The organism is Streptomyces sp. HUAS MS02 (assembly GCF_055702265.1).
Genome location: NZ_CM146747.1, coordinates 7,009,121 through 7,066,791 on the forward strand (window position 1 = coordinate 7,009,121; position 57,671 = coordinate 7,066,791).

Annotated in this window: 40 protein-coding genes and 2 pseudogenes (2 of these 42 running past the window's edge); 13 read left to right on the forward strand and 29 right to left on the reverse strand. The window is 70.5% G+C overall.

The window, feature by feature from the left end; all coding sequences use genetic code 11:
- The 3 genes from ACZ9QC_RS30155 to ACZ9QC_RS30165 form a co-directional block, all read right to left on the reverse strand.
- Window positions 1-1,926, reverse strand: partial view of a DEAD/DEAH box helicase gene (locus ACZ9QC_RS30155; RefSeq protein ID WP_472915989.1) — the 5' end (the start) only. 5,031 nt of this gene lie to the left of the window's left edge; the window shows 1,926 of its 6,957 coding nt (coding positions 1-1,926); it begins with the start codon at window positions 1,924-1,926; its stop codon lies off the left edge, out of view.
- 79 nt (window positions 1,927-2,005) lie between these two features.
- The gene (locus ACZ9QC_RS30160; protein WP_472915990.1) at window positions 2,006-2,641 is read right to left on the reverse strand and encodes a hypothetical protein; all 636 of its coding nucleotides are present in this window, start codon (window positions 2,639-2,641) and stop codon (window positions 2,006-2,008) included.
- Window positions 2,638-3,855 (reverse strand): AAA family ATPase, encoded by a 1,218-nt coding sequence (locus tag ACZ9QC_RS30165; RefSeq protein ID WP_472915991.1) that lies wholly within the window; start codon window positions 3,853-3,855, stop codon window positions 2,638-2,640. The genes ACZ9QC_RS30160 and ACZ9QC_RS30165 overlap by 4 nt, the downstream gene beginning before the upstream one ends.
- 295 nt (window positions 3,856-4,150) lie before the next feature.
- Here ACZ9QC_RS30165 and ACZ9QC_RS30170 point away from each other — a divergent pair, with 295 nt between their 5' ends.
- Entirely contained in the window at window positions 4,151-5,212 is a 1,062-nt protein-coding gene (locus ACZ9QC_RS30170; RefSeq protein ID WP_472915992.1) for a beta family protein, read from the forward strand.
- 29 nt (window positions 5,213-5,241) lie between these two features.
- Here ACZ9QC_RS30170 and ACZ9QC_RS30175 read toward each other — a convergent pair whose 3' ends face one another.
- The 3 genes from ACZ9QC_RS30175 to ACZ9QC_RS30185 form a co-directional block, all read right to left on the reverse strand.
- Window positions 5,242-9,165, reverse strand: coding sequence for a caspase, EACC1-associated type (locus tag ACZ9QC_RS30175; protein WP_472915993.1), 3,924 nt, complete (start codon window positions 9,163-9,165; stop codon window positions 5,242-5,244).
- Between the two features lie 6 nt (window positions 9,166-9,171).
- Window positions 9,172-9,597, reverse strand: a complete 426-nt coding sequence (locus tag ACZ9QC_RS30180) for an effector-associated constant component EACC1 (protein WP_472915994.1) — start codon at window positions 9,595-9,597, stop codon at window positions 9,172-9,174.
- 261 nt (window positions 9,598-9,858) lie between these two features.
- Window positions 9,859-11,958 (reverse strand): NACHT domain-containing protein, encoded by a 2,100-nt coding sequence (locus tag ACZ9QC_RS30185; RefSeq protein ID WP_472915995.1) that lies wholly within the window; start codon window positions 11,956-11,958, stop codon window positions 9,859-9,861.
- Window positions 11,959-12,302: 344 nt separating this feature from the next.
- Here ACZ9QC_RS30185 and ACZ9QC_RS30190 point away from each other — a divergent pair, with 344 nt between their 5' ends.
- On the forward strand, window positions 12,303-13,277 hold the full coding sequence (locus ACZ9QC_RS30190; protein WP_472915996.1) for a matrixin family metalloprotease: 975 nt from the start codon (window positions 12,303-12,305) through the stop codon (window positions 13,275-13,277).
- Window positions 13,278-13,293: 16 nt separating this feature from the next.
- Complete coding sequence (locus ACZ9QC_RS30195) at window positions 13,294-13,722, forward strand: DUF6281 family protein (RefSeq protein ID WP_472915997.1); 429 nt, start codon at window positions 13,294-13,296, stop codon at window positions 13,720-13,722.
- Window positions 13,723-13,858: 136 nt separating this feature from the next.
- On the opposite strand, the gene ACZ9QC_RS30200 is transcribed toward ACZ9QC_RS30195, so the two are convergent.
- Window positions 13,859-14,317, reverse strand: coding sequence for an ATP-binding protein (locus tag ACZ9QC_RS30200; protein ID WP_472915998.1), 459 nt, complete (start codon window positions 14,315-14,317; stop codon window positions 13,859-13,861).
- A 147-nt stretch (window positions 14,318-14,464) separates the two neighbouring features.
- Here ACZ9QC_RS30200 and ACZ9QC_RS30205 point away from each other — a divergent pair, with 147 nt between their 5' ends.
- Both ACZ9QC_RS30205 and ACZ9QC_RS30210 read left to right on the forward strand, forming a co-directional pair.
- A complete protein-coding gene (locus tag ACZ9QC_RS30205) occupies window positions 14,465-15,331 on the forward strand; it encodes a helix-turn-helix domain-containing protein (protein ID WP_472915999.1) in 867 nt (288 codons plus the stop codon).
- Window positions 15,328-15,513, forward strand: coding sequence for a DUF397 domain-containing protein (locus ACZ9QC_RS30210; protein WP_472916000.1), 186 nt, complete (start codon window positions 15,328-15,330; stop codon window positions 15,511-15,513). Before ACZ9QC_RS30205 ends, ACZ9QC_RS30210 begins: the two co-directional genes overlap by 4 nt.
- Window positions 15,514-15,575: 62 nt before the next feature.
- Here the strand turns inward: ACZ9QC_RS30210 and ACZ9QC_RS30215 are convergent, their stop codons facing one another.
- From ACZ9QC_RS30215 to ACZ9QC_RS30260, 10 genes and pseudogenes are all read right to left on the reverse strand, one after another.
- The gene (locus ACZ9QC_RS30215; RefSeq protein WP_472916001.1) at window positions 15,576-20,753 is read right to left on the reverse strand and encodes an Eco57I restriction-modification methylase domain-containing protein; all 5,178 of its coding nucleotides are present in this window, start codon (window positions 20,751-20,753) and stop codon (window positions 15,576-15,578) included.
- 13 nt (window positions 20,754-20,766) lie between these two features.
- Window positions 20,767-23,754, reverse strand: coding sequence for a helicase-related protein (locus ACZ9QC_RS30220; RefSeq protein WP_472916002.1), 2,988 nt, complete (start codon window positions 23,752-23,754; stop codon window positions 20,767-20,769).
- A 101-nt stretch (window positions 23,755-23,855) separates the two neighbouring features.
- A complete protein-coding gene (locus ACZ9QC_RS30225) occupies window positions 23,856-25,199 on the reverse strand; it encodes a serine/threonine-protein kinase (RefSeq protein WP_472916003.1) in 1,344 nt (447 codons plus the stop codon).
- A gap of 398 nt (window positions 25,200-25,597) precedes the next feature.
- Window positions 25,598-26,077 carry a hypothetical protein gene (locus tag ACZ9QC_RS30230; protein WP_472916004.1) on the reverse strand — a complete coding sequence of 160 codons (480 nt, stop codon included), beginning with the start codon at window positions 26,075-26,077 and terminating at the stop codon, window positions 25,598-25,600.
- 700 nt (window positions 26,078-26,777) lie between these two features.
- A complete protein-coding gene (locus ACZ9QC_RS30235; RefSeq protein WP_472916005.1) occupies window positions 26,778-27,215 on the reverse strand; it encodes a hypothetical protein in 438 nt (145 codons plus the stop codon).
- A 125-nt stretch (window positions 27,216-27,340) separates the two neighbouring features.
- Window positions 27,341-27,553, reverse strand: coding sequence for a hypothetical protein (locus ACZ9QC_RS30240; protein ID WP_472916006.1), 213 nt, complete (start codon window positions 27,551-27,553; stop codon window positions 27,341-27,343).
- 84 nt (window positions 27,554-27,637) lie between these two features.
- Window positions 27,638-30,661 (reverse strand): annotated as a pseudogene (locus tag ACZ9QC_RS30245) (putative T7SS-secreted protein); the annotation flags it as partial.
- Entirely contained in the window at window positions 30,661-31,353 is a 693-nt protein-coding gene (locus tag ACZ9QC_RS30250; RefSeq protein WP_472916007.1) for a hypothetical protein, read from the reverse strand. The pseudogene ACZ9QC_RS30245 and the gene ACZ9QC_RS30250, both read right to left, overlap by 1 nt.
- Window positions 31,350-31,940, reverse strand: coding sequence for a hypothetical protein (locus ACZ9QC_RS30255; RefSeq protein ID WP_472916008.1), 591 nt, complete (start codon window positions 31,938-31,940; stop codon window positions 31,350-31,352). Before ACZ9QC_RS30255 ends, ACZ9QC_RS30250 begins: the two co-directional genes overlap by 4 nt.
- Before the next feature lie 353 nt (window positions 31,941-32,293).
- Window positions 32,294-32,842, reverse strand: a complete 549-nt coding sequence (locus tag ACZ9QC_RS30260; RefSeq protein ID WP_472916009.1) for a maleylpyruvate isomerase N-terminal domain-containing protein — start codon at window positions 32,840-32,842, stop codon at window positions 32,294-32,296.
- Between the two features lie 111 nt (window positions 32,843-32,953).
- Here ACZ9QC_RS30260 and ACZ9QC_RS30265 point away from each other — a divergent pair, with 111 nt between their 5' ends.
- Window positions 32,954-33,217, forward strand: coding sequence for a hypothetical protein (locus tag ACZ9QC_RS30265; protein ID WP_472916010.1), 264 nt, complete (start codon window positions 32,954-32,956; stop codon window positions 33,215-33,217).
- A gap of 86 nt (window positions 33,218-33,303) precedes the next feature.
- A complete protein-coding gene (locus ACZ9QC_RS30270) occupies window positions 33,304-33,909 on the forward strand; it encodes a response regulator transcription factor (protein WP_472921852.1) in 606 nt (201 codons plus the stop codon).
- A 40-nt stretch (window positions 33,910-33,949) separates the two neighbouring features.
- On the opposite strand, the gene ACZ9QC_RS30275 is transcribed toward ACZ9QC_RS30270, so the two are convergent.
- The 4 genes and pseudogenes from ACZ9QC_RS30275 to lanKC form a co-directional block, all read right to left on the reverse strand.
- Window positions 33,950-36,022: an ATP-binding cassette domain-containing protein gene (locus ACZ9QC_RS30275; protein ID WP_472916011.1), complete on the reverse strand. Its 2,073-nt coding sequence runs from the start codon at window positions 36,020-36,022 to the stop codon at window positions 33,950-33,952.
- The gene (locus ACZ9QC_RS30280; RefSeq protein WP_472921853.1) at window positions 36,019-37,809 is read right to left on the reverse strand and encodes an ABC transporter ATP-binding protein; all 1,791 of its coding nucleotides are present in this window, start codon (window positions 37,807-37,809) and stop codon (window positions 36,019-36,021) included. The genes ACZ9QC_RS30275 and ACZ9QC_RS30280 overlap by 4 nt, the downstream gene beginning before the upstream one ends.
- Before the next feature lie 309 nt (window positions 37,810-38,118).
- Window positions 38,119-38,250, reverse strand: coding sequence for a SapB/AmfS family lanthipeptide (locus ACZ9QC_RS30285; protein ID WP_086799122.1), 132 nt, complete (start codon window positions 38,248-38,250; stop codon window positions 38,119-38,121).
- Between the two features lie 6 nt (window positions 38,251-38,256).
- Window positions 38,257-41,021: pseudogene (gene lanKC / locus ACZ9QC_RS30290) on the reverse strand (class III lanthionine synthetase LanKC).
- Window positions 41,022-41,408: 387 nt separating this feature from the next.
- On the opposite strand from lanKC, the gene ACZ9QC_RS30295 reads away from it, so the two are divergent.
- Window positions 41,409-42,935 (forward strand): family 43 glycosylhydrolase, encoded by a 1,527-nt coding sequence (locus ACZ9QC_RS30295; RefSeq protein WP_472916012.1) that lies wholly within the window; start codon window positions 41,409-41,411, stop codon window positions 42,933-42,935.
- Window positions 42,936-42,992: 57 nt separating this feature from the next.
- On the forward strand, window positions 42,993-44,441 hold the full coding sequence (locus tag ACZ9QC_RS30300) for a family 43 glycosylhydrolase (RefSeq protein ID WP_472916013.1): 1,449 nt from the start codon (window positions 42,993-42,995) through the stop codon (window positions 44,439-44,441).
- A gap of 57 nt (window positions 44,442-44,498) precedes the next feature.
- On the opposite strand, the gene ACZ9QC_RS30305 is transcribed toward ACZ9QC_RS30300, so the two are convergent.
- From ACZ9QC_RS30305 to ACZ9QC_RS30330, 6 genes are all read right to left on the reverse strand, one after another.
- Window positions 44,499-45,176, reverse strand: a complete 678-nt coding sequence (locus tag ACZ9QC_RS30305) for a response regulator transcription factor (RefSeq protein ID WP_472916014.1) — start codon at window positions 45,174-45,176, stop codon at window positions 44,499-44,501.
- Window positions 45,177-45,186: 10 nt separating this feature from the next.
- A complete protein-coding gene (locus ACZ9QC_RS30310) occupies window positions 45,187-46,500 on the reverse strand; it encodes a sensor histidine kinase (RefSeq protein ID WP_472916015.1) in 1,314 nt (437 codons plus the stop codon).
- Between the two features lie 260 nt (window positions 46,501-46,760).
- Complete coding sequence (locus ACZ9QC_RS30315) at window positions 46,761-48,980, reverse strand: MMPL family transporter (protein ID WP_472916016.1); 2,220 nt, start codon at window positions 48,978-48,980, stop codon at window positions 46,761-46,763.
- Between the two features lie 189 nt (window positions 48,981-49,169).
- Window positions 49,170-49,703 (reverse strand): hypothetical protein, encoded by a 534-nt coding sequence (locus tag ACZ9QC_RS30320; RefSeq protein WP_472916017.1) that lies wholly within the window; start codon window positions 49,701-49,703, stop codon window positions 49,170-49,172.
- Window positions 49,696-50,040 (reverse strand): MazG-like family protein, encoded by a 345-nt coding sequence (locus ACZ9QC_RS30325; RefSeq protein ID WP_472916018.1) that lies wholly within the window; start codon window positions 50,038-50,040, stop codon window positions 49,696-49,698. The genes ACZ9QC_RS30320 and ACZ9QC_RS30325 overlap by 8 nt, the downstream gene beginning before the upstream one ends.
- Window positions 50,041-50,193: 153 nt before the next feature.
- Window positions 50,194-50,739: a DoxX family membrane protein gene (locus ACZ9QC_RS30330; protein WP_472916019.1), complete on the reverse strand. Its 546-nt coding sequence runs from the start codon at window positions 50,737-50,739 to the stop codon at window positions 50,194-50,196.
- Between the two features lie 158 nt (window positions 50,740-50,897).
- On the opposite strand from ACZ9QC_RS30330, the gene ACZ9QC_RS30335 reads away from it, so the two are divergent.
- Complete coding sequence (locus ACZ9QC_RS30335) at window positions 50,898-51,224, forward strand: nuclear transport factor 2-like protein (RefSeq protein ID WP_472916020.1); 327 nt, start codon at window positions 50,898-50,900, stop codon at window positions 51,222-51,224.
- 68 nt (window positions 51,225-51,292) lie between these two features.
- Window positions 51,293-52,330: an aldo/keto reductase gene (locus ACZ9QC_RS30340; protein WP_472916021.1), complete on the forward strand. Its 1,038-nt coding sequence runs from the start codon at window positions 51,293-51,295 to the stop codon at window positions 52,328-52,330.
- Between the two features lie 276 nt (window positions 52,331-52,606).
- Here the strand turns inward: ACZ9QC_RS30340 and ACZ9QC_RS30345 are convergent, their stop codons facing one another.
- The gene (locus tag ACZ9QC_RS30345) at window positions 52,607-53,407 is read right to left on the reverse strand and encodes an SDR family oxidoreductase (RefSeq protein ID WP_472916022.1); all 801 of its coding nucleotides are present in this window, start codon (window positions 53,405-53,407) and stop codon (window positions 52,607-52,609) included.
- A 160-nt stretch (window positions 53,408-53,567) separates the two neighbouring features.
- Here ACZ9QC_RS30345 and ACZ9QC_RS30350 point away from each other — a divergent pair, with 160 nt between their 5' ends.
- Complete coding sequence (locus ACZ9QC_RS30350) at window positions 53,568-55,283, forward strand: alkaline phosphatase D family protein (RefSeq protein WP_472916023.1); 1,716 nt, start codon at window positions 53,568-53,570, stop codon at window positions 55,281-55,283.
- Here the strand turns inward: ACZ9QC_RS30350 and ACZ9QC_RS30355 are convergent.
- Window positions 55,270-56,307, reverse strand: coding sequence for a Gfo/Idh/MocA family protein (locus tag ACZ9QC_RS30355; protein WP_472916024.1), 1,038 nt, complete (start codon window positions 56,305-56,307; stop codon window positions 55,270-55,272). The genes ACZ9QC_RS30350 and ACZ9QC_RS30355 overlap by 14 nt on opposite strands.
- A gap of 98 nt (window positions 56,308-56,405) precedes the next feature.
- Here ACZ9QC_RS30355 and ACZ9QC_RS30360 point away from each other — a divergent pair, with 98 nt between their 5' ends.
- Window positions 56,406-57,671, forward strand: partial view of a multidrug effflux MFS transporter gene (locus tag ACZ9QC_RS30360; protein ID WP_472916025.1) — the 5' portion only. It continues 333 nt past the right edge of the window; the window shows 1,266 of its 1,599 coding nt (coding positions 1-1,266); it begins with the start codon at window positions 56,406-56,408; the stop codon falls past the right edge of the window.

Here is a 57,671-nt window from a genome sequence, read left to right on the forward strand (position 1 = left end):
GCACCGGTCGTCCTTGGCGGCCCGGTCGGCGGTCTTCTTGTCGAGCACGGCCAAGGCGAACCAGGCGTCGACGAGATCTGTGTCGTCGCCCGTGGTCGGCATGCGATAGGTCCCCTGCCCGCCGTCCAGCACCACGACCGACAGCGGGTCGACGCCGCCGTCCGAAGGGCGTGCACCGGTCAGCGCGTCGAGGGCCTGTCGCCGCTCGCGGGCGGTGGCGGAGATGAAGTAGCGGACACGCCGCTTGTCCCGGCCCACCCCGGCCCGCCAGATCCGGTCCTGGGCCATCACGAGCTGCTGCGGGTCGGCTTCCGGGGACAGGGCGGCCCACCCCGATCGCCCGCAGTTACGGCAGTACACGGCGGGCAGGTGCACCTGTGCGGGGCGCGGCGCGGTGTCGGTGCCCGGCAGCGGCTGACTGCTCGCGGACGACGGATAGCTGCCGGACGAGGCGTCCGGGTCCTCGTCATTTGACGGCGCGGCGTTGAGCGCGGCCCGGCGGGCGGCGGTGCGGTCGTCCTCGTACCAGCGGAACTCGGGGGTGCGGCCCACTCCGCGCAGCACCCGGGTCACGGGCCGCACCCACAGATGTGCCTCGATGTGCAGCAGCGGCCGTGGTCTGCGCGCGTCGGAGTCCGGGTCCCGAGCGGCCGACAGCAGAGCCACGAACCGGGACAGGGCCTGCAGCACCAGCAGAGGATTCTCCCGCGCGGTGCGGCCCCAGGAGTAGCCGAACCGGGCGAGCCGCTCGCGCAGCGCCCACTCGTCCAGCGGCTCCCCGCTGAGCAGGGACAGCACGCCGTGGGTGAAGTCGTGCCGCTTCAGCAGCCGTCCGATCCGGAAGGCGTCCAGGCCGGAGCGGCCCAGCATCCGGGTGGCGAGGGCGTCCAGGTCCAGCAGGTCGGGCCGGGCCTCGACGTCCGGTCCGCCGGACACCGCCACGACCTCCTGCGGGGGCGGCGGTTCCGGCAGTTCGTAGTCGACGGTGCCGGTGAACTCGTCGGCGGTCATCCGCTCCTCACCGATGACCGCGTCCGCCGGGAACGGCATCCCGAACACCCGCGCCGCCACGTCGAGGATGCCGCCGGCCTCCTTGCCCGGCGCACCCTCACCCAGCGTCGCCGAGGTCGCCACCGGGCAGATCGACCCCAGCGGCCTGCCGGGCCGGGACGCGCCGGTGGCGGCGGCAAGCCGGCGCAGCAGCATCGCCACGTCGGTGCCCTGCGCGCCGTCGTACGTGTGGAACTCGTCCAGCACGACGTACGCGGGCTCGGCGCCGTCCCACAGGCTGCGGTCCTCTCCCCGCTGCAACAGCAGGTCGAGCATCTTGTAGTTGGTGATCAGCACGTCCGGCGGCGAGACACGCATCTCCTCGCGGCGCGTCATCACCCGCCGGAAGTCGGTGTCGGGCCGATCCCCGATATAGAGCCCCGCCGTGACCTGGGCCAGCTCAGGCCGCGCCAGGTACTCCCCGATGCGCCCGGCCTGGTCGGTGGCGAGCGCGTTCATCGGGTACAGCAGCACGGCCTTGATCCCGGCCCGCCCCTCGGCCTTCTGCCGCCGGCAGTGGTCCAGTACGGGGATCAGGAACGACTCGGTCTTGCCGGACCCGGTGCCGGTGGTCACCAGCGTCGGCCTGGCGGGCCCGTGCAGCGTGGACAGCCGCGCCCACGCCTTGGCCTGGTGCCGCCACGGGGCGAATCCCGGGAACCCGGCGGACCACTCCAGCTCCCGCTCCCACCCGTCGTCGGCGACATGGAACGGCGTCCTGATCCGCAGATAGGGCCCGCGGAAGATACCGGTCTCGGGATGTCCGAGGAAGCGTTCGAGAGCGCCGCGGGTGTCCTCGTCGGCGAGGGCGTACGTCGTCGTGAGGTACTGCGTCAGACTGCCGCGGAGCTGCGCGGCGGCCATGGTGGGCTTCACGACGGTCCCCCTTGCGATGCCGGTGCCCTGGTGATCGGTACCACCGTATAGGGGGTGGCTGACAGTCGCGGTCGGCCCGCTATCTCCCCCATTTAGCCAACTGGTCCGCGAAGTCCCGGAACGACCTGTTGTTGCCTGGCGGACGTGCGATGACCTGGCCGAGCTTCACGGCCTCGGCCATGATCTTCGGAGAGTCGGACTCCCGGTACGGTGGCTTGCCGAGGTGCTTCTTGAGGTGCTCCTTCGGGTTCGCCACCTTGGTGAGATCTTTCAGGCGGTCCTCCGGCCGCATGGTCCAGCCGCGCCGCACCTTCGGAAACGCGTCGGGGAAGAGCATCAGCCACGACTCCATCTCGACGGCGGAGAGGGCCAGCGCGCTGTTGCAGGGGAGGGCCTTCTCGAGCTGAGCCGTGATTCTGTCCCGCACCTGGTCGTACGTCTGGTCCGAGACCTTGTCCAGGTCGGCGTGGACGACGACGCCCGCCAGTTCGGCGCCGCAGCTTTCCGCCTTGCGCCGGGCGTTGTCGCGCAGCGTCTCGATCCGCGGGCTGAGCTGGAGCAGGGCGGGCGCGAGCCGGATCTTGTCGTTGATCGTGACGACCTTGGGGCATCGGGGGTAGAGCGCGGGTATCAGGTGCTGGAGGACTTCCCGGTCGTTGTCACTCTCGCCGGCGACGACGATGACCGACCGCCGCCGACGCGGGGCGGGGCTCACAGCGTCCCGCCCATCGACCCCGAGTACCAGAGATTCCCCATGGGCTCGTACTCGGACACCTCGAGTACTCGGCGGGTGTCCTCGGGCTTCCGTGCGGGAATCACGGAGGCGCCGCTGGGCCGACGCTCACAGGGCACGAACTCCTCGGGTTCCAACTCGTTGACGAAGACCGGGGAGTGCGTGGTGACCAGGTACTGGCTCCGCTCGCTCGCCTCTCGGAGCCGCTGGGCCATGAGGCTCAGCGCGTGCGGATGGATCCCGTGGTCGATCTCCTCGATGCAGGTCAGCAGAGGAGGCTCGGGGTCATGGAAGATCGCGAGCATGCACAGGATGCGAACAGTGCCCCAGGACGCCTCTGTGAGGCGGGTGCGACCCCGCAGGCCCTCTTCCTCCAACTCCACCGCCGTCCGGTGGGACGCGAAGTCGGGAGGGTTCACGAGGTGGATGTCGCGGATCTGCGGCACCACCTTGCGGACGTCCTCGAGCAGGAACTCCCAGGCGTCGCCGTCTTCCTGGAGCTCTCTCAGAAAGTCGGCGAGGTTCGACGCGTCGTTCGCCAGATAGCGGCCCGATTCGCTGATGCCCCACGGCTTGCGGGCCTCCCTCACGTCCGGGTCGAACACCCGGATCTGGGACAGATGGCGCCTGACGCTCTCCATGGCACGGGCGGACGGGAGACCCTCGGGCAGTACCTGATCCCTGTGCAGGGCGGACGCCATCGGTCCGATGCCGACGGGTCCCCAGGACCTCTCCGCCTCCAGTGGGCTGTCGACCGTCAGGGAACCACTCGTCAGTTCGACGGACGTCTCCGCGCCCTCCACCGGGTGCTGGGCGAACAGCTCCTTCCGGTACGTCGTGTACTGCGCTCGGCCACGCTCCGTCGGAGCCAGCCGACGCCGGGAGATGCTCAGTTCGTAGCGGTCCGGAGCCTCCTCCGAGGCGAAGTCGGACCAGATGCCCTCGACGCCGACCGAGATCCGTGACACCGGATTCCGGCCGCCCCGGAACGCCAGGACGTCGAATCCGCCACGCTCCTCGAACGCCGACTCGATTCCCTTCCGAGTCACGTCCCCCAGGAACTCCAGCGCGTGCAGCACATTCGACTTGCCCGCCGCGTTCGGGCCGACCATGACGGTCAGGGGCCCCAGCGGCAGCTTCGTGTCGGTCAGGGTGCGGAAGTTGCGCACTGTGAGACCGAGTATCCGGTGGTTCAAGCCTCGCGCCCATCGTGGAACGGCCGGGACACGAAGACCCGGGCATCGAACTGGTCGGCGCACGGCGGACGGTCCCTGAGGCAGACCTGACTGCCGCTCAGTTCCCCATGTGTGCGGTCCACTTGGCGCGTCCGACCACCGAGCATCACGAAGCGTACAACTTGCGTCACACCGTCACCAGGTACTTGCGCACTTCAGCCATTCGGACCGAAAGGGCTCTCTTTCCACACGCCACACCGTGCACGGACCCTGACGAGAACGGAAAGCGCGCGGGCAGTGCCGAGGGGGAGCCGCGATGTCCGAACCGCTCTATGTTCCCGTTCTGCCGGTCCGGCAGCATGCCCGGATCGCTTACGAACGCCTTCGGCCCGACATACAGGCGGCGATCGCGCCCCTCTGGAACCTCCCGCCCTCTCCAGGGACGACCCCGGAGCAACTCAACAGCGCCCACTGGCAGAAGGAATTGCGCCGGGTGAGGGGCGTGCACCGGCGCCATCCGGGCTGGATCGACGCGCCCTTCGCCGAGGCCGCGCAGATACCGGCACTCGCCGCTGTCCTGGACGAGTGCACCGCGATCAACCGTCTGCTGCGCCCGGTGACCGGGCCGGAGCGGAGTGAGGCCCAACGGGCAGCTGCGGTGGAGACCGCCCGCCGCTGCGGCTGCGGAGTCGGCATCCGTGTTCGCATGCCGGGGGAGTGGGACGGAGCCGTCGCCGAGGACGTCGGCGCACTGCTGGACCGGGTCGGCGGCGAGGTGCCCGTCGATCTCCTGCTGGACCTGGGTGGTGTCCTGCCCGGCCGCCCCGACGCGGGGAAGGAGGCGTTGCGTGCCCTCGACGCGCTCGTGCCACTGGCCGACGGCTGGCGGACGGTCGCCGTGCTCGGCGGGGCGTTCCCCCAAGTCACGGACGACATGATGCGGTTGGGGGACCCGCACGAGGAGCCTCGCGCCGACTGGGACATGTGGCACGAGATACGGGCGGCGCGCCGGGAACGCCTCTCGCGGCTCAGATACGGCGACTACGGAGTGCAATCTCCCACGGCCCTTGCCACGGAGGCGGGAGACGGAGGCCCGCCCTGGGGCGTCCTCCGCTACACCACCGACCGCTCGTTCGTGCTCTGCAAGGTGCTGAACGGCGGGCCGGACCGCACAGCGGGCATCCGGGCAGCCGCCGGCCGGATCCGCGATCTGCCGGACTTCCGGAAAGCGGTCGCGAGCGCCGGGGAGACCTGGCTGCGCGACTGCGCCGACGGGCCCGTGACGGACAGCGATGGCACCGGCACCCACACCCAGTGGCTCTGGGCGGGCAACGTCCAGCACATGACGTACGTCGTCCGGTCCCTGCCCGGCACCTGAACCGGCGCCCGGCGGAAGCCCCTCCCCGCTCAGCCGAACAGCGGCGCCAGCACCTCCCCTCCCGCCAGGACCCGCCAGGCCGGAACCCGCACCGTGCGCCCCACCGGGCACGCCTTCGCCCCGTAGCCCCCGGACGGCAGCCCGGTCAGGAGGTCGCTCCGCGCGTGTGTCAGCCGTAGGTGCCGTGCCGGGTCGACGCCGGGCGGTGGGCCGGGGTCGACCAGGACTGCCGTGTTCTCCCCGCCTTCCGTGAACAGCAGGTCCACGGAGTTGCCGCCGACCACCGCGGCCCGCTCCAGGTCGGTGATCCCGCGCTCGGTCAGGTACTGCTGGAGCCGGTCGGCGAGTTCCTCGCGGAACCCGGTCGCCGGGCCGGCCGACACCACCGGCCCGTCGGCCTCGTCCATGTCCGCACCCAGGGGCGCCGAGCGCTCCGCGAGCAGCGTCGGCAGTCCGCTCTGCCCCTGCCAGAACGCGTGCGCCCCCACGGTGATCAGCTGGGACTTGGCCCGGGTCACCGCCACGTTCCACAGGTTGACCTGGCTCGCGACCCAATGGGTCGTCCTCGGCGGAGTGTTGTGCGTGGCCACCGGGCTCAGCACCATCACGTCGCGCTGCCCGCCCTGGAAGGCGTGCACGGTGCCGACCCGGACCCGGTCGTCGTCGCGCCACACCCGCGCCAACGCGTCCTTCTGCGCCCGGAAGGGCGTGACCACACCCACCGTGGCATCCTCCGGCAGCCGCGCCAGCAGCTCGTCCACCACCCGCCGCACGGCCTCCGCCTCCGCCGCGTTGCGCCAGGACCGCCCGTCGCCGCCCCGCGCCGACTCCCCGCGCGGTACGTCGACCCAGCCCAGCGCCGGCGCCGGATCGGCCGCTCCCACCGGGTCGAGGGCCGGGATCTGCCGCCGTACGTCGGTGAGGACCTGCAACTGGCCCGCGTAGCAGTAGCCGTTGACGATGTCGGCGATCCGGGGGTGGCACCGGTAGTGCTCGTCGAGGAGCAGCGCGGAATCGCCGTGCTGCTCGGCCGCGTGGTACGAGGAGTACACGTGGTATGTGAGCCGGTGGTCCTCCAACTGTGCCGCTCTCAACCCGGCCCGGACCCGCGCCTGCTGTTCCTGCTGAGGGGAGACGCCGGGGATGTGCCCCAGCTGCATCGGGTCGCCGATGATCAGCGCCCGCCGGGCCCGGAACAGCAGTGGCAGCACCGACGGGATGGAGCACTGGCTCGCCTCGTCGATGACGACGAGGTCGAACAGCTTCGGGGTGAGTTCCAGTTGCCGCACCGAGTGCGTGCTGACGGCCCAGCCCTTGATGTGCGCCAGCAGGTTCTTCTGGCTGCGCTGGAAGCCCGAGCGGCTCCGCAGCGCCTGGAGCCGCTGCTGCATCAGCCCACGCCCCCGCGTCAGCACCTCGGCGGACACCGCCCGCGACAACTCCGCCGACAGTTCGGAGAGCGTGCCCGCCGCCTCCAGCCGTGACCGCCGCAGCCCGTCCTCGTCCCATCCCGTGTGCCTGGGGACCAGCGTCCGCACCTCCCGTTCCACGGCCACCGTGTCCGCCAGCGACTCCAGCAACTCCGCGCGTACCGGACGCCCGGTCGCCCACTCCGGCCACGACGGCCGGTCCGTAAGATCCGGTCGGTTCTCCTCCGCGCCATCGGTCACCGCCGAGACGAGCGCGGCCAGCGCCCGCCCCCGACGCCACGGGCCGAGCAGCCACCAGGGGGCCCCGGCCACCTTCCGCGCCCGGTCCTCCCAGCGCCCCAGCGCGGTCGAGGAGTCCTCGCCCGATGCCACCCAGACACCTTCCAGGAGCGGCAGTGGCAGCTCCAGCGCATCCGCCCGCTCAGCACGCTCCTGGAGCAGTTCCAGCAGCCGTCCCTCCTCGCCGACCCGTCGCGCGGCCTCCGCCCGCAGCCCGTCGGCGGTCTTGCGGGCACTGCGCAACTGCCCGCCCACGGTGGCCGATCCGCGCCTCGGAGGCTGGACCGGCTCGCTCAGCAGCCGCTCCAGCTTGGCCGCCTCCCGCTCCAGCGCCTCGGCGTTGCCCGTCCGCATCAGCAGGCCGGGAGCGATGTCGTCGCAGCGTTCGGCGACGACGTTCACGGCCTCGTTGTTCGTCGAGGCGACGAGCACGGACTGGCCGGCGGCGACACAGGTGGTGACGACGGCCGTGACGACCTCGCTCTTGCCCGTGCCGGGCGGCCCGGTCGCCACCGTCAGGGGCCGTGTCATCGCCGAGGAGATGACCGCCTCCTGGCTCTCGTTGCAGGGCCCCGGAGCCACCACGGCGACGGAAGACGCGTCCCGCGCACCGCCCTCACCGCCGCTCAGGAGCGCGTCCAGGGCGGTGCCGGGGATCTGCCCGGTCCGGGTCGACATCTGCAACAGGTTGTCCACCAGGGCCTCGGTGGCCTTGGCCTCCACGCCCGAAGGCACCAGCAGTACGGCCGCGTTGTGCGCGCCGGGCCGCAGTGCCTGCATCACCGTCCGCTCGCTGAGCGCGGACGGGTCGAGCGGCTCCAGCTCCGGCAGCCCCAGCTCGTCCAGCAACTCCCGTACGGCGCGCAGCATCTGCGCGTCGTTGCCCTCCTGCCAGGACGGCTGCCAGCGCGCTACGAGGTCGGCCGCGTCGCCCGCGTCCAGCAGTTCCGCGACTACGCCCGTGTGCAGGGAGGGAACGCCACTGGGCCGGAGCACGTCCCGGCCCTCCTCGTCCGGGGCCAGTTCCATCTGCTGGATGAGCAGCGGCGCCAGCTCCACCGCCGTACGGCGTCCCCGGTCCCCGCCGTCCCGCACGGGCAGCGTGATCGCCGGATAGCCGTACCAGTACTCCTGCTGCGCTCCCGCGTCACCGCCGCCCGAACCCGCCGAACCGCCCGTGGCCGTCTGCGGCTTGGGCAGCTTCCCGGGGGCGGGAAAGACGGAACCTCGCCCGGACTGGATGGTCTCCTCGCCCTGGCCCAGCAGGAAGTACTTCGAGTCCCGCCCACTGTCCCGGTCGGGCCGCATACCGGCCGCCGACTGGGCGGTGAGGCAGTGCGCGTAGTACCGCAGCAGCCGCTCCCAGTCGACGCCGTCCCGCGCGTCGAGCGCGGCCAGTTCCCGGGCCTTCAGCAGGGCGGGGGACCGCCGGCCCGCCTCGCCCGCGTCGCGCGGCGGCTCCGCGAGACGCACCGGGCGGGCCACCGACCGGGCGAAGGGCAGCTGGTTCGTGGCCCTGATCGTGGACTTGGTGGGACGCTGCTCCTCCGGTACGCCGTCACGCCTCATCTGTGCGGTCAGGTACTCGAAGAGGTCGTCCGGCGTGATCCAGCCGCCCTCCTTGATCCGCCCGTTGCGCAGCCCCTCCACGATCTCCCCGGTGAACCGGGACGTACCGAGGCTCGACCCGTCCGGCGCCATGGCGGACGCGGACTGGAGCGCGTCGGACGCGGTGATGAAGTACACGCCCGTCGGCCGCAGCAGCGTGCTCGGCGCGGGCCGCGCGGGCGCTTCCGCCGGCCCTTTCGCGGTCCAGCCCTGGACGACCGAGCCGCTGGAGCAGCAGTCCAGCAGCACCAGCTTCGAGGCGGCTCGGCACGACTGGAGCATCCGCTCCAGGAACTCCGCCGGGACCGCCGTACCCGGCAGATCGTCCGGGTCGGTGTCCCGGGTCAGGAAGTACAGCTGGTTGTCGGTCTCGCAGAACTCCCCGTGCCCGCTGAAGTACAGCAGTGCCGTCTCGCTGGGCTGCCGCGCGTTCAGGTACGTCTCGACGGCATGCAGCATCTCCGCGCGGGTCGGCTCGGCGACCATCGCGCAGTCGTTGTACATGCCGATCTCGGTGTTCTCCAACACCGCCCGCATGTAGTGGAGGTCGGCGCGCACGGGAGGCAGATCGCGGTACGCGTCGCTCTCGTACGTCGACACGCCGACGAGCATCGCGAACCGGTCGTTGTCGGTCATACGCGTTCAGCCCGCCGCAGGGCTGTCGCCGAGGCCGTCGTGCTCCGTACGGCGAGCAGCCTCACCGCCGCCCGCGAGAAAGCGCTCGATCCGCTCGTCGTCCTCGCGGGCCTCCTTCCCGGTGATGTGCAGGGTCGCCCCGTCCGGCCGCTTCACGATGATCGTCCGCTGCGGCACCCGGGCCAGCCAGATCTGCACCCCGGCGGCGACCAGCGACCCGGCGCTGATCAGCACGCCGATGGTGTCGGCCGTGAGCCCGCCCTTCTCCGCCGCGCCGACCCCCGTGTCCCGCCGGGGAATGTCCAGAGCGGCGCCGGGGTCGACATCGGCGATCCCCGTGAGCAGTTCACGCGCTTCTTTGCGCGCCCGCAGCGGGTCCTCGTCGACGATGGAGATCCGGTACCCGGTCCGGTGCTCGGGCTTGGTGGTCACAGCGCGTCCCCTCGTGTGCCGTGCTCCTGGCGGAGGCATGAGCGGCTGACGTTAGTCGGCGGGTCCGACATCGGGAGGGAGAGTTTCCGAAAACCCGTCAGGCGTTGGCGCGAAAGTGGCTGATCGGAGCGGGTGGCTGTCTCTCCGTGCTGGTGCCGGTCGGCTCACACGGTCCGTCCCGAGCACCGGCGCGGGGTGTCTGCGGCAGTCGGGCCGTTCCGCGTGGCGAGGTCGCATGCGGTCGAGCGTCCGTCCGAACCGTTACGCGCGGGGGCGCGCGGTGAGCCAGTCCTGTAGTTCCCGGTGGCGGAACTGATACGCCGTGCCGGAGATCCGCAGCAGGCCGGCCCCGTAGGCCCAGTGGAGAAAGGTGCCGAGCCGCCAGGGCAGTCGGCCACGGGAACAGCAGAGGAAGACCACGTAGCGACGGCCCGCACCGGTGGCGAAGTACAGACCGCCCACGAGTCCGCCCGTGAACCCGGCGATGAGCCCGAAGGTGACACCGAACGCGGCTCCGAAGGTGAGGGCGCCCACGAGCCCGCCCGTGAACCCGAACGTGAGCCCGCCCGCGAGGCCGATCACAAGGTCGTCCCGGACCAGGTGGCGGGGGTCCGCCTGTGAGGGCAGCCCGCTCGCGGGCAGGGCCGCGGCGGCTGGGGCGGTGAGCCCGAGCGCGAACCCGCCCGCGAGCCCGCTGACGAGCCCGATCGCGAGCCCGCCCATGAGGGCCATTGCCAGGCCGCCCGCGAGTCCGATGGCGAAGTCGATGGCAAGAGCCGTTCCGAGGCCGACCCCCATGCCGCCCGCGAGGCCGGCCCCGAGCCCGCGGGCGATCTCCCGGAGGGTCCGTCGCCGTTGAGCGGGGTCCCGCAGCCGCTGTAGTCGGGCGGCCCGGGGTCGCTGGGGGTGCGCTCTGCCGGCCTGCCACAAGGCCCCGAGCCCCAGCAGCATGACAGGTAAGGCGCCCAGCAGCTCACGTGAGGAAAGGTCCATGGGGACCTGTACCAGGAGCAGGGCGTCGAGAGCGAGAAAGAGAAGCGCGGCGAGCGACGCGTCGACGGCGCGGACCCGGCGACGCCCTGCCATGGGCCACAACTGGTGGAGTACGAGATCGGTGTCGGCTCCGGTCGACGCGGACGCGGGCGCGGCGGTGGCGAGATGGACGGCGAGCGCGGCCAGCCAGCGGTGTGTCTGATCGGGCCGGTAACGACCGGGGCGGGTGGGGTGCTGGCTGATGGCGGCGGGCAGGTAGGCGCCGAGGAGGTGGTCGCGTACCCCGCCGTGAGAGGCGAATCCGAGCAGGTCTCCCGGGTCGCGGAGGTAGCCGAAGGTCTCGGGGTGACGTTCTTCGTAGGCCGTGGCGGCCAGGTTGAGCCGCCAAGGAGTGCTCAGGGTCTGGGCGAGGGCGTCCTCGGGGGCGTCGGCCAGCGTGTCGAAGACGGTGGCCCAGCGGGCGGGGCTGGTGCTGCGGGCGGTGAGGTAGGCAGTGGCCTGGGCCGGCGTGACGGGGGTGATCTCGATACGTGCCGCCTCGCGCATCCGTACGTCCAGAGCGGCCAGCTCGGCGTACTGGGCTGTGCGGCAGGTGAGGATGACCGGGGCGTTGCCGGTGGGATCTTGGTAGGCGTTGAGCTGTTCCAGGGCGCGAGGGGCGCGGCGGCGGCCGACCGCGACGGTGGCGGCGTCCATTTCGTCCAGGCCGTCCAGGACCGGCAGCACCCGGTGCCGGTCCACCAACAGCCACGCGTCCGCAGCGGTTACGCCGCGATCGCGGAACTGCGCGTGCACCTGCTCGGCGAGCCAGTCCCGCAGCGGTCGGTCGGTGTCCCAGCCGGCCAGGGAAAGACGGACCGGGACCGGGTCGGCCTCGGTGCGCTCGGGGTGGGTGAGCAGGCCGAGCAGGAGATCCAGCGCGAGCAGGGTCTTGCCGGAACCCGGCTCGCCGGTGATCACCAGGCGGGCAGGGCGCAGCCCCTGGTAGTAGGCGACCACGTCGGTGAGACGCCCTTCGGCGGCAGCGCCGGTGGCGTTGTTGGCAGGCTCGGACCGGTGACGGAAGACCAGATCGATGCGATGGGCACCGGGACCGATCAGCTGCGCACGCTGGGCGGTCTCGGCCGCGGTGACCGCTGCGGCCAGCGTCCGGGCCTTCGCGTCCGTGTCCGCGGCGGCCTCGGCGCGGTCGTCCCGGTAGGCGATCCATGCCAGGAACGCGCCGGGCAGACTCGGAATCAGGGCTACGGCGGTCGCGATCGGCCGAGCCACCTGAAACTGGTCGGACAGCCACAGAGCCAGCCCCGCGCTCACCGTCTGCAGAGCGAGAAAGACCACGGCTGCCCTGCGTGTGCGTGATACCCCCATGGCAGGCATATTCCCGATCACGCCCGGCCCGCGAACCACGATCCGCTCACGATCGCCGATCAGGTCCTCAGCACGGGGACAGCTCAGCCCACACGGCCTTTCCGGGCGCACCGACGCGCAGGGCGACCGCCCAACGCGACTCCCCTCGCGCCACACAGCGCGAGCTGAAGATCACGGCGATCCGCTTCGGCGGTGACGCGCGCTCAACTCCGTTGGTCTCACACGAGGTTCACAGGTGTGCATAAATGTCTTGACCTGATATCTGGGTGACCTTTACGTTCGCGTGCGTGATCGAGAAATTACGTAACGTGCGCAGTGTGTGCAAGGGGTATCGGAGTAGACCCGTGCCCGGTGTCGGTCGGGCGATTGTCGCCGCGTCCCTCCTCCTGCTGACGCAGGGGCAGGTGGCCGTCGCCACCGCATCCGAGGCGACGTCCTGTCCCTCCACGGCGGATACGACCGAGCTGACCGTCTCCGACGTGCCGGAGGGGACCTCCGTGACCGACTGTGGGCTGGTCGGACAGGTGGTTCGACTCGACGGTGTGGGTGTCGTCATTCCGCGGCCGGGTGTGGGTGTGGCTTTGAGCGCGGTCACCGTGGACGGCAGCGCGCCCGAGCTGACGGTCGAGGTATCGGAGTCGGGGGTGATTTCCTACGGATCGGAGCAGGCGGGGGAGGCTTCGACCACGGAGGAGGACTCGACCGAGGATCTGGCCGCCGCGCTCGGCCAGTGCGAGGACATCTCCTACGACACCAAGTCCTATGCCGAGTGGGGGACGTACAACTGGTACGTCGGCGACGGAGGCATGCCCGGTGCTCTGACGAAGAGCGAGGCCGCGACCGCCTTCACCGATGCCATCAACAACATCACCGGCTCGTACAACACCTGCGGCCTCGACGACGAGGTGGGCGCTTCTGCGTCCTACAAGGGAACCCACACCTACGAGTCCGACGTCGACAGCAACGGCAACTGCACCGACTACGACGACGTGAGCACCTGGGACGCGGGGAACCTCGACACCGGCACCCTCGCGATCACCTGCGCCTGGTACTGGCCCGTCACCTTCGACCTGTTCGAGGCGGACGTCCGGTACAACACCCACGACTACAACTTCACGGACAACGTCACCAGCAGCTGCTCGGACAAGTACGACCTCCGAGGTGTCGGCACCCACGAGGCCGGGCACGTCTTCGGCCTGGACCATGTCGAAGGCTCCAGCCACAGCAACCTCACCATGTACCCGAAACTCGGCGAGTGCACGGAGAAGTGGCGCACGCTCGGCTACGGCGACGTGCGCGGCCTGCGCAGCATCTACTGACATGAAAGGGGCACACATGACCACCGCGTCCCGTGCTCGCGGCCGACGGGTGCCGCAGGGCATCCTCACAGCGTTGTTGCTCCTCTCGGTGTCGGCATGTTCCGCATCGAGCAACGACGGTGGCTCCGCCTCCTGCGCCGACGGTGTCCAGTTCCGTGGCGAGCTCTACACCCGGGTCTCCCACCAGGACTTCACCGTGGGCGACAAGGTCGAGGGCGTACAGGAGAACAGCTGCGACGACACGGGTGACGAGTCGTCGTCGGAATCCACCGACGCGCAGTCGTTCACGGCGTTTCGCATCGGGGAACTCGACGCGGGGATGGCCATCGCGGTGAAGGACACTCCTGCCAACCCCGACCGCGAGGACGGGCTCCACCTGTACGTCCTGCAGCAGGACGGCGGTCACCCGAAGAAGGCGAAGGAGTTCCTCGACTCGGGGCGTTGAGCCGGGCTCTCGGACAGCTGACGGGGAGGGGTACGAGCCGGGGGTACGCAGGCTCGCCCTCCTCGTCAGAAGTCCACGTGTACGTCCTTGTGTACGTGCGGGCCGCAGTGGCCTGGTGCCTGCCGGGGCCGCGTTCTCATCGCAGGCGTACTTCCGCCCACACCGTCTTCCCCGGAGCGCCGGCACGCGGGTCGACCGCCCAACGGGTCGCCAGTTGGGCGACGACGAGCAGCCCCCGCCCCGACTCCTCGTCGCCGGGCGGCTCCTGGGCGGTGAGCAGCGGTACGCGTTCGGTGCGGGTGTCGGTGACCTCGACGCGAAGCGTGCGCGGGCTGCCGCCGGTCTCGGACAGCCGTACGTGGAAGTCCCGCCCGGTGACATGCCCGTGCCGTACGGCGTTCGCGGCCAGCTCCGAAGTGATCAGCGCCAGCCTCTCGTTGGCGTCCCCGGTGTACGGGTGACCCCAGGAGTCCAGCCGGTGCGAGACGAGGCGACGGGCGAGGCGCGCCCCGCGTGTGGACGACGTGAACCGCATCGCGAACTCGCGGACCGGGCGCGGTGAGGCCCCCTGGGAGGGGGAAGTTTCGTTGTTCATGTGGTCCACGCTGACGTGCCGGTTTTACCGTGACGAGATACGACGTGCACACGGGTTGTTGCTGTACGTGGCGGGTCGGTGGGTGTAGGCGGGGTGGAGCGTGACGGTCGGCGCGGGGGCGCGTTGGCCGGGGAGGTGGTGTGGGACATGAGCGAGTTGGCGGTTGGGTCGGCCGAGGAGGAGTCCGGGGCGGAGGGGGATGAGCGGGAGCTGGGGGCGGGCTCCGGGATTCTGCGGGTCTTCGGGCGGCAGTTGAAGAGGTTCCGGGTACGGGCGGGGCTGGAACGGGCCGAGTTCGGGTCGGTCACGGGTTACTCGGTGTCGACGATCGCCGCGTACGAGCAGGGGCGCCGGGTGCCGCCACCGAAGTTCATCGACCAGGCGGACGAGGTGCTGGACGCGGGTGGGGTTCTCCAGGAGATGAAGGAGGAGGTTGCGCGGGCGCAGTTTCCGGCGTTCTTTCGGGATGCGGCCAGGTTGGAGGGGGAGGCGGTTGAGCTGCATGTGTACGCGATGTACGCCGTCCCGGGCCTGCTGCAGACCGAGGAGTACGCCCGAGCGGTGTTCTCCGTCCGCCGCCCACTGCTCGACGAGGATCGGATCGAGCAAGGGCTGAGCGCACGTCTGGCGAGGCAGGAGATCTTCGCGCGCAAGCCCGCGCCGCTGGTGAGCTTCGTCCTGGAAGAGTGCGTGCTCCAGAGGCCTCTCGGGGGTAAGGACGTACTGCGGGGCCAGTTGGAGCAGGTACTGCTCATCGGCCATAAGCGGAACGTCGAGATCCAGGTCATGCCGGTGAGTCGCGAGGACCACGGCGCACTGGGTGGCCCGTTCACCTTGATCGATACACCTGAAGGGCGGAGGATCGCCTATGCAGAGGTGCAAGGCGACAGCCGCCTCTACTCGGGGCAACCGAAGGTCCGGGAGCTTGAGGCCCGTTACGGGATTCTCCGAGCACAGGCCCTCACGCCGACTGAGTCACTGGCATACGTAGAGAAGTTGCTGGGAGAGACATGAACTTCGAGCCCGAACTGGCCTGGTTCAAGAGCAGTTACAGCACGGGTGATGGAGGCGAGTGCGTCGAGGTCGCCGTCTGCCCTCACACCGTCCACGTACGCGACTCCAAGGAAATAGCCCGCCGTGGCCTCGCGGTCGATGCGGCGGCCTGGACCGCGTTCGTCGGCTTCGCCGTCCGGTAGGGCGTTGGGTCTGCCCCTGGCAAGGTGCCAGGGGCAGACCTGTGTCCGGCAGGGCCCGTCGACTACGCCTGTACGGCTTCGCGTACGGGCGGCGACCAGCGCCCGGCAGTGATCTCCGCGTCCAGCCGTGCCTGGAAGTGCGCGTGGGCGGCCCTCATCTCGGCCTCGCGGTCGGCCTTGTAGAAGGGGGCCTGGTAGCCCTCCGGGGGAGGGGTCCGCTCCGGGTCCTCCAGGTGGGCGAGGAGGTCGAGGTAGTCCTGCTTGGTCTGGCCGTGGCCGTACGTGTTGAAGTCGCCCGCGATCTTGCGGCCGTTGACGTCGAAGTAGGTCGCCGACTCGTAGTCGTACAACTGGGGGTAGCGGGACTTGAAGATCGCGGCGAGCTGGTCGGCGGTGATGCCGAGCCAGACGGCGACGAGGGCGTCGAGTTCTACGAGGGCGGCGCGGCGCTCGTGCTCGGTGCGGAGCGGGGTGCCGTACTCCCAGGTCGGCTTGAGGCCGGCGGCGAGGGGTTTCAGGTGGGGCCAGCTGGGGTTGGCCCAGTCCTCGTAGCCTGCCCAGCGGGGGTCGAACAGCTCTGTCCAGAGGGGGGCGTAGTGCGTGGTGAGGGCGTTCAGGCGGAGGGCGCGCAGGAGAAGGGCGGGGGCAAGGGGGTGCGCAGGGTCGGGCGCGGGCATTTTGCGGGCTTCGCTGGTCTGGAGATCGGAGCGGCCAGTAATGCGGAGTAGGTAGTCCAGGGGAAGGGCTGCCCAGAATCCGGCGTTGAGGGCGGTGAGGTGGTTGTCTGGCAAAGCCATGGATTGCACGGTGTGGACGTGGGCGGGTCCGGGCGGCATTAGCGCGGCGTGAAGGCAGCGACTGCTGTTGAAGGGGATCATTCTTCGCCAGGCCAGCCGGAAAAAGTTGGTAAACGGCCTTTCATGCCAGCGACTCTGGGCTGCTAGGTATGTTGCTTCGTCGGTGGCTCGCACATAGTTGGTCACGGGGGTATATGCCTCAGGAAGTTGCGTTGGCGAGAGCAAGTCCCAGTCCCTGTTGCTTCGGCACGGGACCCGTGGTTCCTTCGAGAAGGGAAGAGCTGATGCAAAATGTGGCCCTTGGAGGATGACACCGCTGGGCTCCGAGGCGGCCTGGTTACCCCAACGGATTAGACCCTCTCGCTTGGCAGCGCCTTCGTCGTATCCCGTTGTGATCAGTGGGTGGTAGTCGACGAGGCTGTTTGGATGAGCGGAAAGCGCATCAATAGCCCCTTGCTCACCACGTAGGACGGGGTAGAGCAGAGGCGTCTCGTTTGCTGAGCCCGGCGAGCCCGTCAAGGCTTGCCAGTTGGCAAGCAGACCCATGTTCACGCGCATTACGCGTTCGCGGTGAGGCCGGATGTCCCACGAACCGTTGTGCTTGATGCCGGGCGTGGGGCCTCTTCCGTCGTGGGTCAAGGAGGTGGGGAGAACATCGGCCCCGCGTAGCTCGCTTAGGTGCAGGAAGTCAGGATCACGCGGCGACCCGTAGATGTGCATCCCAAATTCCCAGCCACGGTCGAGATCCTCGAACGCCCAGTTCGCCGAATTAACAAAGTGAGCGTGGACCCGAAGGTGCCGGTACGCGGCGGACCGGATGGAACCCTCGCGCACACCACCGAAGTGCGTATCCGGATGGATTAGCCCCGTACTGCCGTGCTGCGAGATATGGCGCCACACTTGAGCCATGAAAGCCCGATAGAGATCAATTTTCGTTCCCACTAGCAGCGGATACGTGGCTGGACTGCTCAGCGTGGCTGAAACTCCGGCGTGCACGGCCAGCTCTTCGAGGAAGTACGTGTTACCGAACGCGGAAAGCACTTCTTCCTTACGTAGGCGCCGCTCTGCCGCGCTCGGCTTCTCCGCCAGTACGAACCATGGCTCCAACTCGGCTAGAACCTGGTCCTCATACCAGTGCGGCCGCACCCAAGGCGGATTCCCCACCTGCAAGTCAAACCCACCCCGCGCAAACACCTGCGCGAACTCCAACTCCCAGTGAAAGAACCCCTGAGCCTTCGCCACATCCTTCGCCGTGCCCGCCCACAGGAACCGGTTCTCCAGCCACTGGAACCGCTCCATGCCCATCCACTCGGGCAACTCGTCCTCATACACCGACAGGTCGTCCAGCGTCTCGAACGTCGACACCAGCGACTCGCTCGGCACGTCCTGCGTACCCAGCAACGCCTCGGCGAAGTCGAGCCAGTCGTCCAGCCCCGCCAGCGGAATGACCTCCCGGCGCTGCCCCTTGAGCCGCTCCTCGCGGCGTCCGGTGCGGCGGCGCGAGACCGAATCGCGTGTCAGCGTCATCTGCTGGGGCTCGGCCTCGAAGCCGGGAAGCGCGTCCACATCCCAGGCCATCAGAACCCCGGAGTCCTCCACACCGGCCGTACCAGCCGCCGCCGCGTCTCCCGCCGCCTCGAACTCCGCCGCCCGCTCCGCCAACGCCTCGGCCCGCGCATACCGCCCATCCGTACCGTCCAGCAGCGACGCACTCTGCACCGGCCAGAACCACAGCGCGCACCACGTGTCCATGAGCGTCTTCAGCCGCCAGTACGGCGTGTCCTCGGCCTGGAGGTCGGCCAGCACCTCGTCCCGCTGCACCACGACTTCCGGCCGCCGCAGCCAGTCACCCTCCGCGCCCCACACCCGGATGTGCCGCGAGATGTCCCGCTCCGACAGCTCCAGTCGCCGTACGACCAGCTCCCACAGGTACTCGGCCCGCCGGGCCAGCCCCTGAAGCCGGGCGGTCTGCCGGGCCGTCGGCGACTTGGTGATCGCCTTCCGCCACGCGCCCAGCGCCTTGGCCGCCTCCGGAGCGAGCGCCTTCGCCTCCTTCTCGGCGGCGACCGCGCCCCACTCCTTCGCCGGGAGGAGGAAGTGGTGCACCGAGCCCTCCGGCAGCGTCGCACCCCCCACCGCGTCCGCCAACGCGAACCGCTCCGGAGTCGTCCCCAGCCAGCCGCCCTTCTTCAGACGATCGGCCGCGTACACCTCCCGCCGCCCCCCGATCAGCGAGTTGCCGCGCCGCAGGTGCAGGCCGAACCAGGGGGCCTCCATGCCGGGATGCATCGTGTTGAGCCACAACGACACTTCGGCCAGCTCCACGGCCGTCTCGTTGAGGTCGACGCCGTACGAGTTGTGCAGGGCGATGTACGCCTTGGCCTTCTGCAACTCGACGGCGTACTGCTCGGTGTCGATCGACCGGCCCAACTCGTGCTGCCGGCGCCGCAGATACTCGGCCGAGACCTGGTTGATCGCCTCGTTGAGGAACGCGCCCGAGCCGAGCGCCGGCTCGCAGATCCGCCAGTTCAGCAGCTCCTTCGCCTCGGTCTCCTCGGTGAGCAGCTGCTGGAGAGCCAGTTGCACGGTGACCTTCGTCAGCGACTCCGGTGTGTAGTACGAGGCGGAGGTCTGCCGGTCGCGGCCGGAGAGGCGGTACACGAACGAACCCGGGGCGTACCGCACCCGGACGTCCTCACCCGTGTTCCGGTCCCGGCGGCGTACGAACACCGAGTCCGGATACTCGTCGATCTTCGACTTGGGGACCAGCCACGAGCCGTCCTTCGGGTCACCGCCCTTGGCGACCTCGTACAGCTCCTCGCCCGCGATGAAACCGCTGTACGACATCAGGCCCTCGTACACCGCGCCGAGCTGGTTGATGCCGAGCTGGGCGTACGAGATGAAGCCGCCGCGTTCGCCCCGCTTCCCCCGGGTGATCATCAGGCTGTGCAGCACCTGGTGGAGCGTGGCGTTGCGCAGCCGGGTGTCGAGGTGGCGGACGGACTCGCCCCGGGCCAGGGCCTCGTCGGAGTCGTGGCGAGGGTCGGGGAGGCTGTCGTCGCCGATCAGCCGGATCGCGTCCCGCTCGAACAGCTTGCTGTGCAGCGGCTCGAAGCGCAGGCCGACGTCCTCGCTGGTCTTCGCGTCCGCGTCGACCGGGGTGGCCTCCACGCCGTGGGTGCGGCGGGGGCGGTAGCCGTCCTGGACCTTGCCGAAGAGCAGGTCCAGGGACTCGTAGAGGTAGAAGCCGTTGCGGGCGGTGTCGCTGATGGGCTCGCGGTCGGCGATCAGCTCGGCGAGCCGGCCGAGGCCGTACCCCTGCTGGTACTCGGGGTAGTCGGCCGGGAGGATGCCCAGCTCGGGGCGGGCCTCCGCGTAGAGGAGGAACAGGATCCGGTAGAGGTAGCGCAGCGACTCACGGGTCAACCGGCGGCCCAGTTCGGGGAGTTCGCCGATGTCCTCGGGGTTGAGGCCCTGCTCGCGCAGCCGGTCCAGTACCTCGTTCGCGATCAGCTCGACGCTCTTGCGCAGGCCGTCGCGCAGTTCGCTGGAGACCCCCACGGCGTGCTTCGCGGACTTGCCGACGAGTTCGGCGAGGGGGTTCTCGCCGCCCTCCTCCGGTGTGCGCAGCGAGTCCGCGCCGAACAGCGCGGCCACCGTGTCGAGTTCGCCGCCCGCCCTGGTGTCGTTGCGCTGGAGCGCGGTGTCGAGGGAGACACCGAGGTAGCGGCCCTCGCCAAACACCGCGCGGTCGGCGAGGACGATCACGCCGCCGCCGAGCAGCAGCACGTACCGGGGTGGCCGGTCGCCGTCGACCTCCTCGCAGGCGAACAGGAACGAGGCCAGCTTGGAGCCGGTTTCCACGGGGGCCGGGCCGTCCAGCGGCACCGGCTCCAGCAGGCGTCCCCGGCCCTTCGGGTCGAGTGCGGCGTCCGGTTCGGCGGCCCAGCCGCAGTCCACCGCGACGAGGCCCTTCTCGGCGTGTGCGACCGGGATCTCGTACGTCTGCCCCGCGCGCTCGACCGTGAGCGTGCGCGGCTTCGCGTCGTAACCGAGGGCGCGCAGCACCTCGGCGTTGAGGGCCTGTACCCGCTCCCGCCACTGCGGGGCGTGGTACGTCAGCGTGTCGTCGTCGGTGTCGCGTACGGCGGGGATGCCGTCCTCGTCCTCGGGAAGGGCGAAGAAGGACCGGGCCCGGAAGTAGTCGCGGCGCAGCTCCCGCAGCCCGGCCCGGGGGGTCACCGGCAGCTCGCCGCCGCCGGGCACCGCCGTGGCGAGCACGTCGGCCTCCGACGCGGCAGCACCTTCGGCAGGCGGCTTCGCCGCCTCCTCGCGTTCCTTCCACACCTGCAACAGGCCCGACTTGAGGTCCTTCGGCAGTACCTCGGCCAGATAGTGGGCCGAGAAGTAGTCGCCGCGGTTGACCAGGGAGTCGTACGTCATGGCAGGGCTTCTCTCAGAACCGGGAGGCGGACGCGGCGGGGGCGGTGAGGGAGACGAGCGGCGGGCCGTCGTCGCCGTCCTTGCGGTCCGGGTCCGGTACCAGCACCGCTAGGACCCGCAGCAGCGGCCGGCCCGTCGTCAGCAGGGAGTCGGCGAGATCGGCGAGGCGCTCCTTCGTACGCTCCCCGGCGAGGGTGGGTTGCCGCCAGGTGCCGAGCCGCCGCTTGTACTGCTCGATGGGCTCGCGCAGCGGTTCGTCCCAGGCGTCGCGGTGTGTGTTGAGGAACCCCTCGGCGGTCTCCAGCACCCTGGGGAGGGCCTTGCGCAGCGGCTCGGGGTCGCGGTAGCGGAGCTTGTTCGCCATGGAGGGGCCGACACCGCAGCGGCGCAGCAGTGCCACCATGTCGTCGTCGACCAGGCCGTCCTTGCGTCCCTCCCGCCCGGTGACACCCATCCATTTCACGACCGTGGGCCTGCCCAGCTTGTTCGAGTACACGCCCTGGACGAGATAGACGGGCTCCGCCACGTTCGCCGTGATCATCGGGGCCTCCTGGCGGCCCATTCCGACGAGGACCTTGTCGGTGAGCCACTCGACGACCGGGTGCAGGTCCGTCAGCAGGGAGATCTCCGGCCAGCTCGACGTGGACGACTCCCGGGCGCGCTGCAGCGAGTGCTCGGCGAGGCGGCGGTTGAACGTCACGAGCACGCGCTCGCGCAGTCGCTGCTCGCGCAGGTAGTCCATGGGGAGCGCCTTGAGCCGGTGGACGAGTTCCGTCGGCGGGCGGAACGAGAGCAGCCCCGACTGCTGGTCGCGGTCCAGGTCCAGCCGCTCGCGGGCGTCCGGGTACACCTCGCGCAGCGCGTCGTCCAGGAAGTGCGCGGTCGAGTCGAACAGCCGGGGGAGCACGGGGCTCGCGGCGGCCCGGCCGCCCGACGACTCCGTACCGGCAGCGGAGCCGTCGGCCGCTGTGGGTTCCACCGGCGGCGCTTCCTCACCCACCGGGCCGAAGAAGTCAGCGAGGAAGTCGTCCAGGCCCGCGTCCTCACCGTCCGCACCGGAGTGGCGGGCGTCCAGGGACTCGTCCACGGTCCGGCCGCGCAGCAGGTCCTGGATGAGGGACTTCTCCTCCGCCTCCGCCCGGTACAGGCCGGTCACCGCCTCCGCCGTGCCCAGGGACCGGTGGGCCTGGTCCTCACGTTCCAGCAGCCGCTCGGCCACCACCGTGTCGTCCTTGGCCCCCTCGACGTCGCTGGTCAGGATCAGCGCGCGGAACTCCGGCGGCCTGGCCTGCCCGTACCGGTCGATACGGCCGTTGCGCTGCTCGATCCGGATCAGCGACCACGGCACGTCGTAGTGCACCAACTGGTGGCACTGGCGGTGCAGGTTGACGCCCTCGGAGGCCACATCACCGGTCACCAGGACCCGTACGGGCGTGTCGGCCAGGCCGAACTCCTCGACACAGGCCATCTGTTGCTCGTCGGAGAGACCGCCGTGCATGATCCGGACGCAGTCACGGGCGGCCCGGCCCTTGAAGCCCAGTGCCGCGGGCAGCACCTCGGCCAGCCACTCCAGGGTCTGCACGCGCTCGGAGAACACCACGACCCGTTCGTCGGAACCGGGCCCGACACCGATCTCCTCGCGGAGCTGACGCACCAGGGCGGCGAACTTCGCCGAGTCCGCCTCGGTCAGCTCGGCGGCAAGTTCCGACAGCCGGTAGAGGGCCGCCAGTTCGGCCGCGGTGCCCTGCGGGTCGTCCTTCTTCTCCAGGGTCTTGATCCGCGCGGAGACCGTGGCCCGCAGCGCCGCGTGGGACGACAGGAACGACTTCAGCAGCGTGTACGGGAAGAGGGGCACCGAGCTCACCGAGGTGCCCGCGTCCCCGGGCAGCCAGACGGCGGCCAGCTCCTCGAAGATCTTCTCCTCGGCGGGGGTGGCCGGGCAGTGCACGGAGCGGGAGGGACCACGGTCCGCCCACTGGCCCTTCATCTGCTCGCGGACCTCGGGACTGATCTTCGTCCGGCGGATGAAGAGGTGCTCGATGTCGGCCGCGCGGTAGTTCTCCGGGTCCCGGATCGCGACCGGGTCGAGGAGGCCGATCAGCTCGGCGAAGGATTTCGCGTCGCCGTTGTGCGGGGTCGCCGACGCCAGGATCAGGGCGTCGGTGCGGGGGGCGAGGGTGCGCGCGAGCTGGTTGCGCAGGGAGCCGCGGTTGATCAGGTTGTGGGACTCGTCGATGACGACCGCGTCCCAGCGGATCTGCTCCAGATGGTGCCGGTACTGGTCGGTGTTCTTCAGGGTGTCGATGGAGACGATGACCCGCTTGAACGAGGTGAAGGGGTTGCGTCCGGCCGGGATCTCCCGCTGGATCCGCTCGATGCCGACCGAGTCCAGCCGCACCAGCGGGATCGCGAACCGCGTCCACAGCTCGTGCTGGAACTGCTCCAGCACATGCTGCGGGGTGACAACCAGGATGCGCTCGCCCCGGCCGCGACGGATCAGCTCGGCCAGCGTCAGACCGATCTCCAGGGTCTTCCCGAGGCCCACCACGTCCGCGATCAGCAGCCGCGGTCGGAGATTGGCGCCGGACAGGGCCAGCTCGGCGGGGCGCCGCTGGTACGGCAGCGGGTCCATCAGGAACGAGTCGGCCAGGGCGAGCCGGCGCTCCGACTGGGGGAGCGCGGTGCGGCGCAGCACGGCTTCGAGGAACAGCCGGGAGCGGCGGTAGTTCGGGGAGTCGTCCATGACCAGGGCGGTCGCGCGCGGGTCCAGCAGCTCGATGCGGTCCAGGCCGGAGAAGAACACGGCTTCCTGGTCGCGCACGAACTCCGACACGCCGACGACCTCGATCCGGGTACCGTCGTCGGTCGTCGGCATCGAGCTTCTGACCAGCCACACCTCGTCCCGCACGAGCACCTGGGCACCGGCCGGGTACTGGTCGTGCTCCTGCTCCTGGCCGGTCGTGGCGCCGCTCTGCTCCGCACTGGTCTGGACGGCGGTCACCCGTGGCCTCCTGAGGCAGTTCGGTCGTACATGCGCGGGCCCCTCTTCAGGGCCCGCCCATTATCGCGGGTCGGAGGGGCGTACGGGCCAGGAGGTGCGGGTCAGAAGGGGCTACTGGCCGCGTATGCCTCGCGCAGCCGCTGGGCGGTGATCCTGGCCTGTGCGGAGTGCCGCAGCGAGCGGCGTGGGGCGCTGCTGCCGCCGCCGGTGCCCGTACTGCCTCCTGCCGCCGGACGGGCCGAGGGCCGACTGCGGTCCGGTTTCACCGCCACCTCGTCCGTCGTGGTGCCGGTCGGTGGCGGCGTGGGGGTGTCGATGCGCGCGAACAGCAGGCGCGGATCCGTCGGCGAGGGCACCGGAGCCGGTGGCATCGGCGGGGTGTGCGGCGGCTCGGGCTGTTGACGGTCGGGCCGGAACCCGCCCGGCTCCTGCCGGGCCGCTTCGGGCGCGAGCATCTCTGGCTCTCCTCGGCCGCCCGGAACGTCGGCCGCCCCGGCACGTGCCCGAGCCGTCGATCCCGTTGCTGCGGGGCGGTCCACGGCGAGCAGGTCGTCGAGCACATGGGCCGGAGCCGCCGTGAAGTTCGTGAGCCTGCGCCTCGCCTGGGCGACCTTGAGCCCCCGGGCCTCGATCAGTGCCCGGCACCGCCGGATGACGTCGTCGAGTGCGGGCCGGTCCTGGGGACGATGGGCCAGCATCGCCGTCAACAGCGGCACCAGCTCCTCGGGCGTTCCCGACAGGTCGGGCGCGATCGACACGTCGACGACCTGGTGGAACAGGAGGTGGATGTTGTCGGCCCGGTAGGGGGCGTGCCCAGTGGAGGCGAACAGCAGCACGGCACCCAGTGCGTACACATCGACCGCGGGGGTCAGCGGCTTCTCACCGTTCGCCTGCTCGGGCGGCATGCAGGAAGGCGTACCGACGACCGTGTTGGCCGCGGTCAGCGACACGCTGGACTCCGCGAACACCGCGAGCCCGAAGTCGATCACCTTCGGTCCGTTGGGACCGAGGAGCACATTGGCCGGCTTCAGATCACGGTGCAGCAGCCCCTGCTTGTGGACCGTCGCCAGCGCCTCCGCGAGCGTCGCACCCAGCGAGGCGGTGAGCAGCGCGTCCAGCGGGCCGTGACTGGCCACATGCCTGCTGAGGTCCAGCCCCTCGACGTACTCGGTCGCCAGCCACGGCGGGTCCGCCTCCGGGTCGGCGTCCAGGAGGGCGGCGATCCGAGCTCCCCAGATCGTCTTGAGGATCTCCACCTCCTGCGCGAACCTCAGCCGGGTCTCCGAGTCCACGATGGACGGCTTGATCACCTTCACGGCGGCCGGTTCCCCGCCCGGCGACTCTCCCAGATACACCTGGCCCATACCGCCCTGCCCGATCCGCCCGAGCAACTCGTATCCACCCAGCTCGGAGGGATCGTCGGGGCTGAGGGGCGCGATGTGCACGTAGGGCCTCACAATCAGGGCGAGCAGGAGGGGCGGGCGTCCAGCGTCACGCTAGACCACTCCGGGCGGGTGCAGGATGTGCGGGTTTCGAACGGTGGACACCTGGCGAGTCACTCTTCGTCGGCTGTCCCGGTGTGTGGCTCAGTGATCGGGGGCGGCGTGGGCGGAGCCTGCGTCGGCTCGGGGCGTCGGCCGACGGGCCGGTCCCCCCTCTTCTCGTTCGGGTCGAACAGAGGTCGTGTTTCGGTCACCGGTTGTGTCTCCGTTTTCGCCGTCGGGGGACGGTCCAGTCACTGGAGGCACTTCGACGAAGTCGAGGACCTCCACGTCATCCATCCGGCGGGCGCGACGCGCCCAGCAGGCAGGCGGTGGCGACTCATGACGGTCACCGACCAAGCTCAGAAATCGTGCCTCTTGGGTTTCCCCCAGGAGCTTGTGAAAAAGTAGATCCACCAAAGCGGGTTGATGAAGTTAAGCCAATTCTTTCTGTTCTTGAGGTGGAGTTCCCAGTAGGCATCCTGCTCTTCCACGGTGCCGATTTTGTGAGGCGGGGCGTATCCGAAGACGGGAACCAGATCTCGAACTGTTGAAGGGCGCCACATGTGGAGAACGTAAACCATCCACGCGCCGTGTGATGCAGAGAGGCCTGAAGGTCTCACGTTAACGCGTGCTCCGTTGCAGCAGAGCAAGAGGTTTCTTGACGAGAGTTCTCTTCGCATGGATCGCAAAGCTTCGAAAATGTTGTCGCCGCTCGCCGTCGACTCAACCCTGTCGGGTGATTCGAGGCGAAGAGTCCATGGGCCCTCCCCTTCGACCACCATCTTCCATTGGTCTTCCCGGCCACCTTTTTCGACGCGGATCTTGATTTCTTCAGCCATCGCACGCATATCCCGGGCTCTCGATGATCTCTCCCGTTGGCTTTCCGTGATGCCCAGGGGGTGGGCCAGTGTGGTAGCGGTGTCATTTTTCCGGGATCGGGACCTGCTGCAGGTGCTGGAGGATGAGGTCGAGATCCGATAGCGCCCTGAAACAAAATTCGTGGTCCTGGGTGTTTACGGAGTGGACAACGTTGGCGAATGCCGGGCTGTCGAGCCCATGCGCTTCGCGCAGAATCCGCGTTGGAACCAGAAGTCGATTTTTCCTTGTCCTGTCGAGCGTCCATTCGATTCTTGTGGAAATTGCTCCTACGGAATCTTCGATGAGGTGTGTGGCGTCTTCTTGGGGGGATGTGTAACGCCACCCCATATACGGCACCTGAGGATATCCGTGTACAGGGTTTTTATCCGAAGGTAGAGAAAACCAAGCAAGTTCTCCAAACCTGCTGAGTACTTGCATCGCATGCGCACTTAGGGTCGACATGTGGAATCCATTCAAACCATTTAGCAGGGAGGCCCTAAATGGCCTCCGTCTTGGGTGGCGGGCCGGTCTTCGAATTTGGTGGGGGTGTTGGAGGCTGCGCGGTCCCGGACAGCCGACCGCTTCGGCCGGTGCCCAGCAGTTCATATCATCCAGCTCCTTGGGTAGCCCCCTGGTCTTCTCCTGGAAGATGGGTGAGATTCCTGCAGTGAATGCATCACTTTATCGCGACTGGATCAAAGGGTCGGAGAAGGGGCCTACCTTATCGCCCCATCTGAATTCGTAATCTCCGGACGTTGTATTGAATTCGGTGCCGACGTCGGCGAAGGGAATTTCGAACTCTTCATGCAGCCATAGATTCATTGCCAGCGCTGCAACTTCGGGGCGATAGTCGCTCAACGGCGCTTCGATCAAGATGACTTGGATGGTGATTCCGCGAGGAAATCTCTTGGTCAATTCCGGTGCATTGAGGGCGACGCCGAAGCATAGCCATGCGAGATCTTTCCAGTGCAGTCCATCGGGTGGAAGAGCTAGGTGTACGTTGCCGTGGATCTGCACGTCCGAGGGGTCTGATTCGGTGGAAGATCGTGCATGCGCTGTGAGGTTGGCAGCCAGTCCGCCAATGGGGCTGCGCAGTCGATACTTGACTGTTCTAGTCATGCCCCCTCTTTCGGTGAAGAAAACTTCAAATCCGGGAAGCACAGCAAGCGGAGTAGCCCTAACCGGAAGGAAAAGAACCTTGTCGCTGTGATTCAGGAATATAGGACTTCGAGCATGGGCGGCGTTTAGCTGATGTCCTCGATGTTGTCCCAGACGGATGATGCATCGTACTGGGGCAGGTACTCGCTCAGATAAAGTTCGGTTTCCTCCTCCAGGTCTTCTTCGTGCAGCCAAAGCGACTCGCATTCCGGGCACATAAAGAAGACGAATTTCAGGTCTTTTGTTCTGTATCTTCTGATCCAGTCCTGTCCGCAGTGAGGGCAGGGCATCTTTCTCATCTGGGCCAACTCCTCGGGAAGGCGGTGATTACTTCATTTCCGTGTTCGACTGTAATGGATATATATTCATCACCTGCATTGAAGGTAGGCGTATGTCGTGACGTCGCCCGCCGCGTTCTTGCGGAGCAGTTGGCCCAGGGCGTTGCGCTCGAAGGACACCACCTGGCCGAGGGCGTTCGTGCGGGACGTCAGGCGGCCCGCCGCGTCGTGTGCGTAGGTGAGGGTGCGGCCGTCGAAGTCCGTCTCGGCGATCAGTGAACCTGCCGGGTCGTACTCGTAACTCCAGGTCAGGCCCTGCGGGTTGGTGACCTTGGTCAGCCGCAGCTCCAGGTCGTAGGCGAACTCGTGGCGTACGCCGTCCGGGCCTGTGCGGGCCGTCAGCAGGTCGAAGTGGGTGTATTCGAAGCGGGAGACGCCGCCCATCGGGTCGGTGTGGGTGGTGCAGTTGCCCTCACCGTCGTATGTCCACGACTCCGTGGTGCCGTCGGCGGCCGTGCGGCGGGCGAGGCGGCCTTCCACCGTCCACTCCAGCCGGGTCACCGCACCCGTCGGGTCCGTGATGGTGACGGGTCTGCCGAAGGGGTCACGTTCGTAGCGGGTGACCGCGCCGAGCGGGTTGGTGACTTCCAACGGGAGATCGGCGGGGTCGCAGCGGACGGTCGTCGTGTGGCCGAGGGGGTCGGTGACTGCGGTCAGGCGGCCCGCGTCGTCGTGGGTGAAGCGGGTGGTGAGGCCTGTGGGGGCGGTCACCGAGGTGCGGTTGCCGCGTTCGTCGTACGTCTGGCGGGTCACCGTGCCGTCCGGGTTCACCACCCGTGTCGGCAGGCCGAGGCCGTTGTACTCGGCTCGCGCCTCGCGGCCGTCCGGGCGTGTGACGACCGTGGGGTTGCCGGACTCGTCGTAGCGGAACGTGGTCGTGTGGCCCAGGGGGTCCGTCAGGGACAGCAGGCGGTTGTAGCGGTCCCGTTCGTAGCGGGTGACCGCGCCCAGGGGGTCGATGTCGGCGACCACCTGCCACGTCTCGTTGATGAGGAAGCGGCGGGTGTGGCCCTCGCCGGTCGTGGTGGTCGTGACGCGCAGGCCCGTGTCGGGGTCAGTGTCGTCGTACGAGACGCGCAGGGTCATGTGGCCGTCCGTGTCGCCCTCGGCGATACAGCGGTCCTGGTCGTCGTACTGGTACGAGTAGGCCCGGTCGTTGGTGTCCGTCCAGGATGTGACGCGGCCGGCCTCGTCGTAGGTGAAGCGGAGGGGGAGGCCGGAGGAGTTGACGACCTCGGTGAGGTTGCCGTCCGTGTAGCCGTAGCGCTTCAGCTCCTGGCCGGTGGCAGCCAGGTGGAGGGCCGTGACCCGGCCGGCCTCCGTGGTGACGCGGACGTCGTATCCGGCGCTGGAGACGATGCCGAGCGGGGTGCCTTCCGTGTCGTACTCGAAGGTGAGCCAGTTGCCGTTGCGGTCGTCGATCTGTTCGAGGACGGCGAGATCGTCCCGGCGGTCGGTGAAGTGCCAGGTGCGGCGCGTAGCGGGGTCGGTGACCGTGTAGCCGCCGTCCTCGCGGTCCAGGGGCCAGCGGGGGCCGTGGCCCGGGAGGGTCGGGGCGCCCGGCGCGGGGTGGGGATAGGCGAGGAGCAGGCCGTCCTCGGTGACGAAGATGACGCCCTCGGAGTCGATCTCCAGGCGCTGGTCGACGGTGGAGGACCAGGACGGGCCGAACCACTTGCCCAGGTGGTAGCCCGACTCGACGCGGCGTCTGAACACCAGAGGAAGGGCGCCGGGCAGGCTCACGTCTGTCTGGGGGAGGTACATCCGGCCGGTGGCGAAGTCGATCGGGTCGGAGCCCCGCGACTCCACCGCGTCGGGCTGACGCGAGTCCCGGCCGGGAGCGTCACCGACACTCTCTCGCGCCGACGGATTCGGCTTCTTTCCCGACTCGAACACGTCCTCGGCGGTGTGTCTGAGCGTGCCTTTGATGCCGCCCGTCACCGCCCCGCGCGCTGCCCCCGCCCCCTTGGTTCCGAGGAGGTCGAGGACGACGCGGCCCCCGAATTCGGACGGGTCCTTCTTGGCGGACTGCCAGGCGTCCTTGAGGGCCCGGTCGGGGTGCGCCACCGTCGACGTGAGCCCCGCGAGCGTCATGTTGACGTTCTGGTAGTACTCGGCGGGGTGGGCGATGTTGTACGGGTCGAGGGCGTTCATGCTGCGGCCGAAGGTGATGATGCCTGCGCCGCCCTTGACGACGCCCCCGGCGACATGGAGCAGCTCCGTGCTCTGCGCCGCCCCGTAGTCGGTGATGTCGGCGGCGAGCTTGAGGGCGGGCGGTAGTTCGGCGGGGGCGTGTTCCAGGGCTGCCTTGACCGAGGTGGTGGCGGTGCGGGCGGCCTCGTTGCGCTGGCGGCGGGCCTCCTTGAGGAGTTCGTGGGCGCGGGCGATGTCCGCCTTGCCCGGGTCGCTGAACTCGGCCGGCTTGGGGCCGGGATCCTCACCGGCCTTCACCTTCGCGTTGTAGGCGTCGACCTTGGTGTTGTACGCCTCCACGGCCGCCTTGGACGCTTTCACGCCCGCCTTGTAGGCGTCGATGGCGTCCTGGGCCTGGCCCTGGGCCCACTTGACCGTGTCCGCGTACGAGTCGAGCGCCTTCGCGGCCTTGTCGCAGGCGTCCGCCGCGTGCAGCCACTTCTTGGGGTGCATGGCGAACTTCTCGCGGAAGGTGTCGGCGGCCTTGCCCTTCCAGCGGGAGGAGTCCAGCTTGCGCATGCCGTCGCCGACCTTGTCGAAGGCCGTGTGGAAGTCCTTGAGGTGCTTGGCGCTCTCCTGGATGCGGCCGACATTGCCGTGGATCAGTTCGTTTGCCTGCTCGGTCTCCCCGAGCTGCTGTTCGCCGGGGGTGGCGCCCAGGGCGGACGCGGCGCCGTCGCCCCAGTCCTCCACCTTGTCCGCGACGCCCCGGAGGCCCATGTCCTCCAAACGCTCACCGGCATAGTCGGTGCCCGCGTCGATGCCTTCGCCGACGAGCTTCTTGCCGTCGGCGTACACCTCTTCGGCCTTGCCGACGACCGTGTTGGCGGCGCCCTTGAGCTTGTCTCCCACGCCGTCCGGTATCCAGCCGCCCATCAGCCCGCGTCCCCGCCTCGCTGGTTCTCGTCCACGCCGGCCTGGGCCGCCTGTTCACGCTCCTCGCGCGAGGGGCTGTACTGCCGGTCCAGCCACGCCTCGTACTGCTGGTCGGTCATGCCCATCGACTCCTGCGGGTCGACCGGCCCGTTCTGGAGGACGGGGGACGTCAGCACGTCACGCTGTGCGTCGTTCCAGGCCTGGTCGGTGTTCTCCTGGGCCCGGTCCCAGGACTCCGCGCTCCAGTCTGAGGTGGCGAACATGTGGTTGTCGCCGATCTCGCCCCAGGACATCTGGGTGACCTCGTCCTCGGTGAGGTGCGGGTTGCCCATCACGGAGTTCGCCGCGATCTTGAAGGTGCCGTCGATGTACTGCTCGGTCTCGTGGAACGTCCCCGCCGCCAGGCCCACCGCGTCCGCGAAGGTGCTGCCCTCCAGGATCAGCGCGCGGACCCCCCACTCCCAGCGCTCACAGAAGGTGTCGAGCGCCGACGTCAGTCCGCCGTGTCCCAACTCCAGGCCGGACAGGGCCAGGTCCGAGAAGCCGCGGCCCACGCTCGCCTCGCCGACCATGCCGAGTTCACGGAGCTCCGACAGGGCCAGGTTGATGCCCTCGGTGATCAGCGACAGGCCCTCCACCTGAAGGTCCTTGCCCTCGCCTCCGCCGCCCCCGCCACCTCCGCCGTCGTTCATCGAGTCAACTCCTCCCCGTTCGGGGCGATCCCGTTCATGTCGTTCGTGTCTGCGTGCACGTCCGCGTCCAGCGCCGCCGCGTCCGGCACGATCCCCACGACCGGCGGGAACAGTGCCCCCTGACCCTCGCTGCCTACGTCCAGCGCCACCCCGTACGGCACCGGCATCGCCGGGATCGCCACGTCCAGCAGCCGGGCGCCCAGGACACGGTCGTACGTCCACTCCCGCGCTCCTTCGCCCCTTGCGATGGCGAATCGTGCCAGGGAGGGCTCGTCCGAGAAGGCGTAGATCCAGCGGATACCGCCGAACTCCCCGGTGAGCGGGTCGCCGTCAGCTGACAGGGGCACCAGGACCGCCGTACGCCGGAACTCACCGAGTAGAGCGGCGGCTTCGCGCCGCCGACGGCGGTGGTGGAGGGCGGCCTGGTCCGTGGCAGGCCGCTCAGGAGCGGCATCCGGAACGTGTTCAGGAGGGGGCGGGGGAGTGGCCTCGGCCGGCTCCGCCGGGGCGGTCGGCTCCAGGTAGTCGTAGATCCTGGACCGGCGCGTCCCCTCCGCCGCTCCACCGCCTCCCCCGTGATCGGACATGCGCGTGATCATCGCATCGACGCACTGCGAGCTGCAACGCCAAGACCTTTGCCGCAGAGGCGTGTCACTGGCACCCGGCGCGGTCGTCACGCTGCACGTCTTCGGCTCCGGGCGACGCCCTGGCCGTGGCGACGCGGCTGTCGGTCGCCCTGCACCGGACCGGTGGCTGCTTCTCCGCCAGGAAGACCGCCCCAAGCGCGGCGGACCTCGGACAGTGACCCTTCACGGTTGCGAGCAGCAACTGCTGGATGCCTACCCGTCAGGGCGATGGCGGACGTGGTGCTAACGGCAGGACGGGAACGGGCCGCGCGGACTGTGCGCGAGGGGACGGAGAGTGCAGCGCCGCGAACCTGTCATCGCCTCCGTTGGGACAGTCCGCCGCGCGCGCAGTGTGCGGGCTCGCGCGGCGGCAGGCGATACAGGCCCCGTGTGAGCCGTTCGCCATCGAGCAAGCCACGGGCTCCCGTAGTGCAGTCAGACGCGCCGCGGCCATCGTCCTTGACGACCTGACCTGGACGACCTGACGCCCTGCCTACCCCGGACCACACAGTCCTCGGCCGCCGTGCGCGCATGCCTGGGGCCGGTGGCTGGTCCTGGGTCGCCTGTAGGCCGCCGCCAGGCGGACGGTCAGCGCTGCCAGGGGGTCTTCGACGGGTGGGGGTGGCGTCGGGGGCGGCCTGGCTCGCGAGCGTGATCAGGACGTCCTGTGCGTCGATGATCAGGTGGCAGGCGAGGTCCCTCACCAGCCAGCCCGCGCAGCCCGACGGCTGTTCGAAATCCTTGTCCGTGAGGTCCGCTACCGCCGCGCGCAACGCTGCCCAGGAAGAGGAGAAAAGGTCCACCCCTCCGCGGTAGTCCAGAGCATTGACCTTGTCGGGAGGCTTTGGGGCGACGACCTCCACGCCCCAACTCTCCGATTTCGAAAGGTATTTGACCTTCGGGTCCTACTCGACCGCGACCGCCGCCTCGCTCGGTACGCCGCCGATCCGCAGGGCTCGTTCCCGTGTCGGGGCATGCTGCTGGACCTGAAGACGCAGGAGGTGCGGCGGGTCAGCCGCGAGACGGACGGCTCGAAGACCTCCTACCGGTGCGAGGAGCAGTTGCTGTCCCCGGGGCAGGACGGCAAGCCCGTCACCGTGGGCGGCGCGGCGCTGAGCGGGGACGCGTCGACGGTCGTCTTCGAGTCGTACTACCCGGGGCTGGTGCCCGAGGACACGAATCTGATCGGGGATGCGTTCGTCGCGCCGTACGGTGATAAATCCGGCAATAAGGGGTAAGGGCGGCATTACGTCGTACGGTGTTGTCCCGGTCCCGGAGGCACGGAGGGTGCGAAGGGGGCCGCTTGACACCGGCGGGAGCGATGGTGATCCGGGTGCTTCTTGTCGAGGAGACGGACCTCGTACGTGGGGCGCTCGCCGCCTTGCTGGCCCGTGAGGAGGACATCGATGTGGTCGCGGCGCTGCCGGGACATGAGCAGACGGTGACGCGGGCGCTGGCCCACCGGCCTGACGTGGTTGTCATCGACAGCGACGACGGTGAGAGCGGGGCGCTCGGCAGCTCGCGGGAGCTGGCCCTGCGGTTGCCCGAGTGCCGGACGCTGTTGGTGACCCATTCGGCGACCGCCGGGTTCTTGCGGCAGGCGCTGGCGTGGCGCGTGGCGGGTCTCATCGGCAAGAACGGGCCCAGTGACCTCCTGGCGCAGGCGGTGCGCAAGGTGGCGGCGGGCGAGAGGTTTCTCGATCCGGAACTCGCTCTGCTCGCGCTCCTCTCGGCGGAGAGTCCGTTGACGCCGAGGGAGCACGAGGTGCTGCGGCTGGCGGCGGGCGGCCTGCCGACCCGGGAGATCGCCGAGCGGCTGTCGTTGTCGGTGGGGACCGTGCGCAATCACCTGAACGCGGTCTCCAGGAAGACGGGGGCACGCAACCGCATCGACGCGATCCGGATCGCCCGCGAGTCCGGGTGGTTGTAGGCGACGGGTGCGGGTCCTTCCGACGAGGGCCGAGCTGAGATCAGGGTCGGATACTGGTCGAAGGGGCCGAGGGGGCTGGGGAGGTTGAAGGGCTCGCGGGGGACGCGTGGGGAGCGTGAGGCCTGTCGGTTCCACCGTTCGCGTCGGGCTCGTCGGGCTCGCCGGGTGCCATGTCGGGCGTCATCGGGTCCCAGTGGCCGATCAGGTCGCGGTAGAGGGCGCAGTCGGACAGCAGGTGCTCGTGGGTGCCCAGGTGGTGGCGTGGGCCGTCCAGGACGAGGACCAGGTCGGCGCGGAGTGCCGAGGTGATCCGGTGGGCGCAGACGATCAGGGTGGCGGGGCGGGCGGCGAAAGCGCGCTCGGCGACCGCCTCGGCGGCCGGGTCGAGGTGGCAGGTCGCCTCGTCCAGGAGGACCAGCCCCGCGGGGGGCAGCACGGCGCGGACCAGGGCGATCAGCTGGCGCTCCCCGGCGGAGAGCAGGGACGGGTCCACCGTCGCGTCGTAGCCGCCCAGGCGGTCGGCTAGAGGGCCCGCGCCGATCGCGTCGACCGCCGAGTCGAGGGCGGCGGGTGCTGCCGTGGGGTGGAGGTAGGTGAGGTTCTCGCGGAGTGTGCCGGTGAAGACGTATGCCTCCTGCGGGATCAGCACGCGCGAGCGTGACAACTGGCGCGGATCGGTGTCGCCGGTGCCCGGGTCCAGGGGACGGACGGGTGCCCCGCCCAGGCGGATCAGGCCCGTCCGGGGTGTCAGTACCCCGGCGATGAGCGCGGCCAGAGTGGACTTTCCCGCGCCGCTGGGGCCGACCACCGCCAGATGGGTGCCGGGTGCCAGGGTGAGGTCGAGATCCCGGACGACGGGCTCGGCGGATCGGGCGTAACCGAAGGTGACGCCGCGCAGCTCGACCCGCCCGTCTTCGACCCCACCGTTCGCGACGCGCCCGTCTTCGCCCCGACCCTTAGCGACGCGCCCGTTTTCGGCAGCGGAAGGTGGGGGCGAGGGTGGCGCACCGGCGGCTGACGGGCGGCTGACCTGCCCGTGCGGCATGCCCGCCTCGTCCGGCTCGCCACCTGTGACGCGTGTGCCGACCGGATCGTCACCGGAGGCGGTTCCTGGTGAGGGCGCCCGCGAGGCCCCCGTCACCGCCCCCGGCTCCAGCCCCGGCTCCGTCGTCGTCTCCAAGATGCGAGCCGTCGTGACCAGCAGCCACAGCCCGCTGCCGCCGACGCCCCGGACGAAGTTCTGCAGGGCCGGCTGGAGGCTCTGCGAGAGGTAGGTGAGAGCGCCCAGGATCGCGCCCGTGGTCACTCCGCCGCGGAGCAGCCAGGGGGTACCGGCCAGGATGAGGACAAAGGGCAGCCAGCCGCCGATGCCAAGGGCGGCGGTCCGCAGGGCGGTGAGGCGGGCCAGCGCGCGGGCCGCGCCGGCCGCCGTGTCGATGCGGGCGTCGAGCCGGTCGCGTACGACGTGTTCGGCACCGCAGGCCGTGATGTCCCGCAGCCCTTCGGCCACCGCGCCCGCCTGCTCGGCGATCGCCTCGTCGGCCACCACGACAGCGCGCTGCCTGGCCGCCATCGCGCGCAGTGCCAGGAGAAAGAGCGCCAGGCCGGCCGCGAGAGGCGGTACGACGAACAGGAGGAGCGCGGGATCGAGCGCCGCCAGGCCGAACAGCACGCTCACGGCCGTCACGGTGAAGGTCTGCACGAACATCACGACCGCCCCGTACGACTCGCGGGCGATCTCCACCTGCTCGGTCAGCCGGGCCACGCCCGCCGTGTCGGGGGGCCGGCCGAGGCGGGCGGAGCGGAGCAGTGTTCCGGTGGTGACGAGGGCGACCAGGTCGTCGCGGAAGGGTTCGACCACCTCGGCCAGCCGCAGCGTGGTCTGCCGCGTTCCCCAGGCGCCGATCAGGGTGGCGACGGCCAGCAGCCCGAGCCAGCCGAGACCCTCGGGGACACGGTCGGAGAGGAAACCGTCGTCCACGGCCCGGGCGACCAGCAGGCCGGACAGCAGCGCGGGAACGGCCTGGACCAGCGACCAGCCGGCCAGCTGGACGAATCGACGGCGCCGGGTGCGCAGGCTGGAGCGGAGCAGCCGACGTGCCTCCGGGTTCACCGTGGGCCTCCGCGCCGTGGTGACGCCGAATTCCCGCGGCCGTGTGCCGCCGCCGGGCCTGGTGGTGTCCCCCCGCCGTCCGGGCGGAAGACGGCCCGGTATCCGGGAACGGCCCACAGCGCCCGGTGAGTGGCCCGGCGCCGGACGCGGCCCTCGTCGAGCCAGACGACGAAGTCGGCGCGGGCGGCGGTGGAGGCGCGATGGGTCACGATGAGCCGGGTGCGGGTGGCGAGGGGGCCGGCACCGGTGAGGACCTGGGTGATGTCGTGCTCGGTGACGGTGTCGAGGCTGGCGGTGACGTCGTCGAGGACGAGGAGCCGGCCCGCCCGGCCGGACTGGGCGAACGCGCGGGCCAGACCCACCCGTTGGGTCTCTCCGCCGGACAGCGGGGCGACGGCGACGGCGGTGGCGTAACCGTCGGGCATGGTCCGCAGGAAGGTGTCCGCACGGGCGATGGCGGCGGCCTCCCGCACCGCTTCGTCGCGGGCGACGGCGGCGGCCCCCCGCACCGCCTCGTCCGGCTCGCGTCGCGCCGGACGGCCAAGGGAGATCGCCTCGGCGAACGTCTCGCCGAGCAGGGTGGGCCGTTCGAAGCCGTAGGCGACGGCCTGCCGCAGATCCGCATGGGCGAGGTCGGGCAGCGGTACCCCGTCCAGCCGTACCTCGCCGTCGTCGGGGTCGGTGAGCCGGCCGGCCAGCGCGGCCAGCAGGGACTTTCCGGAGCCGGAGCGGCCCACCACGGCGGTCAGGGTGCCCTCCGGGACCACCAGGTCGACGTCGTCCAGGATCGTGCCGCCCTCGGGAGTGCGTACGGTGACGTGGCGAAACTCCAGTCGGCCGCCGCCCGGGGCCGGCAGGGGGGTGTGGCCGTACGACATCGGGGACGAGTCCAGCACCTCGGCGACCCGCCCGGCGGTGGCGCGGGCGAGGGCCAGTTTGCTGACGGAGGCGACCAGCGAGCTCACCCCGGTGGCCAGGACGACGTACTCGGTCGCGGCCAGCAGCTGACCCGGGCTGATGCGGTCCCGGGCGAGCAGCAGCCCCGCCACGGCCAGGACGGCGATCTCGAGCAGGGGCACGATCACGGCGTCCCGGGTGGAGACACGGGAGAGGGCCCGCCACATCCCCCGGCCATGGCGGTGGAGTTCGGGGAGCGGTGCGAGCACGCGGTCGGTCTCGCGGGCGGTGGTCCCGGCGGCGGTGATGGTGCGGATGCCGGTGAGGGCGTCCGCGAGGCGGGTGGCGATACGGCCCTGGGCGGCGAAGTACCGGTCGTTGACCTCGGAGACGTCACGGGCGAAGGCGTGCACCATCAGTACGATCAGCGGGAGTCCCGCGACGAAGGTGAGGCACAGCCAGGGGTCGATGAGGGCCAGCGCCACCACGGCCCCCACCGGGGGGATCAGTTCGGTCACCGCCCACACCAGACCCGAAGGGGCGCTGCCGGCCCGGCTCGTGTTGCCCACCAGACGCGCGGTCAGGTCGCCGGGGGTGTGGCGGCGGGTCGCCCGGGGGCCCATGCCGAGGACGTGCCCGAGCAGGGTGTGCCGCAGCCAGGCGGTGGAGCGGGCGTTGGCGACGGCGCCGGCGTAGTCGTCCAGGGCGTCGCACACGATGAGCAGCACGACGGCGACGACGGAGAGCGTCAGCCACAGGGCGGTGCCACCGGAGCCCAGTACCGCGTCGACCGTGCGGCCCATGAGGGCCGGCAGGACGACGTAGATCCCGGCGAGCAGCAGGGATGTGGCGGCCAGGAGGACACCCCAGACGCCCCCTCGACGGACCACCGCCAGCAGCAGACGATCCGCCGCGCGCCGGTCTCCGGGGGTGCCCGGTTCGTCCTCCGCGGGTCCTGGTTCGTCCTTCGAGGTGTCGAGTCCGTCCTTCGAGGTGTCGAGTCCGTCCTTCGAGGTGTCGACTCGGTCCTCCGAAGTGGCGAGTCGGTCCTCCGAAGGTGTGAGCCGGTCCTTCGAGGCGTGGCTTCGGCCCTCCGATGTGGCCCTTCGGTCCACGGCCACTCCTCTCGCAATCGGTTTCGGCGGAGGGGGCGGGGGCACCGATGGTGCCCCCGCCGTCGTGGTCGGAGTTCCCGGCCGCTAGCAGAAGAGGAGGCTGAAGATGCTTCCTCCACCTCCGACGATGCAGCCCTTGCTGGCCCGGCTGCCCGGCGGCGGCTTCAGACCGGTCTCCGATTCGATGGTCAGGCCCTGCAGTTCGAGCAGTGACATGCGTGCTCACCTCCCTTCGCGTACGTGCTGGGGGACGGGAATGTCGCGTGCGGACCGGCCCGGGGTCAGGAAGGGCAGTCCGGTGGGTGTGGCGTGGCAGGCGGCGCCCACGGCGAGAACGACGCCCGCGCCGCCGGTGGCCAGGTCCATGGACAGCCGCATCAACTGCTCACCGGGGAAAGCCAATCGGCCGTCGAGGAGACAGGCGTGGCGGCCCAGTCGGCGGATGTGCGCGGCGACCACGGGGTCGCGGGCGGCGGCCGTGCCGGACGGGTGGGCGCGGCTGCGGTAAAGGATCATCCCGGCGACTCCGTCGAAGAGGCCGGGTTCGATGTAGAACGATGCCCGGGAGGCCTCGCGGATCGCGGCGGCGGCCGTCGCGAACTCCTCGTCCGGGCGGAGCGCCAGGTAGTCGTCGAGGACCATGCCGATGCCCACGCTGCCGTCGGCGAGGTAGGGCATGGTGCGGTACCCCTCGTTCACCTCCATCGAGCCCTCCTCGCGCACCACGCAGCGCCGCAGGTCCTGGCGCAGGGCGGTGGCGGCGAGGTCGAGATGCGCCGGGTCGCCGTCGCGCTCGTGGAGGCGCAGGAACAGCAGCGCCGGTCCGGACGAGCCGTAGATCAGTCCGGCTCTCGGGTGGACGCCACCGCTGGTCTCCGGTACTCCGTCGGCGGGGCCCAGCCGGTCGGCGACGGTCGCCGCGACCTGGTGGGCGGCGTCGCGGCAGGCGACGTCACCGGTGGTGTCCGCGAAGTGCAGCAGGGCGAGCCCGATGCCGGACAGCCCGCCACTTAGGTCGGAGGCCAGGTTCTGCCGGCGTTCGGCGAGGCACATGTCGAGGATCTTGACGGCCTCCTCGCGGTGCCCCAGGTGGTCGAGGGCGAAGGCGACGCCGTGCAGTCCGTCGTAGAGGCCGAGGCGGGTGCCGGGCGGCGGGTGCAGCGCGTGCCGCGTCAGCCAGTCCTCGTGGTCGGGGTGGCGTCCGGCGCCGGTGACGTCCAGCGCGTACAGCACTCCGGCGGCGCCGTGGGCGAGGCCGAGACCACCGCCGGGCGCCGCGAACTGCTCGATGTCGCCGGGGAAGAGCCGGTCGTCGCGCTCGGGTGTGGCGGAGGCGAGGATCGCGGCCGTGATCGACTCGCGGGCACGCAGCCAGCCGGCGTGGTCGGGTTCGAGCCGGGGTTCGTCGTCGGCGGCCCCGGCGCCCGCCGCGAGGGTCCTCGCGGTTGGCGTGCCGCTGGGCCTCGCGGCGGCCCTCCCAGCGGTAGTGCCGCTGCCCCTCGCGGTGGCCCTTCCGACGTTCCTCCCGGCGCCCGTTCCGGCAGCCCTCCCGGCGGTCGTCCCGGCGGTGCTCCCGGCGTCGCCGGTGATCGTGCGCACGGCCTCGTCGAGGAGGCCGTCGGGGACCGGGAACAGCCGGGCGGCCTCCCTGGCCAGCTGGCCCGCCTTGCCGCGGTCCAGTTCGATCAGGCCCGTCAGCGGCACGAAGAGACAGAGTTCCAGGCAGGCCAGCGCGTGTACCGGTCGATGTCGAAACCGGTGGCGGTGCTCGGCGCGTGGAAGCCCGGCGCGGCGAGGACCTGGTGGCGGGCGTGCGCCACGTCCGACGCGCCCTCGAAGTCGATCAGGACCACCGTGTCGTCCGGACGGACCATGACATTGAAGGTGTGGACGTCGCCGATGACGATGTTCCGCTCATGGACCGCCGCGACGGCCTCCCGCACCCGCCGGAGCACGTCCAGCGCCCAGACGGTGTACTCGGGGAAGGCGGCCGGGGCAGGGTCCAGGGCGGCGAGGGGACTGCGCTCGACGATCAGTTGATGCAGGGGCTTGCCCTCGATGAAGTCCTCGACGAGGAAGTGGTGACCGCCGAGTTCGAAGTGGTCGTGCAGTGCGGGGACGCACGGCAGTCCGCGCAGCCGTTCCAGGGCCTCCCGCTCGCGCTTCAGCCTGGTGACGGCGTCCGCGCCGTCCGGGGTGAGCCCGGCGTACGGCCGGGCCTCCTTGAGCACGACCCGGTCCTCGGTGCGCCTGTCCACCCCGGCGTACAGGCCGCCCCCGTTGGAGAAGTGCAGTGCCCGGTCGATCCGGTAGGGCAGGTCGGCCACGGTGGTCCGGCGGCTCGCGGCCAGATGGGGTTCGAGGAAGCCGGGCAGTTCCACCCATTCGGGCACCTGGAAGGTGGGGCCGCGTACATCGGGCACCAGCCGCCCCGACGGATCCGCGACCGCCTGCTGCACCACCCCGTCGGCCGATACGCAGTATCGGTCGGCGAAGGCGCCGTACCTGACGTGGAGAGGGCCGTCGCCCCAGCGTAGATCGCTGAGGATGTACGGTCCGGGCCGGCCGTCGAGGACGCCGCCCAGCTCGGTGAGGACGCGCTCGCACGCGGCCTCGTCGCTCGGGTAGACGGTCACGAACTTCCCGCTCGATCCCCGGTGCGCGTACTTGGCGTTGGCGAGGAACAGGGTCTCCAGGTCGGGGAGGAACTTGAAGGCGATACCGCGCGGCACACAGTGGTCCCAGACCTCGTCCAGGATCGACTGGGCGTTGTCCAGGCAGGCGGAGACATGGATCTTCCAGCCCTGCGCGGGAAGCCGTACGCCGGGCGGGCGGTAGGCCAGCCAGTCGCCGACCCTCTCGCGCGTCCACGACGCGGGGAGCGGGGCCCGTGTCTGCCGGAACCGGCTGCGTTTCCCACCGTGCGACGAGGGAGTGTCGTAGAAGTGCGGGTGGGTGAGGCAGTAGACCTCGTAGCGCTTGTCCACGGGGACCTCCAGACGGGTGCCTGCCCATCACGGCTGTCCTGGCTTTCCTTTCCCACGATGGCAGAGCACGGGGGCACGGACATCGGCCGACTGTCACCCGTCCACCGTGAGAAACGCATGGGTGGATCCGTGCACATCGCACAGTCGCCCGTGCACATCGCAGAGTCGCCCCGTTCGCCCGTGGCGGCGGCAACGCCCGCGCCCCGGCGGTCGCAGCCGCGGCAACGGTCGTGGACCTCGCGACCACGAAACTCTGTCGCATCCATTGACGCCCCACAGGCCCCAGCTTTACCTTCTGGCCGAAGTTACGCACAGTGTTCGTGATATCGAACAAACCGGGCGAGTCAGGAAGCCCGGCAACGAGCCGCCTCCCGGAAGGGACCTTTTGTGTTCCCCACCCCCGCCCGTCGCTGGTCGACGCTCCGCCGCAGCCTGATACCGGCGGTGCTGCTGGCCCTCTTCACCTCACTCCTGTCCGTCCAGACCGTCCACACCGCGCAGTCCGCCGCCGCGGCCGACGGCAAGCCCTACACCAACCCGGTCAAGTCGCAGAAGGGCGCCGACCCGTGGCTGGAGTACTACAACGGCAACTACTACCTGGTGACTACCTCGTTCACCGGTGAGCTGACCATGCGCAAGTCACCCACGCTGGCCGGGCTGAGCACCGCGCCCAGCGTGCAGGTGTGGTCGGACAGCACCTCCACCCGCAACTGGAACATGTGGGCCCCGGAGATCCACTTCTTCGACGGCAAGTGGTACCTCTACTACTCCGCCGGGCCGCGCGCCTCCGCCTGCTGCGACGACCAGCGCACCCACGTCCTGGAGAGCGCCGGGTCCGACCCGATGGGGCCGTACACCTTCAAGAACACCCTCACCGGCTCCAACCTCAACCCGAACGGCTGGCTGATCGACGTCAGCGTGCTCAAGCACGACAACAAGCTGTACCTGGTCGGCAGCGGCTCGGTGGGCGGCAGCAAGCAGAGCCTCGTCATCGCGCCGCTCAGCAACCCGTACACCCTCGCGAGCTCCACCTTCACCGTCATCTCCAGCCCGACCCTGAGCTGGGAGACGCAGAGCGGTGAGGTGAACGAGGGACCGGAGCCGCTCTACCGGAACGGGCGTACGTTCCTCGTCTACTCCGCCAGCGCCTGCTGGGGCCCCGACTACAAGCTCGGGCAGCTGGAGCTGACCGGGGCCGACCCGCTGCTCGCCTCCTCCTGGACCAAGAAGCAGACCCCGGTGTTCCAGCGGAGCGACGCGAACGGGGTCTACGCGCCGGGCCACAACGGGTTCTTCACCTCGCCCGACGGCACCGAGAACTGGATCGTCTACCACGCCAACGACGCCGCGAGCGACGGCTGCGACAACGGCCGTACGACCCGCGCCCAGAAGTTCACCTGGAACGCCGACGGCACCCCGAACTTCGGCACCCCGGTCGCCCTCGGCACCACCCTCGCCGGCCCTTCCGGAGAGACGGCGACGACCCCGACCGCGTACACCATCGTCAACCGCAACAGCGGCAAGTGCCTGGACGTCAGCGGCGGCAACACGGCCGACGGGACCAACATCCTCCAGTGGACCTGCAACGGCGGGGCCAACCAGAAGTGGCGGATCGAGGACCGCGCCGACGACACCAGCCGGCTGGTGAACGTCGCCACCGGCAAGGTCGCCGACGTCGCCGACTGCGCGAGCGCCGACGGCACCGACATCCGGCAGTGGTCCTGGCTGAACAACAACTGCCAGAAGTTCCGCCTGGTCCACCTCGGCGGCGACCACGTCCGGATCGTCAACGCCGCCACCGGCAAGGTCATGGACGTCGCCGACTGCGGCACCGCCAACGGCACCGACGTACGCCAGTGGTCCTGGCTCAACAACAACTGCCAGCAGTGGCGGCTCGTCCCCACGACCGCCTGATTCCCCCATCGACCGCCTGATTCCCACCTCCTTGACCTCGAAGGGCCGCGACAAGACATGAGCCGACTCGTCAGACGGGTACTGGTGGCCGCCGCAGCCGCGCTCGCCGTGCTCACCACCGTGACCACCCCCGCCCAGGCCGCCGCCCCGGCGTCCCCGGCCGTCACCTTCACCAACCCGATAGCCGAGCAGCGGGCCGACCCGCACATCTACAAGCACACCGACGGCTACTACTACTTCACGGCCACCGTCCCCGCGTACGACAAGATCGTGATGCGCCGGTCCACCACCCTCCAGGGCCTCGCCACGGCCGCGGAGACCACGATCTGGACCAAGCACGCCAGCGGTGAGATGGGCGCCCACATCTGGGCGCCGGAGATTCACCACATCGACGGCAAGTGGTACGTGTACTTCGCCGCCGGTGCCTCCAACGACATCTGGAAGATCCGGCCGTACGTCCTGGAGACCAGCGCGGCCAACCCGATCACCGGCACCTGGACCGAGAAGGGCCGGATCGCGCTGCCGCTGGACACCTTCTCGCTGGACGCCACCACCTTCACGGTGGGCGGCACCCGCTACCTCAGCTGGGCGCAGAACGACCCGGCGGTGGGCTCCGGCACCAACCTGTACCTGGCGAGGATGTCCAACCCCTGGACCATCAGCGGCAGTCCGGTGATGATCTCCAAGCCGGAGTACTCGTGGGAGACCGTCGGCCACCGGGTGAACGAGGGCCCGGCCGTCATCCAGCGGAACGGCAAGGTCTTCATGGCCTACTCGGCCAGCGCCACCGACGCCAACTACTGCCTCGGCCTGCTGACCGCCTCCGAGTCCGCGGATCTGATGAACCCCGCCTCCTGGGCGAAGAGTTCGGCGCCGGTCTTCACGAGCAACGACCGGACCGGCCAGTACGGCCCCGGCCACAACACCTTCACCACGTCCGAGGACGGAAAGTCCGACATCCTCGTCTACCACGACCGCAACTACAAGGACATCAGCGGCGACCCGCTCAACGACCCCAACCGCCGTACCCGCTACCAGAAGCTGTACTGGAACGCCGACGGCACGCCCAACTTCGGCATCCCCGTCGCCGACGGCGCGACCCCGGTCCGGCTCTCCTCGTTCAACTACCCGGACAAGTTCATCCGGCACTGGGAGTACCGCGCCAAGCTGGAGAGCGACGTCACCAACCTCGCCGACTCGCAGTTCCGGATCGTCACCGGGCTGACGGGCAGCGGCACGGTCTCGCTGGAGTCGGCGAACTTCCCCGGCTACTACCTCCGCCACAAGAACAACGAGCTCTGGGTGGAGAAGGACGACGGCACGGCCCTGTTCGACGCGGACGCCTCCTTCTTCCAGCGGGCCGGCCTCGCCGACACCGCGGCCGGGGTCTCCTACGAGTCGTTCAACTTCCCCGGCCGGTACATACGCCACTACAACAACCTGCTCCACACCCAGCCGGTCAGCACGACCCTCGACCGTCAGGACGCCACGTTCTACAAGGAGTAGGGAGCAGGGAGTAGAGATGCGCTAGCCGAGGAGAGAACGCCGAGGGCAGAACGACGATCACTCCGGCGGGGTGACCCGCACCAGGCCCGACTGGTACGCCATGACGACCAGTTGGGCCCGGTCGCGGGCGCCCAGTTTCGTCATCGCCCGGTGGACATGGGTCCGTACCGTCAGCGGGCTCACGTACAGCTTCTCGGCGATCTCGTCGTTGGAGTGGCCCTCGGCCGCCAGGGACATGACCTCCCGCTCGCGTGTGGTGAGGATGGTCAGCTGGTCGGGGGCTGCGAGGCGGCTGCCGGGGGTGGGGGTGGCGAGGAAACGCGTGATGAGGGTCCGGGTGGCGGCGGGGGAGAGCAGCGTGTCGCCGGCGGCCACCGTGCGGATGCCGTCGAGCAGCACGTCGGCGGTGACGTCCTTGCCGAGGAAGCCGCTGGCGCCGGAGCGCAGCGCCTGGGCCACGTAGTCGTCGATCTCGAACGTCGTGAGGATGAGGACACGGGTGTCGGCCAGCTCCTCGTCGGCGCAGATCACGGCGGTCGCGGTGAGCCCGTCCGTGCCGGGCATCCGGATGTCCATGAGGACCACGTCGGGGCGGTGCACCCGGACGAGGTCGACCGCCTCCCGGCCGTCGGCGGCCTCGGCGACCACCTCCAGGTCCGGGCAGGAGTCGATCAGGATCCGGAAGGTGGCCCGCAGCAGGGCCTGGTCGTCGGCGAGCAGGACACGAATGGTCATGGGCGCTGTGCTACTTCCACTGGTCGTGGACGGCGGCTGGATCCGCTGGTCGGGGGTCGGGGGTCGGTTCCAGGTCCGGCACCGGGGCGGTGGCGCGGGAGGGGTGCGGTCGTAGCGGCAGGTCGGTGGTGACCTCGAAGCCGCCCTCGGGCCGATGGCCGGCGCTCAGACAGCCCCCGACGGACTGGGCCCGCTCCCGCATGCCGATGAGGCCGAAACCACGGCCGGGCTCGGACGTGCCCCGCGGTGACGTGCCCCGCGGGCGGGGCGTCCCGTCGTCGGAGACCGTGATCGTCAGATGCGTCTCCTGGTACACGAGGCGGACCCGCGCCGCGTCCACGGCGGCGTGCTTGCTGACGTTGGTGAGGGCCTCCTGCACGATCCGGTACGCCGTCAGGTCCACACCGGGGTCCAGCGGTCCCGGCTCGCCGTCCGTGGTCACGGTGACCGCGAGACCGGCGGACTCGCAGGCCGCCGTCAGCTCCGGAAGCTGGTGGAGCCCGGGGGTGGGCGCCAGCGGCGCCTCGGGGTCGTCGGGCCGGCGCAGCACCCCGACCGTGCCCTTCAGCTCGCGCAGCGCCGCCGACGTGGTGGCCGCCAGGTCGGTGAGGATGCGGTGGGCCTGCTCGGGGTCGGTACGGGTGAGATGCGCGGCGGTGCCCGCCTGGGCGTTGGCGAGGGCCAGGTGGTGGGCGACCACGTCGTGCAGATCGCGGGCGATGCGCATCCTCTCCTCGGCGACCCTGAGCCGGGCCTCCTCCTCCCGGGTGCGCTCGGCGTGCTCCGCGCGGGCCTGCATCGAGTTCAGATACGCCCGCCGCGCCAGCGTCCCCCGGCCGGCGGCGAGCGGCAGCAGCAGCCAGAAGACGGGGCCGATCGTCCTGAGCAACAGCGAGAGGTGGTCCATGGAGTCGGCGAACACCGCCGCGAGGGTCATCACCACGATGGTCGTGCAGCCGTAGACGCGTGTGGTCCTCCGGTCGGTGAGCGTGGCCAGCCAGTAGAGCGCCGCCATGATCGGGGCGAGCAGCAGCGGCGTGAGCAGATAGCCGAGGGCGACGGCGACCGTCGTACAGATCGCGGTCACGACGAGGGCGGCGCGCGGGTGGGTGCGGTGCTTGAGCAGTGCGAGGCAGGACACGCCCATGAGGGCCACTCCGACCCTGTCCCGGTCCGGCGGCTGGGCGCCGGGCAGGGTGAGCGCGCTGCCGAGGGTGGCGCAGCCCATCAGCGCCAGGGCCAGCGCCAGGTCGACGAGATAGGGGTGACGGCCGTACAGGTCCCCCAGACGGTCCGCGGCGTGCCGTTCCAGGGCGGTGGTCATCGGGGACTCCGCGGGACGGCGCCCGTCGAGGGCTCCGCCGGGTGGTACGCGTCGGGACTCCGTAGGGTGGTCATCGGGGCTCCGGTAGATGGGCGGGGACCATGGCGGGGTCCACCTCGGTGGTCTCGACTCCGATGGTCGTCGTCGACTTCGATGGTCGTCAACGACTTCGATCGTCGTCGACTTCGGCGGGAACGCCCCCGAGGGGCCGTCCGTGTCCTTCGCCACGGACGGCCCCCGGTGGGGGTGGGGCGGTCGGATCAGGTGCGGGTCACTTCCAGCTCGGCCGTCTCGGCCGTCTCGGCCGGTGCCGGATCCGGGTCGGCGCGGCGGGTCAGCGCCTCACCCTCCACGTCGACGTGGGGCAGCATCCGGTCCAGCCACTTCGGCAGCCACCACGCCTTGTCGCCGAGCAGCGCCAGCACGGCCGGCACGATCGCCATCCGTACGACGAACGCGTCGAACAGGACCGCGGAGGCCAGCCCGAACCCGATCATCTTGATCATGGAGTCGCTCTCGCCGATGAACCCGGCGAACACCGCGATCATGATCAGGGCGGCGGCCGCGACCACCCGGGCGCTGTGCCGGAAGCCACTGGTGATCGCTTCGTCGGCCCGGTCGCCGTGGACGTACGCCTCGCGCATCCGTGAGACCAGGAACACCTCGTAGTCCATGGCCAGGCCGAACACGATGCCCACCAGGAAGATCGGCATCAGGCTCATGATCGGGCCGGTCTGCTCCACGCCCAGGAGCTCCGCGCCGTGGCCCTGCTGGAAGACCAGGACGACCACACCGAGCGAGGCGAGCACCGACAGCAGGAAGCCGGCGGCGGCCTTGAGCGGGACCAGCAGGGAGCGGAAGACGACCAGCAGCAGGATGACGGCCAGGCCGACCACGACCAGCAGATACGGGACCAGCGCGGACTGCACCTTGTCGGAGATGTCGATGTTCAGCGCGGTGGTGCCGGTGACCTCGAACGTGGCGCCCGTCTCGGACTCCAGGCCTGGCCGCTCGTCGCGGATGGTGGTCACCAGGTCCTTGGTCTTCTCGTCGGTCGGCGCGGTGGTGGGCACCGCCGAGAAGACGGCCGTGTCACCGGCCTCGTTGAACCGCGCGGGGGAGACGGACACGACCCCCTCGGTGGCGCCGATCTCCTTCGCGATCGTGTCGGCGGCACCCTTGGCGTCGTCGGTCCCCTTGGCGTCCACGACGATCGTCAGCGGCCCGTTGAAGCCGGGCCCGAAGCCCTCGGCGAGCGCGTCGTAGGCCCGGCGCTCGGTGCTCGAGGTCGACTTGGCCTCGTCGCCGGGCATGCCCAGCTGGAGGTCGGTCATCGGCACGGCGAGCGCGCCGAGGCCGACGACGCCGAGGATCAGCACCGGGAGCGGACGGCGCAGCACGAACCGCGACCAGCGGGTGCCGCCGTTGTCCGCGGGGCTCTCCTCGATCCGGCCGCTCCTGCGCGCCTTGCGGGCCAGTACCGCGTTCGGCCAGCAGCCGAGGACGGCCGGCACCAGGGTCAGCGCGATCAGCACGGCCACGACGACCGCGCCCGCCGCCGCCAGCCCCATCTTGGTCAGCATCGGGATGCCGACCACGGACAGTCCGGCCAGCGCGATGACGACGGTGAGGCCGGCGAACACGACCGCCGACCCGGCCGTGCCGGTGGCGAGGGCGGTCGCCTCCTCGGGCGAACGGCCGTTGGCGCGCTCCTCGCGGTAGCGGGAGACGACGAACAGGGCGTAGTCGATGCCCACCGCGAGGCCCAGCATCATCGCGAGGGTGCCCGTCGTGGTGGACAGCCCGAACGCGTCGGACAGGGCGAGGATCGAGGCCATGCTGAGGCCGACGCCCACCAGCGCGGTCAGCAGCGGCAGTCCGGCGGCGGCCAGCGACCCGAAGGTGACCAGCAGCACGACGGAGGCGATGGCGACACCGATCACCTCGGCCGTGCCGCCCGCGCCGCCCTGCTCGGCCATGGCGGTCCCGCCGGCCTCGACGGTCAGCCCCGAGTCCTGCGCCGTGTGCAGCGCGTCCTCCAGGTGGGTCCTGCCGGCGTCCGTGAGGTCGTTCGCGGTGACCTTGTAGGTGACCGTCGCGTACGCCGTGGTGCCGTCCTTGCTGACCGCCCCCGCCTGGAAGGGGTCGACGGCGCTCGCGACCTGGGAACCGTCGGCCAGATCCGCCACCGTCTCCTCGACGGCCTTCTTGTTCTCGGCGGCGGTGACCTTCTCGCCGCTCGGGGCGACGAACACGACCCGGGCGGTGGCGCCGTCCGCGGTGACCCCGGGGAAGCGCTGTTCCATCAGGTCGAACGCCTTCTGGGACTCGATGCCCGGCATGGAGAACTCCTCGTCGGAGGCTCCCGGGGCCTTGAGGGCGCCGACACCGACGGCGCCCAGTACCGCCAGCCACATCACTATGACGTACCAGCGTTTGCGGAAGGCCAGCCGGCCCAGCCGATGAAGGAAGGTTGCCATGGGTCGCAGGTCTCCACGTCAGAGGTCTCGGATGTCAGCCAAGACTCCCGTCGCGGCCCCGGTCCCGTCGTCGTGCGGCTGCCGACAATCGCGGGTACTCAGAACGCAGTACGACACCGTCGCCGGGTCACCCCGGGGTATGACCGGGGACGGCAGGGGTAGGACGTACCGTCGTCCCGCTTGGTGCGCCTACATGGTGTGCAGCGTGTCCCGGGAAGCCCTGATGAAGACCTTCAGCGCGTCCCAGAACGGCGTGTAGCAGGCGTCGAAGCGCGCCACGGCACCGGTGTCGCCCTCGATCATCCCCTCGATCGCCTTGTGGAAGGGGTTCGTCGTCCGCCGGACGGTGTTGGCGAGGTCGGCGACCTCCTCGGGCCCCTCCAGCGAGACGATCCAGGTGAGATTGCGCAGCGTGGCGTACTCGTCCCGCTGCCGCTCACGCAGCCGCCGCAGCTCCTCCACCTGCTCCGGGCCGAGCCCGCCCTCGGCGCCCCGGACCACGTCGGACACCTTCCAGTGCACGTCGTTCAGCCGCTGCGCCTGCTCGATGAACCCGGCGTACGCCGTCCGCCGCGCCTCCCGCAGCCGCTCCACCCGCTGCGCGCCCGCCGTCGTGTGCGCCTGGATGCGCGCCGCCCGCGCGGTCCCCCGGCTCGTCACCCAGCTCGCCAGCACGGCCGTGCCGGCGGTGAGCGCGGCGATCCAGAACGCGTTGTCAGCCATGGCGGGGGCCCAGCGAGCGTGCGGTGACCCCGGCCAGATGGGCGTCGAAGACCGCGCGGGCGTCCGGGGTCAGGGTGCGCAGTGCCACCAGAGCCGTGATCACGACGTCGCACAGCTCCGACTGGACGTCGTCCCAGGTGTGGGTGATGCCCTTGCGCGGGTTCTGCCCGGTCGCGCCGATCACCGCCTGCGCGACCTCGCCGACCTCCTCCTGGAGCTTCAACATCCGCAGCAGCAGGCCCTCTTGGCCGCCGTACGGCTGGTCCGTCTCCAGCCAGGCGTGCAGGCGTGTGACGGACCGCCAGAGGTCGTCGGGGGCTTGGGTCGGCTCGCTCATGGGCGCAGCTTGCCACGCCCCTGTGACAACGACGGCCGATCCGAGGGAACGAGAGGCGCACGGGGACAGCGGAGCCGCGGCGCTCACCGCGACGGCGGGTCCGCCGTATGCGCGGCGCTCACCGCGACGGCGGATTCGCCGTATGCGCGGCGCTCACTCCTCGAACAGCGCCTCCTGCTCGCCCTCCTTCTCCTTGCGCACCCGCCGGCTGCGCAGTCCCACGACCACCGCGGTGGCCGCGGCCGTGCCGGCGAGCGCCACCGGGACCATCCAGCCCCGGTCGACGACATGGTGGAGCGCGTGGTCCAGGGAGAGCCGGCCGGGCCCGGCGACGGCGAGGCCCGCGGCGGCCAGGCCCAGGGTCGCGGCGTACTCGTAACCGCCCTCGGTGTTGAAGAACCCGTTGGGCGTGTGGATGGCGGCCGCGCCGCCCATCGCGCCCGCCGCGGCCGCACCGGCCGCGGGCGTCGCGAGCCCCAGCGCGAGCAGCACGCCGCCGCCCGTCTCGGCGAGGCCGGCGGCGGTGGCGCTCGCCTTGCCGGGCGCGTACCCGACGGACTCCATGAAGGCGCCGGTGCCCTCGATGCCGTGTCCGCCGAACCAGCCGAACAGTTTCTGCGTCCCGTGCGCGGCGAGCACACCGCCTGTGCCCAGCCGCAGGAGCAGCAGTCCCAGATCACGTCGGTCGAATGAGGTCATGAACACTCCCGGGCAGCCGGTGCGTAGGTCCCCTCCCGCGTATCCACCGTGGCACCGATCACACCCGCCCGACCCGTGGGGGCCGCCGTTCGGGTGGCCCCGGATCCGCCGTGCGCCTCCGGTGGCGCGCCCCCGGGAACGGTGTGAAGCTGGCCGCCATGACGATCGCACCCGCCAAACTCAGCGACCCGGCCGTCCGGGCCTTCGTCGCCGCGGTGAACGCCCATGACGAGGACGCCTTCTTCGCGCTCCTCACGGAGGACGCGACGATGTCGGACGACGGCTCCGACCGCGACCTCGCGGACTGGACCGACCGGGAGATCTTCTCCTCCCACGGCCACATCGAGGTCCAGCGCGAATCCGCGGGCGGCCGGGCGCTGGTCGCCAACTACCGCAACGACACCTGGGGCGAGATGCGCACCGCGTGGCGGTTCACGGTGTCGGCGGACGGGAAGATCAGCCGGTTCGAGACGGGCCAGGCGTAGCGTCCCGAGCGGGCCGTAAGGTCGGGGGCTTGCGTTCGTGTGCACTCCAACTCCTAACGTCCGTGGGCATGGAGACGACCTCGCACACGAACACAGCCACGGACACCGCCACGAACGCGCTTCCCCGCACCCGCACCCTCGGCCGCAGCGGTATCCAGGTCAGCGCCCTCGGCTTCGGCTGCTGGGCCATCGGCGGTGAGTGGGCGGACACCGACGGGCAGCCGCTGGGCTGGGGCAAGGTCGACGACGAGGAGTCCGTACGGGCGGTCCGCCGCGCCCTCGACCTCGGTGTCACCTTCTTCGACACGGCCGACACCTACGGCGCCGGCCACAGCGAGCGCGTCCTCGGCCGGGCCCTCGGCAGGCACCGCGCGGACGTCGTCGTGGCCACCAAGTGGGGCAACCTCTTCGACGAGACCACCCGCACCCACACCGGCCAGGACGACACCCCCGCCCACGCCCGCCGCGCCCTCACGGCGTCCCTCGACCGCCTCGGCACCGACCACGTCGACCTGTACCAGCTGCACCTCTCCGACGCCGACCCCGAGCGCGCCGCCGAACTCCGCGACACCTGCGAGGAGTTCGTACGGGAGGGCCTGATCCGGGCGTACGCGTGGAGCACCGACGACCCGGACCGCGCGGCCGTGTTCGCGCAGGGACCGCACTGCGCGGCCGTGCAGCACCGCCTGAACATCCTCCAGGACGCGCCCGAACTCCTGGCCCTGTGCGAGGAGTCGAACCTCGCGAGCATCAACCGCAGCCCCCTGGCCATGGGTCTGCTCACCGGCAAGCACACCGGCGGGCGCGCCCTGGAGGCCGGTGACATCCGCAGTACGCCGCCGGCCTGGCTGCCCGGCTTCAGCGCGGACGGCGGCGCCGACCCGGAGTGGCTCGGCCGGGTCGAGGCGCTGCGCGAGGTCCTCACGAGCGAGGGGCGCACGCTCGCGCAGGGTGCCCTCGCCTGGATCTGGGCCCGCAGCCCCCGGACCGTGCCCATCCCCGGCTTCCGCTCGGTCGCCCAGGCCGAGGAGAACGCGGGCGCCCTCGCGAAGGGCCCGCTCACCGCGGCCCAGCTGACGGAGATCGACCGGCTCCTGGGGAGGTGAGGGCGCCACGACTCGGCCCGGACAAGTGTGGGCAGCCGCTCCGTGCTCCGGTGCTTACCTCGCGGTCCCATGCGAGGTCCGCCCCCTTCCGGAGCGCGGAACGGCTGCCGCCTCCCCCTCGGGTTGGCCACGGAAGCCGCCGCCTCCAAGTGTGAAGCTCTCGTGGAGACGCGTCCTGAGCATATGACTGTCACGTGCTCTTATGGACCGGAGCATCAGCTTCCGTTTGTGTAAGTTGAGCCGTGGACGAGTGCCGCGGGCCCCGCGTCGCCTCTCTCAGCCCCGCCCCACGTACGGCATCGCCGTCGCCATCACCGTCGCGAACTGCACATTCGCCTCCAGCGGCAGCTCCGCCATGTGCCGCACGGTCCGGGCCACGTCGGCCACGTCCATCACCGGCTCCGGGGCGAGCTGCCCGTTCGCCTGGAGGACGCCGGCCGGCATGCGCTCGGTCATGTCCGTCGCCGCGTTGCCGATGTCGATCTGGCCGACCGCGATGCCGTACGGCCGCCCGTCCAGCGAGAGCGACTTGGTGAGGCCGGTCAGGGCGTGCTTGGTGGCCGTGTAGGCGACGGAGTGCGGGCGGGGGGTGTGCGCGGAGATGGAGCCGTTGTTGATGATCCGCCCGCCCTGCGGGTCCTGCTCCTTCATCTGCCGGTACGCCGCCTGCGCGCACAGGAACGCCCCGTTGAGGTTGGTGTCCACGACGTGCCGCCAGGCCGCGTAGTCCAGCTCCTCCACCGGCACCCCGCCCGGCCCGAACGTGCCCGCGTTGTTGAACAGCAGGTCCAGCCGTCCGAACCGGTCGCGCACGGCCGCGAGGAGCGCGTCCACGTCACCGGGGCGCGAGACGTCCGTACGGACGCACAGCGCCTCCGGGGACCCGCTCCGGGCGCCGGTGTCCGTCGTGGCGTCCGCCTCCGCCTCCGCCTCGGCCGCGGTCTCGGCGAGCTTGTCCTCGCGGCGGCCCGCGAGCGCCACCGACCAGCCGGTGCGCAGCAGCTCCACGGCCACGGCGCGGCCGATGCCGGAGCCCGCGCCCGTCACGATCGCGATCTTGGTTCGCATAGCGTTCATGGCCTCGGAGCGTAAAGGAGGGGGGCGTGCCGGACCGCGCAGGCGGGGTCCGCCATCCGGAACTCATCCGTCCGCCATCTGGGTGTTGTGTACGTGACAGAAGATCGTCGAACCTGGCCACTCCAATGCCGAAGGACAACTACCGTCAGACGAGGGCCAGATGACACCCACAGCCCAGAACAGCCGGAACACCCAGAGCACCCAGTCCCCTCAGAGCGCCCAGTACCCGCAGGGGCCGACCCGGCCCCGTTCGTCGCACGCGGCCGAACTCCGCGCCGCCGTACGCCACTTCGACCGCCGCCGCTTTCTCACCCTCACGGGTGCCGCCGCCGCGCTCGCGTTCGCCACCAACCTGCCCGCGGCCGGTGCCGCGGCCGCCGCCACGCTGGACCCCGCGCAGATCACCGAGGACCCCTTCACCCTCGGCGTGGCCTCCGGCGACCCGCTGACCGACTCCGTGCTCCTGTGGACCCGGCTCGCTCCGGCCCCGTACCAGCCGGACGGCGGTCTGCCCGCCCAACGCATCCCCGTGCAATGGGAGTTGGCCCTCGACGAGAGATTCCGACGCGTCGTCAGACGCGGCAGCGTCACCGCCCACCCCGAGTTCCACCACACCGTCCACGTGGAGGTCGGCCACCTCGCCCCCGGGCGCGTCTACCACTACCGCTTCCGCGTCGGCACATGGATCAGCGAGACCGGCCGTACCCGCACGGCCCCCGGCCGCGGCCACCTGACCGGCGCCACCGGGCTCACCTTCGCGGCCGTCTCCTGCCAGCGCTACGACCAGGGCTACTACACCGCCTACCGGCACCTCGCGGAGGAGGACATCGATGTCGTCCTCCACCTCGGCGACTACCTCTACGAGTACGCCGTGAACTCCGTCGGCGGCGCCCGCAACTACACCGACCGCGTCCTGCCCGACCTCTTCAACCACGAGACGGTCACCCTGGAGGACTACCGGCTGCGGTACGCCCTCCACAAGACCGACCCCGACCAGCGGGCCGCCCACGCCGCCCACCCCTTCGTCGTCACCTGGGACGACCACGAGACCGAGAACAACTACGCCGGCGAGCACCCCGACGGCGGCGAACCCTCCGAGGAGTTCCTGCTGCGCCGCGCCGCCGCCTACCGCGCGTACTGGGAGAACCAGCCGCTGCGCCGCCCCCAGCGCCCCGACGGGCCCGACATGCGGCTCTACCGCCGCTTCCGGTGGGGCCGCCTCGCCCAGTTCGACATACTCGACACCCGCCAGTACCGCTCCAACCAGGCGCAGGGCGACGGCTGGCAGATCCCGGGCCCGGAGTCCGCCGACCCCGCCCGCACCATGACCGGCGCCAGCCAGGAGCGCTGGCTCCTGGACGGCTGGGACCGGTCCGACGCCGTCTGGAACGTCGTCCCGCAGCAGGTCACCTTCTCCCAGCGCCGCAACGCCGTGGGCGACGTCTACCGGGTGGCGATGGACGCCTGGGACGGCTACCGGGCCTCCCGCGAACGCCTCCTCGCCGGCGCGGAGGCCGCCGGCATCGAGAACCTGATGGTCCTCACCGGCGACGTCCACGTCGGCTACGCCTTCGACATCAAGCGCGACTTCGACGACCGCTCGTCCCGCACCGTCGGCACGGAGCTCGTCGCCACCTCGATCAGCAGTGGCGGCAACGGCACCGACAAGCCCGCCAACTGGGACACCTACATGACCGCCAACCCCCACATGCGCTTCTACCACGGCCGACGGGGCTACCTCACGGTCGCCCTCGACCGCGAGGCCGCCCGCGCCGACTTCAAGGCCGTGCCCTACGTGACGACGCCGGGGGCCGGGATCTCCACGGTGGCGTCGTTCGCGGTGGAGGCGGGCCGGCCGGGGCTCACGCCGGTGTAGTGACCAGCGCGTCCTCCCGACGGTCGTCCTCGCCGGGATAGCGCACCCCGATACGGTCGCGGATCGCGTCCAGGGTGCGCATCACGGCGAGGGTGCCGTCGAGGGGGACGAGCGGGGACTCGGTCTCGCCGGCCCGCAGGGCCCGCATGACCTCCCGGGCCTCGTGACGGAAGCTGTTGCGTGGTCCGTCGGCCGGGTCCGCGGCGAACGTCTCCGGTTCGCGGCCGACGCGGTGCAGGACGAAACGGTCCGCGAAGAAGAAGCCGTCCGGGATGTCGATCCGGCCCTCGGAGCCCGTGACGGACGCGGTGGTGGCGGTGCCGCCGACGATGGAGCAGTGCACCGACGCCAGGGCGCCGCTCTCCCAGGAGAGCAGGGCGCCCGTCTGGAGATCGATGCCGTCCTCGGAGAGCACCGCCTTCGCCGTCACCTCCGAGGGCTCCCCGAGCAGCAGGTGCGCGAAGGACACCGGGTACACACCCAGGTCGAGCAGCGCGCCCCCGCCCTGCGCCGGGTCCCGCAGCCGGTGCGACGACGCGAGGGGCCCGAGGATGCCGAAGTCGGCGTGCACGGTCCGCACCTCACCGATCGCGCCGTCCCGCACCATCGCCGCGAGCCGGCGCACCACCGGGTTGCAGTACGTCCACATGGCCTCCATCAGGAACCGCCCGCGCTCCCGCGCCAGCGCGACCAACTCCTCCGCCTCGCGCACGTTCAGCGTGAACGGCTTCTCGCACAGCACGTTCCGCCCGGCCTCCAGGCACATCCCGGCCGCCGTGCGGTGCGCCGAGTGCGGTGTGGCGACGTACACCACGTCCACGTCCGTGTCCTCGGCGAGCGCGCGCCAGTCGCCGTACGCCCTCGGTATCCCGAACCGTTCCGCGAAGGCCTTCGCGGAGTCCTCGCTGCGGGAGGCCACTGCCACGACCTCGGCGTCCGGCAGGTCGACGAGGTCGGCCGTGAAGGCCGCGGCGATCCCTCCGGTCGCCAGGATTCCCCACCGCACACGTCCGTCGTTCGACATCGCCACCCCTGTCCTCGGCCCCGGGACGGGATGTGACCCCGCCCACGTCGTACGAGCTGAGAGCATAGGTGGCGCAGCGAACGCAGAGGGAGGGGCACATGCCCGAGGGGCACATACCGGGCTCGGCACCGGCCGAGTCGAACACGGCGGCGCCGACGGCCGAGCACGCGGGGCCGGGCACGGCGGCGGAACAACGGGCGGGAGGGCCGGGACCGGCAGGACGACCGGGACCGGCGGGACGGCCAGGAACGCCGGAGCGGCCCGGCTCGCCGGAACAGCCGCAGTCGCGGCCCCAGTCGCACCCGAAGTCCCAGTCGGACCCGAAGCCCCAGCCCCAGCCGAAGCCCCAGCCCCAGTCGCAGCCGAAGCCGAGCCCCACCGCCCCGGCCTCCATCGCCCTCCGCCGCACCGGCCTCCTCGTCACCCTCATCCTCGGCGGGCTCACCGCCACCCCGCCCCTCGCGATGGACATGTACCTCCCGGCCCTGCCGGAGGTCACCACCTCCCTGCACGCCCCTGCCACCACCGTCCAGCTCACCCTCACCGCCTGCCTCGCCGGCATGGCGCTCGGCCAGCTGCTGATCGGCCCGATGAGCGACCGCTGGGGCCGCAGACGCCCCCTCCTGCTCGGCCTCGCCGTCTACATCGTCGCCACCGCGCTCTGCGCCCTCGCCCCCACCATCGAGACCCTCATCGCCTTCCGCCTGGTGCAGGGCCTCGCCGGCTCCGCCGGGATCGTGATCGCGCGGGCGGTCGTCCGCGACCTGTACGACGGCGACGCGATGGCCCGGTTCTTCTCGACGCTGATGCTCATCTCCGGAGTGGCCCCGGTCGTCGCCCCGCTGATCGGCGGTCAGGTCCTCCGCGTCACCGACTGGCGGGGGGTCTTCGTCGTCCTCACCGCCATCGGCATCGCCCTGCTCGCGATCGTCTGGGCGAAGCTTCCCGAGACGCTCACCCCCGCCGAACGCCACGGCGGCGGCATCGGCGAGACCCTGCACGCCATGCGCGGCCTGCTCACCGACCGGGTCTTCATGGGCTACACGCTCGCCGGCGGCTTCGCCTTCGCCGCCCTGTTCGCGTACATCAGCGCCTCCCCGTTCGTGATCCAGGAGATCTACGGCGCCTCCCCGCAGACCTTCAGCCTGCTCTTCGGCGTCAACTCCGTCGGCCTCGTCGTCGTCGGCCAGATCAACGGCAAGATCCTGGTCGGCCGGGTCAGCCTGGACAAGGTGTTCGCGGTGGGCCTGAGCGTCGTCGCCGCCTCCGCGACCGCGCTGCTGCTGATGTCCCTGGGCGTCTTCGGCGAGGTCGGCCTCGCGCCGATGGCGGTGGCCCTGTTCGTGCTGATGTCCGCGATGGGC

Bases quoted from the DNA above. Each gene is read 5' to 3' on its own strand.
- ACZ9QC_RS30170 (WP_472915992.1), top strand. From the start codon at position 4,151: ATGTCCGAACCGCTCTATGTTCCCGTTCTGCCGGTCCGGCAGCATGCC.
- ACZ9QC_RS30175 (WP_472915993.1), bottom strand. From the start codon at position 9,165: ATGACCGACAACGACCGGTTCGCGATGCTCGTCGGCGTGTCGACGTAC.
- ACZ9QC_RS30185 (WP_472915995.1), bottom strand. From the start codon at position 11,958: ATGGGGGTATCACGCACACGCAGGGCAGCCGTGGTCTTTCTCGCTCTG.
- ACZ9QC_RS30195 (WP_472915997.1), top strand. From the start codon at position 13,294: ATGACCACCGCGTCCCGTGCTCGCGGCCGACGGGTGCCGCAGGGCATC.
- ACZ9QC_RS30200 (WP_472915998.1), bottom strand. From the start codon at position 14,317: ATGAACAACGAAACTTCCCCCTCCCAGGGGGCCTCACCGCGCCCGGTC.
- ACZ9QC_RS30205 (WP_472915999.1), top strand. From the start codon at position 14,465: ATGAGCGAGTTGGCGGTTGGGTCGGCCGAGGAGGAGTCCGGGGCGGAG.
- ACZ9QC_RS30210 (WP_472916000.1), top strand. From the start codon at position 15,328: ATGAACTTCGAGCCCGAACTGGCCTGGTTCAAGAGCAGTTACAGCACG.
- ACZ9QC_RS30215 (WP_472916001.1), bottom strand. From the start codon at position 20,753: ATGACGTACGACTCCCTGGTCAACCGCGGCGACTACTTCTCGGCCCAC.
- ACZ9QC_RS30230 (WP_472916004.1), bottom strand. From the start codon at position 26,077: ATGGCTGAAGAAATCAAGATCCGCGTCGAAAAAGGTGGCCGGGAAGAC.
- ACZ9QC_RS30235 (WP_472916005.1), bottom strand. From the start codon at position 27,215: ATGACTAGAACAGTCAAGTATCGACTGCGCAGCCCCATTGGCGGACTG.
- ACZ9QC_RS30240 (WP_472916006.1), bottom strand. From the start codon at position 27,553: ATGAGAAAGATGCCCTGCCCTCACTGCGGACAGGACTGGATCAGAAGA.
- ACZ9QC_RS30250 (WP_472916007.1), bottom strand. From the start codon at position 31,353: ATGAACGACGGCGGAGGTGGCGGGGGCGGCGGAGGCGAGGGCAAGGAC.
- ACZ9QC_RS30255 (WP_472916008.1), bottom strand. From the start codon at position 31,940: ATGTCCGATCACGGGGGAGGCGGTGGAGCGGCGGAGGGGACGCGCCGG.
- ACZ9QC_RS30265 (WP_472916010.1), top strand. From the start codon at position 32,954: ATGCTGCTGGACCTGAAGACGCAGGAGGTGCGGCGGGTCAGCCGCGAG.
- ACZ9QC_RS30285 (WP_086799122.1), bottom strand. From the start codon at position 38,250: ATGTCACTGCTCGAACTGCAGGGCCTGACCATCGAATCGGAGACCGGT.
- ACZ9QC_RS30300 (WP_472916013.1), top strand. From the start codon at position 42,993: ATGAGCCGACTCGTCAGACGGGTACTGGTGGCCGCCGCAGCCGCGCTC.
- ACZ9QC_RS30305 (WP_472916014.1), bottom strand. From the start codon at position 45,176: ATGACCATTCGTGTCCTGCTCGCCGACGACCAGGCCCTGCTGCGGGCC.
- ACZ9QC_RS30310 (WP_472916015.1), bottom strand. From the start codon at position 46,500: ATGACCACCGCCCTGGAACGGCACGCCGCGGACCGTCTGGGGGACCTG.
- ACZ9QC_RS30315 (WP_472916016.1), bottom strand. From the start codon at position 48,980: ATGGCAACCTTCCTTCATCGGCTGGGCCGGCTGGCCTTCCGCAAACGC.
- ACZ9QC_RS30320 (WP_472916017.1), bottom strand. From the start codon at position 49,703: ATGGCTGACAACGCGTTCTGGATCGCCGCGCTCACCGCCGGCACGGCC.
- ACZ9QC_RS30325 (WP_472916018.1), bottom strand. From the start codon at position 50,040: ATGAGCGAGCCGACCCAAGCCCCCGACGACCTCTGGCGGTCCGTCACA.
- ACZ9QC_RS30330 (WP_472916019.1), bottom strand. From the start codon at position 50,739: ATGACCTCATTCGACCGACGTGATCTGGGACTGCTGCTCCTGCGGCTG.
- ACZ9QC_RS30335 (WP_472916020.1), top strand. From the start codon at position 50,898: ATGACGATCGCACCCGCCAAACTCAGCGACCCGGCCGTCCGGGCCTTC.
- ACZ9QC_RS30340 (WP_472916021.1), top strand. From the start codon at position 51,293: ATGGAGACGACCTCGCACACGAACACAGCCACGGACACCGCCACGAAC.
- ACZ9QC_RS30345 (WP_472916022.1), bottom strand. From the start codon at position 53,407: ATGAACGCTATGCGAACCAAGATCGCGATCGTGACGGGCGCGGGCTCC.
- ACZ9QC_RS30350 (WP_472916023.1), top strand. From the start codon at position 53,568: ATGACACCCACAGCCCAGAACAGCCGGAACACCCAGAGCACCCAGTCC.
- ACZ9QC_RS30355 (WP_472916024.1), bottom strand. From the start codon at position 56,307: ATGTCGAACGACGGACGTGTGCGGTGGGGAATCCTGGCGACCGGAGGG.